This window comes from Clostridium sp. 1001283B150210_160208_E6 (assembly GCF_015669365.1).
GTDB classification, from domain to species: Bacteria; Bacillota; Clostridia; order Clostridiales; family Clostridiaceae; genus Clostridium; species Clostridium paraputrificum.
In genome coordinates this window covers 160,440-218,110 of sequence record NZ_JADPAA010000004.1, presented here as the reverse complement: position 1 = coordinate 218,110, position 57,671 = coordinate 160,440, and the positions used below count along the sequence as shown (strand labels likewise).

Annotated in this window: 44 protein-coding genes and 1 other annotated feature (2 of these 45 cut by a window edge); of the genes, 9 read left to right on the top strand and 35 right to left on the bottom strand. The window is 29.3% G+C overall.

Going from position 1 to position 57,671, the window contains the following annotated elements; genetic code table 11:
- Positions 1-707, top strand: the 3' portion of a protein-coding gene (locus I4V16_RS07060; RefSeq protein ID WP_099329007.1) for a PLP-dependent aminotransferase family protein. The gene continues 643 nt to the left of window position 1, outside the view; the window shows 707 of its 1,350 coding nt (coding positions 644-1,350); the start codon falls outside the window, past its left edge; it ends in the stop codon at positions 705-707.
- 109 nt (positions 708-816) lie between these two features.
- Here I4V16_RS07060 and adhE read toward each other — a convergent pair whose 3' ends face one another.
- From adhE to I4V16_RS07045, 3 genes are all read right to left on the bottom strand, one after another.
- On the bottom strand, positions 817-3,444 hold the full coding sequence (gene adhE / locus I4V16_RS07055) for a bifunctional acetaldehyde-CoA/alcohol dehydrogenase (protein WP_049178496.1): 2,628 nt from the start codon (positions 3,442-3,444) through the stop codon (positions 817-819).
- Between the two features lie 404 nt (positions 3,445-3,848).
- Positions 3,849-5,066 (bottom strand): peptidase T, encoded by a 1,218-nt coding sequence (gene pepT / locus I4V16_RS07050; protein WP_195966606.1) that lies wholly within the window; start codon positions 5,064-5,066, stop codon positions 3,849-3,851.
- Positions 5,067-5,086: 20 nt separating this feature from the next.
- Positions 5,087-6,250 carry an AI-2E family transporter gene (locus I4V16_RS07045; RefSeq protein WP_049178498.1) on the bottom strand — a complete coding sequence of 388 codons (1,164 nt, stop codon included), beginning with the start codon at positions 6,248-6,250 and terminating at the stop codon, positions 5,087-5,089.
- Between the two features lie 329 nt (positions 6,251-6,579).
- Between I4V16_RS07045 and I4V16_RS07040 the strand changes: the two genes are divergently transcribed.
- On the top strand, positions 6,580-7,590 hold the full coding sequence (locus I4V16_RS07040; RefSeq protein ID WP_154840255.1) for a cysteine synthase family protein: 1,011 nt from the start codon (positions 6,580-6,582) through the stop codon (positions 7,588-7,590).
- A gap of 44 nt (positions 7,591-7,634) precedes the next feature.
- Here the strand turns inward: I4V16_RS07040 and I4V16_RS07035 are convergent, their stop codons facing one another.
- From I4V16_RS07035 to I4V16_RS06990, 10 genes are all read right to left on the bottom strand, one after another.
- Positions 7,635-8,051 carry a hypothetical protein gene (locus I4V16_RS07035; protein WP_049178500.1) on the bottom strand — a complete coding sequence of 139 codons (417 nt, stop codon included), beginning with the start codon at positions 8,049-8,051 and terminating at the stop codon, positions 7,635-7,637.
- A gap of 98 nt (positions 8,052-8,149) precedes the next feature.
- Positions 8,150-11,596 carry a pyruvate carboxylase gene (locus I4V16_RS07030; RefSeq protein ID WP_195572547.1) on the bottom strand — a complete coding sequence of 1,149 codons (3,447 nt, stop codon included), beginning with the start codon at positions 11,594-11,596 and terminating at the stop codon, positions 8,150-8,152.
- Between the two features lie 157 nt (positions 11,597-11,753).
- Entirely contained in the window at positions 11,754-13,436 is a 1,683-nt protein-coding gene (locus tag I4V16_RS07025) for a diguanylate cyclase (protein WP_049178502.1), read from the bottom strand.
- Between the two features lie 59 nt (positions 13,437-13,495).
- Positions 13,496-13,621, bottom strand: coding sequence for a cyclic lactone autoinducer peptide (locus tag I4V16_RS07020; RefSeq protein ID WP_034866511.1), 126 nt, complete (start codon positions 13,619-13,621; stop codon positions 13,496-13,498).
- Between the two features lie 33 nt (positions 13,622-13,654).
- Positions 13,655-14,272 (bottom strand): accessory gene regulator B family protein, encoded by a 618-nt coding sequence (locus tag I4V16_RS07015; protein WP_195966605.1) that lies wholly within the window; start codon positions 14,270-14,272, stop codon positions 13,655-13,657.
- A complete protein-coding gene (locus I4V16_RS07010) occupies positions 14,260-14,727 on the bottom strand; it encodes a hypothetical protein (protein ID WP_049178504.1) in 468 nt (155 codons plus the stop codon). Before I4V16_RS07010 ends, I4V16_RS07015 begins: the two co-directional genes overlap by 13 nt.
- Positions 14,727-15,281 carry a DUF5317 family protein gene (locus I4V16_RS07005; RefSeq protein ID WP_049178505.1) on the bottom strand — a complete coding sequence of 185 codons (555 nt, stop codon included), beginning with the start codon at positions 15,279-15,281 and terminating at the stop codon, positions 14,727-14,729. The genes I4V16_RS07010 and I4V16_RS07005 overlap by 1 nt, the downstream gene beginning before the upstream one ends.
- A gap of 196 nt (positions 15,282-15,477) precedes the next feature.
- Positions 15,478-16,704, bottom strand: a complete 1,227-nt coding sequence (locus I4V16_RS07000) for a U32 family peptidase (RefSeq protein WP_049178508.1) — start codon at positions 16,702-16,704, stop codon at positions 15,478-15,480.
- Positions 16,705-16,786: 82 nt separating this feature from the next.
- Positions 16,787-17,314 carry a DUF5662 family protein gene (locus tag I4V16_RS06995; RefSeq protein WP_049178506.1) on the bottom strand — a complete coding sequence of 176 codons (528 nt, stop codon included), beginning with the start codon at positions 17,312-17,314 and terminating at the stop codon, positions 16,787-16,789.
- A 140-nt stretch (positions 17,315-17,454) separates the two neighbouring features.
- The gene (locus I4V16_RS06990; RefSeq protein ID WP_195616996.1) at positions 17,455-18,852 is read right to left on the bottom strand and encodes a L,D-transpeptidase family protein; all 1,398 of its coding nucleotides are present in this window, start codon (positions 18,850-18,852) and stop codon (positions 17,455-17,457) included.
- A gap of 186 nt (positions 18,853-19,038) precedes the next feature.
- Between I4V16_RS06990 and I4V16_RS06985 the strand changes: the two genes are divergently transcribed.
- Positions 19,039-19,962, top strand: coding sequence for a M15 family metallopeptidase (locus I4V16_RS06985; RefSeq protein WP_195616997.1), 924 nt, complete (start codon positions 19,039-19,041; stop codon positions 19,960-19,962).
- Positions 19,959-21,050: an amidase domain-containing protein gene (locus I4V16_RS06980; RefSeq protein WP_049179920.1), complete on the top strand. Its 1,092-nt coding sequence runs from the start codon at positions 19,959-19,961 to the stop codon at positions 21,048-21,050. The genes I4V16_RS06985 and I4V16_RS06980 overlap by 4 nt, the downstream gene beginning before the upstream one ends.
- A 38-nt stretch (positions 21,051-21,088) precedes the next feature.
- Here the strand turns inward: I4V16_RS06980 and I4V16_RS06975 are convergent, their stop codons facing one another.
- The 6 genes from I4V16_RS06975 to I4V16_RS06950 all read right to left on the bottom strand — a co-directional run bounded on the left by I4V16_RS06975 (position 21,089) and on the right by I4V16_RS06950 (position 27,514).
- Complete coding sequence (locus I4V16_RS06975) at positions 21,089-22,375, bottom strand: FtsX-like permease family protein (RefSeq protein WP_049179918.1); 1,287 nt, start codon at positions 22,373-22,375, stop codon at positions 21,089-21,091.
- A gap of 9 nt (positions 22,376-22,384) precedes the next feature.
- Entirely contained in the window at positions 22,385-23,578 is a 1,194-nt protein-coding gene (locus I4V16_RS06970; protein WP_242974222.1) for an ATP-binding cassette domain-containing protein, read from the bottom strand.
- 136 nt (positions 23,579-23,714) lie between these two features.
- Positions 23,715-24,785, bottom strand: a complete 1,071-nt coding sequence (locus tag I4V16_RS06965; RefSeq protein ID WP_049179917.1) for a metalloregulator ArsR/SmtB family transcription factor — start codon at positions 24,783-24,785, stop codon at positions 23,715-23,717.
- A gap of 27 nt (positions 24,786-24,812) precedes the next feature.
- Positions 24,813-26,372 carry a helix-turn-helix domain-containing protein gene (locus I4V16_RS06960; RefSeq protein WP_049179915.1) on the bottom strand — a complete coding sequence of 520 codons (1,560 nt, stop codon included), beginning with the start codon at positions 26,370-26,372 and terminating at the stop codon, positions 24,813-24,815.
- Between the two features lie 342 nt (positions 26,373-26,714).
- Positions 26,715-27,038 carry a thioredoxin family protein gene (locus I4V16_RS06955; protein ID WP_111937339.1) on the bottom strand — a complete coding sequence of 108 codons (324 nt, stop codon included), beginning with the start codon at positions 27,036-27,038 and terminating at the stop codon, positions 26,715-26,717.
- Positions 27,039-27,049: 11 nt separating this feature from the next.
- Positions 27,050-27,514 carry a YdeI/OmpD-associated family protein gene (locus tag I4V16_RS06950; protein WP_099329000.1) on the bottom strand — a complete coding sequence of 155 codons (465 nt, stop codon included), beginning with the start codon at positions 27,512-27,514 and terminating at the stop codon, positions 27,050-27,052.
- A 95-nt stretch (positions 27,515-27,609) separates the two neighbouring features.
- Here I4V16_RS06950 and I4V16_RS06945 point away from each other — a divergent pair, with 95 nt between their 5' ends.
- Positions 27,610-28,119 carry a superoxide dismutase family protein gene (locus tag I4V16_RS06945; RefSeq protein ID WP_207745417.1) on the top strand — a complete coding sequence of 170 codons (510 nt, stop codon included), beginning with the start codon at positions 27,610-27,612 and terminating at the stop codon, positions 28,117-28,119.
- Between the two features lie 25 nt (positions 28,120-28,144).
- Here the strand turns inward: I4V16_RS06945 and tyrS are convergent, their stop codons facing one another.
- Positions 28,145-29,350: a tyrosine--tRNA ligase gene (tyrS, locus tag I4V16_RS06940; RefSeq protein WP_195616999.1), complete on the bottom strand. Its 1,206-nt coding sequence runs from the start codon at positions 29,348-29,350 to the stop codon at positions 28,145-28,147.
- A gap of 129 nt (positions 29,351-29,479) precedes the next feature.
- Positions 29,480-29,744: a binding site (T-box leader), on the bottom strand.
- A gap of 185 nt (positions 29,745-29,929) precedes the next feature.
- Between tyrS and I4V16_RS06935 the strand changes: the two genes are divergently transcribed.
- Positions 29,930-30,598 carry a putative ABC transporter permease gene (locus I4V16_RS06935; RefSeq protein ID WP_243270445.1) on the top strand — a complete coding sequence of 223 codons (669 nt, stop codon included), beginning with the start codon at positions 29,930-29,932 and terminating at the stop codon, positions 30,596-30,598.
- A gap of 31 nt (positions 30,599-30,629) precedes the next feature.
- On the opposite strand, the gene I4V16_RS06930 is transcribed toward I4V16_RS06935, so the two are convergent.
- The 7 genes from I4V16_RS06930 to malQ all read right to left on the bottom strand — a co-directional run bounded on the left by I4V16_RS06930 (position 30,630) and on the right by malQ (position 40,497).
- Complete coding sequence (locus I4V16_RS06930; RefSeq protein ID WP_099314129.1) at positions 30,630-31,712, bottom strand: ABC transporter ATP-binding protein; 1,083 nt, start codon at positions 31,710-31,712, stop codon at positions 30,630-30,632.
- A gap of 12 nt (positions 31,713-31,724) precedes the next feature.
- Complete coding sequence (locus I4V16_RS06925) at positions 31,725-32,621, bottom strand: sugar ABC transporter permease (RefSeq protein ID WP_205686207.1); 897 nt, start codon at positions 32,619-32,621, stop codon at positions 31,725-31,727.
- A gap of 2 nt (positions 32,622-32,623) precedes the next feature.
- The gene (locus I4V16_RS06920) at positions 32,624-34,711 is read right to left on the bottom strand and encodes an ABC transporter permease subunit (RefSeq protein WP_049179909.1); all 2,088 of its coding nucleotides are present in this window, start codon (positions 34,709-34,711) and stop codon (positions 32,624-32,626) included.
- A gap of 15 nt (positions 34,712-34,726) precedes the next feature.
- The gene (locus tag I4V16_RS06915; RefSeq protein WP_049179908.1) at positions 34,727-35,212 is read right to left on the bottom strand and encodes a hypothetical protein; all 486 of its coding nucleotides are present in this window, start codon (positions 35,210-35,212) and stop codon (positions 34,727-34,729) included.
- A 63-nt stretch (positions 35,213-35,275) separates the two neighbouring features.
- Complete coding sequence (locus I4V16_RS06910; protein WP_049179907.1) at positions 35,276-36,571, bottom strand: extracellular solute-binding protein; 1,296 nt, start codon at positions 36,569-36,571, stop codon at positions 35,276-35,278.
- 60 nt (positions 36,572-36,631) lie between these two features.
- Entirely contained in the window at positions 36,632-39,007 is a 2,376-nt protein-coding gene (locus tag I4V16_RS06905; protein ID WP_049179905.1) for a glycogen/starch/alpha-glucan phosphorylase, read from the bottom strand.
- A gap of 17 nt (positions 39,008-39,024) precedes the next feature.
- Positions 39,025-40,497: a 4-alpha-glucanotransferase gene (malQ, locus tag I4V16_RS06900; RefSeq protein WP_049179903.1), complete on the bottom strand. Its 1,473-nt coding sequence runs from the start codon at positions 40,495-40,497 to the stop codon at positions 39,025-39,027.
- Between the two features lie 426 nt (positions 40,498-40,923).
- On the opposite strand from malQ, the gene I4V16_RS06895 reads away from it, so the two are divergent.
- A complete protein-coding gene (locus I4V16_RS06895; protein WP_099314126.1) occupies positions 40,924-42,873 on the top strand; it encodes an amylo-alpha-1,6-glucosidase in 1,950 nt (649 codons plus the stop codon).
- A gap of 145 nt (positions 42,874-43,018) precedes the next feature.
- Here I4V16_RS06895 and pulA read toward each other — a convergent pair whose 3' ends face one another.
- Together pulA and I4V16_RS06885 are read right to left on the bottom strand one after the other, a co-directional pair.
- Complete coding sequence (gene pulA / locus I4V16_RS06890) at positions 43,019-44,911, bottom strand: type I pullulanase (protein WP_195617000.1); 1,893 nt, start codon at positions 44,909-44,911, stop codon at positions 43,019-43,021.
- Between the two features lie 19 nt (positions 44,912-44,930).
- Positions 44,931-47,081: a TIM-barrel domain-containing protein gene (locus I4V16_RS06885; RefSeq protein ID WP_111937335.1), complete on the bottom strand. Its 2,151-nt coding sequence runs from the start codon at positions 47,079-47,081 to the stop codon at positions 44,931-44,933.
- A 280-nt stretch (positions 47,082-47,361) separates the two neighbouring features.
- Between I4V16_RS06885 and I4V16_RS06880 the strand changes: the two genes are divergently transcribed.
- On the top strand, positions 47,362-48,594 hold the full coding sequence (locus I4V16_RS06880; RefSeq protein WP_111937334.1) for a helix-turn-helix transcriptional regulator: 1,233 nt from the start codon (positions 47,362-47,364) through the stop codon (positions 48,592-48,594).
- 244 nt (positions 48,595-48,838) lie between these two features.
- Here the strand turns inward: I4V16_RS06880 and ade are convergent, their stop codons facing one another.
- From ade to I4V16_RS06865, 3 genes are all read right to left on the bottom strand, one after another.
- Positions 48,839-50,638, bottom strand: coding sequence for an adenine deaminase (gene ade / locus I4V16_RS06875; RefSeq protein ID WP_099314122.1), 1,800 nt, complete (start codon positions 50,636-50,638; stop codon positions 48,839-48,841).
- Positions 50,639-50,744: 106 nt separating this feature from the next.
- The gene (locus I4V16_RS06870) at positions 50,745-52,076 is read right to left on the bottom strand and encodes an MATE family efflux transporter (RefSeq protein WP_195542031.1); all 1,332 of its coding nucleotides are present in this window, start codon (positions 52,074-52,076) and stop codon (positions 50,745-50,747) included.
- Positions 52,077-52,182: 106 nt separating this feature from the next.
- On the bottom strand, positions 52,183-52,788 hold the full coding sequence (locus I4V16_RS06865) for a hypothetical protein (protein WP_049178194.1): 606 nt from the start codon (positions 52,786-52,788) through the stop codon (positions 52,183-52,185).
- A gap of 230 nt (positions 52,789-53,018) precedes the next feature.
- On the opposite strand from I4V16_RS06865, the gene greA reads away from it, so the two are divergent.
- On the top strand, positions 53,019-53,486 hold the full coding sequence (gene greA / locus I4V16_RS06860) for a transcription elongation factor GreA (protein WP_195966604.1): 468 nt from the start codon (positions 53,019-53,021) through the stop codon (positions 53,484-53,486).
- A 41-nt stretch (positions 53,487-53,527) separates the two neighbouring features.
- On the opposite strand, the gene I4V16_RS06855 is transcribed toward greA, so the two are convergent.
- The 3 genes from I4V16_RS06855 to I4V16_RS06845 all read right to left on the bottom strand — a co-directional run.
- Positions 53,528-54,412 (bottom strand): ROK family protein, encoded by an 885-nt coding sequence (locus I4V16_RS06855; protein WP_111937333.1) that lies wholly within the window; start codon positions 54,410-54,412, stop codon positions 53,528-53,530.
- A gap of 21 nt (positions 54,413-54,433) precedes the next feature.
- A complete protein-coding gene (locus I4V16_RS06850; RefSeq protein ID WP_049178201.1) occupies positions 54,434-55,231 on the bottom strand; it encodes a MurR/RpiR family transcriptional regulator in 798 nt (265 codons plus the stop codon).
- Between the two features lie 62 nt (positions 55,232-55,293).
- Positions 55,294-57,671 carry the 3' portion of a glycoside hydrolase family 38 C-terminal domain-containing protein gene (locus tag I4V16_RS06845; protein ID WP_205686206.1) on the bottom strand. 244 nt of this gene lie beyond the right edge of the window, so 2,378 of the gene's 2,622 nt are visible here — the last part of the coding sequence; its start codon lies beyond the right edge, outside the window; it ends in the stop codon at positions 55,294-55,296.

Below are 57,671 nucleotides of genomic sequence, written 5' to 3'. Positions count from 1 at the left end.
AAGAGCCTATTAAATTCTTCTATACAATCCCACGTCACCACAACCCTTTAGGAACCACTTTAAAAAAATCTCAAAGGAAAGCAATTGCTAAATTAGCAGCCAAATATGACGTTTATGTTGTAGAAGATGATTATTTTTCAGATATTTATTTAGACGAAAAATACGACCCTATTTATTCATATTCCGACTTTACTCACGTCATATATCTTAAAAGTTTTTCAAAAATTATGCCTTGGATGAGAGTTGGAGTTTCAGTTATGCCTAACAACTTAATTGGCTCCTTTAAAAATCATATAAAAAAATTAGATATAAGATATTACATATCACCATCACTATTATCTCAAGCTACTCTTGAAATATATATAAGAAGTAATATTTTAAAAAAACATAGTGATGTTATAACGAATGATTTAAAAAAGAAACATGAAATACTTTCAAATGAACTTTTATCTTTGAAGAATATAGGAATAAATTGTTTTAGTGACATATCAGGTTTTTATAGTTATATATTTCTTCCTGACCATATAAACGAAGACATATTAATTAAAGAATTAAGAAATAACAAAGTTATTGTAGGGCCTGGTAAACGCTGTTTTATAGATAATTCATTTTACAAAAAAGGAATAAGGCTTAGTATATCTAGCGTCAGTACAAAGGATATTATTAATGGGTTAAATATAATAAAAAAATGTTTGATTAATAGCTAAAGCTTAAATATTTAGTAAAAATAAATTTTAATCATCACAAAAAGGACCGTATCTTATTTGATACGATCCCTTTTTGTGAAATCAACTTTTGTAGTTTTATATATAAATGTTATTTTTTCTTAGGCTTTTTTACTTCTTTTGAAGCTTCTTTCTTAACTTCATAAGATTTTATATAAATTTCCTTTAATTCACTCATTAATGGGTATCTTGGATTAGCACCTGTACATTGGTCATCAAATGCTTGCTCTACCATTTCATCAAGTGTTGCATAGAATGCATCTTCGCTTATACCAGCTTCTTTAATTGTCTTTGGCATATTAACCTTAGCTTGTAATTCCTCTATAGCCTTGATTAATAATTCTACTTTTTCTTCATTAGTAGATCCACCTAATCCTAGATGATCTGCAATTCTAGCATATCTCCATGATGCATTTGGATATTTATATTGAGCAAATGCTGCTTGCTTAGTTGGCGCATCTTCAGCATTGAATCTTATAACTTCGTTCATTACTAGAGAGTTTGCCATACCGTGTGGTAGGTGGTGGAATGCACCTAGCTTATGAGCTAATGAGTGGTTTATTCCTAAGAAAGCATTTGAGAATGCCATACCAGCCATACATGAAGCATGAGCCATTTTTTCTCTAGCTTTAACGTTTGTTGTTCCTTCATTATAAGCATCTGGTAAGTATTTGAATACTAATCTAATAGCTTCTAAAGCTAATCCATTAGTGTATTCAGATGCCATAATTGAAACATATGCTTCTATAGAGTGAACTAATACGTCTATACCAGCACAAGCTGTTAATCCCTTAGGTGAAGTCATCATTAACTCAGCGTCAACTATAGCCATATCTGGAGTTAATTCATAGTCAGCTAATGGATATTTAACTCCTGTAGTTTCATCAGTTATAACTGCGAATGGAGTAACTTCTGATCCTGTTCCTGCTGATGTAGCTATTGAAACCATCATAGCTTTTTGACCCATTGTTGGGAACTTGTAAATTCTTTTTCTAATATCCATGAATGTCATAGCTAAATCATGGAAGTTCACTTCTGGATGTTCATACATAACCCACATAATCTTAGCAGCATCCATAGCTGATCCACCACCAAGAGAGATAATTACATCTGGATTGAAATCTAGCATTTCCTTAGCACCAGCTCTTGCACATCTTAATGTTGGGTCTGGTTCAACATCTGAGAATATTTTATATTGTATTCCGTTCTTTTCTAGTACTTCTGTTACTTTATTTGTGTATCCCATTTGGAATAATACTTTATCTGTTACGATGAAGGCTTTCTTTTTGCCCATATCGTGTAATTCTTCAAGAGCTACTGGTAAACAACCATATTTGAAATAAGTCTTTTCTGGAACTCTAAACCAAAGCATATTTTCTCTCCTCTCAGCAATGCTCTTAATGTTAATTAAGTGCTTAGGACCAACGTTTTCTGAAACTGAGTTTCCACCCCATGATCCACATCCTAGTGTTAATGATGGTGCTAACTTAAAGTTAAATAAATCCCCGATAGCTCCTTGTGCTGCTGGCATATTAATTAGAGTTCTAGCAGTCTTCATTCTTTCACCAAATGTTAATATTCTATCTTTTGACTTTATTTGATCTGTATATAGTATTGAAGTGTGTCCCATACCACCTAATTCAATTAATCTATCAGCCTTATCTAAAGCTTCTTCGAATGATTTAGCTTTATACATAGCTAATACTGGTGATAACTTTTCATGTGAGAATGGTTCTTCTAATTCAACTGAAGTTACTTCTCCAACTAAAACCTTAGCTGATTCTGGAACATTCACTCCTGCCATTTGTGCAATCTTATATGCTGATTGACCAACCATATCTGCATTTAGGCCACCTCTATCATTTAAGATTACTTTTCTAACCTTATCTATTTCTTCGCCCTTAAGGATATAAGCTCCTCTATCTGCTAATTCTTTCTTAACTTCATCATAAACTTCTTCTAAAACAACTATTGATTGTTCTGATGCACATATAACCCCATTATCAAATGTCTTAGATAATAAAATTGAGTTTACAGCCATTTTTATGTGAGCTGTTTCATCTATAATAGCTGGAGTATTTCCTGCACCAACTCCTAAAGCTGGTCTTCCTGATGAGTAAGCAGCCTTAACCATTGCCGGACCACCTGTAGCTAGTATTATATCTGATTCTCTCATAACATTTCCTGATAATTCAACTGATGGTTCATCTATCCATCCTATAATTCCTTCTGGAGCACCAGCTTTAACTGCTGCATCTAAAACAACCTTAGCTGCTGCTATTGTAGCTTTCTTAGCTCTTGGATGTGGACTTATGATTATTGCATTTCTAGTTTTTAAAGCTATTAATGTTTTAAATATAGCTGTTGATGTTGGATTTGTAGTTGGAACTATAGCAGCTATAACTCCTATTGGTTCTGCAATTTTTGTAACTCCAAAAGTTTTATCTTCTTCTAAAACTCCACAAGTTTTCATATCTTTATATTGATTATATATATATTCAGCTGCAAAATGATTCTTTATAACCTTATCTTCAACAATACCCATTCCTGTTTCTTCAACAGCCATCTTTGCAAGCTTAATTCTTGCATTATTTGCTGCTAAAGCTGCTTGTCTGAAAATTTCATCTACTTGCTCTTGAGTATAAGTTGCGAATATCTTTTGCGCCTCTTTTAATTCTTGAATTCTTTTAGTTAATTCTTGTGCATTAGTAACTGCCATCTTTAGTTCCTCCTAAAATTTATATAATAATCATTTGTGATTTTTTTATCATTCTTTCTACACCTTTATTTTATTTTATTGTTTATTTTTTGTCAATGTTTTTTGTTAACTTTTTTAATTTTCATTCAACTTTCCCATCAAATAATTGATTTTTTGTAAATATTTTGTCAATTTTATATATTTTTAGGTTCCATAAAAACATTTACATAGCTATGTATGTAGTTTTTTTAACAATATTCTTGTTATAACTATATTTATTTTGTGCATTTATACTTTATATCATTCATTTATATTTAAACTTATTTTTCCATACAATTGATAACTTCCTAACTAAGCAAATATAATTATGTCTTTCATCATTTAAAATATTTACAAATAAAAAGAAGTCCAATATTGGACTTCTTTTAACACTTACATATTTCAATTATTGTTTTACAAGCTAATTCCATATATGAGATTACAGTAAATTCATATTTACCATGAAAATTATATCCACCAGTAAATATATTAGGACAAGGTAACCCCATAAAAGATAATCTTGATCCGTCTGTTCCTCCTCTAATTGGAACTAACTCAGGAACTATATCTAAAGCTTCCATAGCTTTTTTGGCTCTTTCCATTACCTCTGGATACTTATCAATTACTTCCTTCATATTTTTATATTGATCTTTTAGAATAACTTCTACTGTTCCATCCCCATATTTTGAATTTAATTTTTCTTCAATACTCTTTAATTTGTTCTTTCTATTATTAATTCCTTCAGTTTCAAAATCTCTTAATATATAAGTTAATGTTGTACTTTCTACTGAACCTTCAATATCATTTAAATGATAGAATCCTTCATATCCACTTGTATGTTGTGGTGATTCATTTTGTGGTAACTCATTATGGAATTCATATGCTATAAGAATACTATTTTTCATTTTGTCCTTAGCATATCCTGGATGAATGTTGCTGCCATTTACCTTAACTATAGCAGAAGACGCATTAAAGTTTTCACACTCTAATTCTCCTAACGCTCCACCATCTATTGTATAAGCAAAATCTGCTTCAAACTTTTCTACATCGAAGAAATCTGCACCTCTACCTACCTCTTCATCAGGGGTAAATGCTATTCTTATCTTTCCATGAGAAATCTCTGGATGTTTTATTAAATAGCTCATTGCAGTCATTATTTCTGCAATACCATTTTTATCATCTGCTCCAAGAAGAGTTGTTCCATCAGTTGTAATTATAGTTTCTCCAATTAAATTCTTTAAAACAGGATAACTAGATTCACTTAAATATATATTTATATCTTTATTTAAGTATATATTTCCACCATTGTATTCTACTATTTGAGGATTTACTCCTTCACCTTTAAAATCTGGAGATGTATCCATATGAGCTATAAAGCCTATAACCGGAGCCTCTTCCTTAATGTTGCTAGGTAAAGTTGCCATTACATATCCATTATCATCAAGGGTTACTTCTGTTAGCCCCATCTTTTCACATTCATCTTTTAAGATTCTGGCTAAATCTAATTGACAAGCTGTACTTGGAGTAGTTTCGCTTCTTTCATCAGATTTTGTATTAACCTTAACATATCTTGAAAATCTTTCTAATAATTCTTCTCTAATCATCAATACTCCTCCTTTAATAATTACATATAGTCTTCTGTTTTTGTCTTCATACCTTTTTTATCCAATTGACTTTCTACTACCTCTTTTATTATAGAGTATATTACTGCAAATAAAGGTACACCTATTACCATTCCTACTAGCCCTAAGAATTTACCAGCCACTAATATAGAAAACAATATCCAAAATGCAGATATACCTATAGAGTCTCCTAAAATCTTAGGTCCTATTATATTTCCATCAATTTGTTGTATCACAAGAATTATAAGTAAAAACCATAATGCTTTAACTGGAGATACAAATAATATTATTATTACTGAAGGTATGGCACCAATAAACGGTCCAAAGAATGGAATTATATTAGTTATACCAACTATTACAGATACTAATAAAGTATATGGCATTTTAAATATTGTTAAGACAACAAATGTTAATATACCAATTATTAATGAATCAAGTATCTTTCCACTTAAGAACTTTCCAAATGTATCGCTACTTCTATGAGTTATCTCTATAGTCTTATCTGCAGCCCTTTGAGGTAAAATAGCATAGCTAATTTTCTTAGCTAATGCACAGAATTTTTCCTTATCTATTAAAATGTATATTGAAATTATTATTCCAAGCACTACATTCCATAGCCCTGCAGCTGTAGAAGTCACTAAGCCACCTAATACAGGTAACATATTTGTTACTTGCTTTATTATATAATTAGTTACATCATTAAAATTCGTATTTATAAAATTAAATACCTCTTCATTTAAATCAAATTTATGAACGATCTCCTGAAATAACTTTGTTGTGTTATTTATATATGTAGGAATATCATTTATTAACCCAACTAAACTATCTATTACTTGTGGCAAAACAAATTGCATAAATAAAACTATAACTAAAAACGTAGTTATATAAGTTAATATTAACCCTACAGTTCTTTTTCTTCTAAAGTTAGCTTTTTCAAAGCACTTAATATTTTTCATTTTACTTTCATAAAATCTCAATAAAAAATCTAATAGATACGCAATAGCGAATCCAAATATAAATGGCTGTAATAAACTTATTACTTTCCCTATCTTACCCCACAATACACCTAATTGTGATATTGATAAATAAAATAATATAATAGAACACACTAAAATAAATGTATATACGCATATTGTATTATATTTAGTATTCCAATTTACTTTCATATTTACCTCTCTTATTTATTATTTTTTTAACATTTATGACACTTTTATTATAATTTTTTTATTATCCTACAGCAATAGAATTAGCTATTTATAATAAAATATTAAGTTTTTTATTTGTAACTAATAAAAATAAAAAAACATATTTATGATTTGTAGGGCTTAAAAAGTGCAGTATTGCTGGATTTATCAATAATAATGTAATCTAAATAAATACTTGGCTATAAGAGCATAATGTAAATATTAATTAGTTCTAAAAAATAAAGTCTTTGCATTAAAATTAATGTGAGACTTCATTTTCAATAAAATAAACAATATATAGGAGTTGTACAATGTTAAATATACATTCAAAACTAAAATCATTAGAAAAGCTAATTGGTAACACACCTCTAGTAGAAATAACCTGTATTTATAATGGTAAGGAAATAAAAATTTATTCAAAACTAGAATACTATAATTATACAGGAAGTATAAAAGATAGAATGGCACTTCATATCATAAAGAAATCATATGAAAACAAAGAATTAACCCCTAATGATACTATAATCGAAGCTACAAGTGGAAATACTGGAATTTCTTTTAGTTCAATTGGTACTTATTTAGGCCATAAGGTGGTAATATACATGCCTGACTGGATGAGTGATGAACGAAAGAAATTATTAAGAGGCTTTGGTGCAGAAATAAACTTAGTATCCAAGGAGGATGGTGGATTCTTAAAATGTATATCCATCACAGAAGAAATGGCTAAAAACAATAAGAATGTATTCTTACCAAAGCAATTTTCTAATAAATATAATACAGAAGCACACTACTGCTCTACTGGGCCAGAAATATTGACCACATTAAAAAAGCACAATCTAATTCCTTCTGCATTTATTGCTGGTGTAGGTACAGGAGGAACTGTTATGGGAATTGGGACTTATTTAAAAAAACATAATTCTAATATAAAAATATATCCTCTAGAACCATCTAATTCACCTACACTATCTACAGGCACTCAAGTAAATGAACATAGAATTCAAGGAATTGTAGATGAATTTATTCCCCCTATTTTAGATTTTTCTAAAGTCGATGATGTTATTGGAGTTGATGATGGAGACGCAATACTTATGGCACAAAAGTTATCTAAAACTTTAGGGTTAGGAGTAGGCATATCCTCTGGTGCTAACTTCCTAGGAGCAATAAAAGCCTATGAACTATCAGAGAAAAAGAATCCAGTTATAGTAACAGTTTTTGCTGATGATAATAAGAAATATTTATCAACAGACTTATGTAACATTGAGCCAGTGAAAGATTGTTATATATCTAAAAATGTAGAATTAATAAAACTTAAAACTTTATAACAAAAAGAAGGTATTATAAAACAAATAAGCTTTGTAATACCTTCTTATACTTCTAGATTTCCTCTACTAATTGATGTTGCAACTAATATAAGAAAACTTGATATAAATGCTCTAAATGCTTTGCACTGATCTTTTTGAGAAACATCGTCCTCTATTGCTGTTTCATAAGCATCATAATTTATAAATAAAAAAATCGATGTAACTAAAAGGAATATTTCATTTGATATTATAGGTATCCTACTTAAGTCTGGTAAAGAATCACTTATGTTAGTATTATTTAATTGATCTAGTAATTTAGTACGCTCTCCACTAACAAACTCTATATTTAAAATAACTGCAACTAAAATAAGTAATAAAGAATCATATGAAATATTTAGGATATTTAATTGCTTAAAAAGTTCTTCCTGAGAAACTGAGGACTCATTACTATTATCATTTTGGTCATTATTACTTTTTTCCATTACTATCCTCTTTAAGCATTTCTATATTACAAAGTATGACAGCTCAAGCAATTTAGTGAATAGGTAAGATTTTTTATTCACCTAAATCTAATGGACTTTTACTTTGAAATTTTCATTAATAGCTCCCCTGTTTTAACTGGTTGTCCTTCTGAAACATAGACTTCTTCTATTATACCTTCTATTGCTGCTACTATATTAGTTTCCATCTTCATAGCTTCAATTACAGCCAAGCTTTGTCCTTCCTTAACTCTTTCACCTTTGTTTACTAGAATTTTAATAACGTTACCTGGTATGCTTGCACCAACATCAGATTTATTATCTTGATCAGCCATTCTAAATTTACTATCTTCTCCAAGAACATTTCTTACAGTTTGAGTTCTATCCTTAATTCTTATAGATCTTCTATATCCGTTTATTTCAAAATCTACATTCCTATATCCTCCTATATCTATATTACCTATTTGTACAAGTTTAACTATTATAGTCTTACCTTCTCCTAAATCTATTTCACTTACTTCTCCCTCTGCTAGTCCATGTAAAAATACATCACTTCTAATTCTACTTACATTACCAAACTCTTGTAAGAACTTTAAATACTCCTCATATACTTCTGGATATAAAGCATAACTTATTACATCCTTATTAGTAGCTTTAATACCAAATTTCTTTTTTATTTTCTCTTTTATTCCTTGGAAATCTTCATCCTTTAATAACTCTCCTGGTCTTATATCAATAGGTTTATCTCCTTTTAAAACTAGCTTTTGAAGCTCCTTTGGAAAGCCACCTTCTGGTTGTCCCATCATACCTTTAAAGTAAGATACAACTGAATCTGGAAAAGCCATATTTTTGGCTTTATCATATATATTTTCAGGAGTTAAGTCATTTTGAACCATAAATATAGCCATATCTCCAACCATCTTAGAAGATGGTGTAACCTTAATTATATCTCCTACCATTTCGTTTACTTTCTTATACATAAGCTTAACTTCTTTAAATCTATGACCTAATCCAAAACTCTCTACTTGAGGCCTTAAGTTAGAATACTGTCCTCCAGGTATTTCATATTTATATATTTCAGCACTTCCAGATTTTAAGCCTGATTCAAACTTACTATATATAGGTCTTATACCATCCCAATAATCAGAAAGCTTTTGAATATCATTCAAATCTATTCCTGTGTCTCTATCTGTATTTTCTAAAGCTGCAACTATTGAATTTAATGCTGGCTGACTTGTTAATCCAGACATACCATTAAAGGTAGTATCAACAATATCAACTCCTGCCTCTGCAGCCATTAAAACTGTAGCTACTCCTGTTCCCGTTGTATCATGTGTATGAAGATGTATTGGTATTGATATTTCATTTTTTAATGCCTTTATTAACTTCCTAGCTGAATATGGTTTAAGTAGAGCTGACATATCTTTAATAGCAAGTATATGTGCTCCCATATTCTCTATTTCTTTTGCCTTATTTACATAGTATTGTAATGAATACTTGTCTCTATTAGTATCTAAAATATCTCCTGTATAGCACAAAGCTACTTCTGCTATCTTGCCACATTTTAATACTTCATCTAACGAAACCTCTATGCCTTTTAACCAATTTAAAGAATCAAATATTCTAAATATATCTATGCCACTTTTAGATGATTCCCTAATAAATTCCCTTATTACATTATCAGGATAATTCTTATAGCCTACACAATTTGCCCCTCTTATAAGCATTTGAAACATAACGTTAGGAATTCTTTTTCTTAATTCCTCTAACCTTTCCCATGGATCTTCCTTTAAAAACCTATATGCTGTATCAAATGTTGCTCCTCCCCACATTTCAAGAGAAAACAAGTTTTTTCCATAATCAGCTGTAGCTTTTGCTATGCTTATCATATCCCTACTTCTAACTCTAGTTGCAACTAATGACTGCTGGGCATCTCTCATTGTAGTATCAGTTAATAAAAGCTTCTTTTGTTCCTTTATCCACTTTACAACTCCTTCAGCTCCCTGTTCATCAAGTATTTGCTTTGTCCCTCTAAGAGTTTTTATATCTATTCCAGGTTTAGGGATTATAGGAAAATCATAATCCTTCTTCTCTCCCTTTGTTTCATTTACCACTTTCTCACCAATCATTCTAAGAACCCTTTGTTCTTCATTAGTTGTAGGTTCTATATTAAATAATTGAGGATTAGATGAAATAAAGTTTGTATCACACTCTCCATGTTGAAATATATCATTATTAAGAACATTAATAAGGAAATCTACATTTGTCTTTATTCCTGTTATATTTAATTCCTTTATAGATCTAATAGATTTTCTTACTGCATCTTCAAAAGTTCTAGAAAAGGACGTTATTTTCACTAACAAGCTATCATAATAAGGACTTACCACTGCCCCCTCAAATCCGTTACCACCGTCAAGCCTTATCCCAAATCCAGAGCCTGTCCTATAAGTATCCATCTTACCATTATCAGGAGAAAAGTTATTTGCAGGATCTTCCGTAGTTATTCTACATTGGATTGCATATCCTCTTGGTTTAATATCATCCTGACTCTTAATTCCAACTTCATCCGATGATAATTCAAAGCCCTCTGCTATAAGTATTTGACTTTGTACTATATCAATACCAGTTGTTATCTCCGTTACTGTATGCTCTACTTGAATTCTTGGATTCATCTCTATAAAATAGTGCTTCCCATGTTTATCTACCAAGAATTCAATAGTTCCTGCACTTCTATAATTTACAGCTTTAGCTATTTTAATTGCATCATTACATATTTCTTCTCTTTTTTCTGTTGATAAAGATAAAGCTGGACTAAATTCTACAACCTTTTGATGCCTTCTTTGTATTGAACAATCCCTTTCAAATAAATGTACTATATTACCATAATCATCTCCTAGTATTTGTATTTCTATATGCTTAGGCCCCTCTATATATTTTTCAATAAATATATCATCTATACCAAAGGCCTTTTTAGCCTCACTTCTTGCACTAATATATGATGATATTAAATCCTCTTCCTTTTTAACTATCCTCATACCTCTGCCACCACCGCCTGCAGCAGCTTTTAGTATTACTGGATATTCACACTTTCTAGCAAAACTCAAAGCTTCTTCTTCAGATGATATAGCTTTTTCTACCCCTGGAATTACTGGAACCCCTACACTTTTTGCTACCACCTTAGATTTTATCTTATCTCCTAATTTCTCCATCATTTCTGGCTTAGGTCCTATAAATCTAATACCTGATTCTTCACATTTTCTAGCAAATTCAGGATTTTCAGATAAAAAACCATAACCTGGATGTATAGCATCTACATGTTTTTTTAATGCTAAAGAAATAATTCCATCAATATCTAGGTAAGCTTCAACAGGTCCTTTATTTTTTCCGATTAAGTATGACTCATTTGCCTTTGTCCTAAATAATGAACATTTATCTTCCTCTGAATATATGGCTACAGTTCTTATTCCTAATTCATGACATGCCCTAAAAATTCTTATTGCTATTTCCCCCCTGTTAGCCACCAAAACCTTTTTTATTATTTGCCCCAAGTTAATACAACTCCTTCTTTTTACTTATATTACCATTTTATACAAATGTGTAATATACTACAATCAACTTTATTCATAAAATAAAAAAATTGCCAAGGCTACTGCAAAAACTTTTCCGGACGTAAAAAAAAAGAACTTTGAAAACTCAAAGTTCTTTTTATTTTATTAAAGTATTAGTCTTACTTAATGCTTTAATAAATACCTCTACTATTTCCTTATCAAATTGAGTACCACTACACCTTCTTAACTCTTCTACTCCTTCTTTAAAACTCTTTCGTACATTATATGGTCTATTAGTTGTCATAGCATCAAAACTATCAGCTATAGTAAGTATTCTTGCTAGATATGGTATTTCCTCTCCTTTTAAATTACTAGGATACCCTTTTCCATCATACCTTTCATGATGATATAAAATTAATGGTATAACATTTCTAAGTGCTTTAACTGGCTTTATTATCTCCACACCACTTTCAGGATGCTTTTTAAGCTGCATCCATTCATCATCTGAAAGCTTCATTTTCTTACTAAGTATGTCTTCATCTATATTAATCTTCCCTATATCATGCATATAAGCACCATATATTAAAGTATCTCTATCACTTTTAGATAAATTTAATTCCTCCGCAATAGCCCTACAATATATAACTACTCTTTCAACATGTCCATATGTATATCTATCTTTAGCATTTATGATACTAATAAATGTCTTTATTGATGTCACAAGTTCTATATCTTTCCCCTCAATATTTTTAGTTATTTCATCTAAAACCGACGAATAGGATTCAACCCTATTCTTAGAAAAGAACTTTGCTCTGTACAATGCATCATCCGCACTCTTTATTAATTCTAAATCATCTTTAGCTTTATCAGGATATACTGATACACCTATAGACACAGTTATTCTCCCACTTGGCTGATTCTCTTCTCCATAAAAATACGTAAGTTCAACTTCTTTACGCAATTTCTCTGCAACTTTTAATCCTTCTTCTTCTGTAGTATTTGGTAATATAACTGCAAACTCTTCTCCTCCATACCTTGCTACTATATCACCTTCTCTTACATTATCAGATATAAGCTTAGCTATACCTCTTAATATTTCATCTCCTCTTTGGTGTCCATACAAATCATTATAATGTTTAAAATAATCAATATCTAAGAATATTAAAGATATCTTTTCTTCTTTACATTCACTTATCATTTTCTTTAAACTCTCATAGAAAAATCTATGATTATATACCTCTGTTAATCCGTCTTTGTTTACTACCTCTTCTAGATGCTCTATATACTCCTGCTCTATCCTTACATATATCCCTAATATCCAAGCAGTTACAATAAAAATAGCCGATAAAATCAAATCTTTTTCAAAGTTATTATTAACCTTATCGTTAAACCCAATAATTAAATCCATAATCAAGATTATACCAGACGAAATTCCAGCTACACTTATGCCTTTTTTCATCCCCTCTTGTATAGTTGCAGATATAATCAGGAATAAATACAAGAACTTATATTCACTCTCATATCCTCCAAAAAATATAATTATAGCTGAAAATAAAATTATATATATCTCCATTTCATACTTCTTTAATATTTTGATGTACCACTTATTAGAGTTTGTAGAGATTGAACTAATCCATATAACATAAATAATAACCAAAAACAGCAATGGTAAAATAACTATGTTTAAACTAAATACTTCATACGGATTTTCTTGGGAAATTGTATTCCTATCATATAAATACTTACACAATATAATCCCTAAAGATAATAATGATATTATCTTTATCATATCTATTATATTTCTTAATTGAGCTTCTTTTGTATTTTTAACTTTATTCATATTCTCATACCTCTAAACTTGTAATGAGACCAATTAAGGTCTCATTACGCTTAGTCTTGCTATTTGTCTCTTAAACATTCTGGTTCTTCTGGTTGATAGAAATACCATGTACAAGCAGATGTAGCAACTATTGAAGCAATGAAAGTTGATATTGCTGCTAGAGACATTAAAATTTTCTTTTTCATGTTATCACCTACCTTTCATTATATTTACAATAGCTAATTCTTACCAAATAAATAATGAGCACTTTTAGTTAGCGAGAATACCTGCCAAACTATAGAAAAACACATACACAAAGTGTATACAATGTATTTCTGTCCCCCACTTAAGTGGAAAAGTATAATATTTAAAGTGATAATTATTAAATAGATAGTTAATATCACTATTGAAGCTTTTTTTAATCTCATTCTCTTTTCTTCTTTTTTTATAGGCTTGGCCAAACTGTCTATAGGTGCATATTTAAATATAATTACGTAAGACCAAATAAATATACATAGGCATATAAGTATAATAAGACTTATAGAAATATCTATTTTTTTACTTATTATCCCTATTCCTATACACATTACTGTTCCTATTGCTGTACACTTTCCAGGTGAATCTGCATGCACCCCACCAGAACTTTTCCTTAAGATACTTCCTGTAAATGAAGCTATAAGCGCTTCTATTAGCACTCCAAAGATCAATCCAAATACTACCACTAACCCTATTGACATAAATATCTGGATTAATGAAAAAATCCCGTAATTAACCACAGCTTCTTTATATTTATCCAAGTCTAATTCTTTCGAAATAAAACTTGATAACCTCTTGCATAATTGCTCTACGCTAAGCATTTACTTTCCCTCTTTTTCATATATAAATTATATAAAGATATACATATAGCAAAAATTAATAAAGATGGTAATCCACATATAGTCTTTATTTTAATATTCTCAAACATAACTGTAATATCATTTTTAAAGATAATATTAAGTAAACCTACATTCAAAAACTCTGATCCAAATAATATTATAGTTGATAAAATTGACGCTTTTATAGTTTTAATAGGGTCAATTTTGCAAACTCTTATTACTACTACACTTTGAAAAATTATATTTAGAATAGTATGTACCCCATAACCAATAGGAAGGTTTCTTATTAAAAACACACCTACATTGGATACTAAAATTGCTATTATAAAATCTTTTTTTTGTATTTTTGTTCTTGAAAAAATATATGCTGCTAGAATAAATAGTACTAACTCTGGAATTCCCCTAAAAACGAATTCAAATAAAGTTATTCTTAACATTATATATCCACCTCCAAATATTTATCATTAGCTTTTTTTATGGAATAGAAAATTACTAAAAAAACGAATACCCTTATAAGTACATCTCCTACACTTAAGATGCTATATCCTAAGTCTATATAGTCAGTTAAAATTTTAAATTTAGAAGCACTACTACCTAAAACATGTATATCCTTTACAACATTAAAACTTTCTGGCTTCACATATCCTGTCATATATGAAATGGAAGGAAATACTGGCATAAACCCATCATTTGCTTTAATTGCTACATCATTTAAAATTCCCCCACCAAATACGCAAGCAGCTCCTATCAATGCTATATTGTATATCTCATATTTAAATACTAGAAATAAATATGATGTAAGATATATAGTTTTTAAAAAGGATACTATTCTTAACATTTGATAGTTCTCATTAAAAATCATAACTTGTCCAATTACACTTATAATTTCTAAAACAACTATGGGATATATATGCCATGTTTTAAAAATAGGCTTTATACTAAGCTTTTTAATTCTTGCAAATAAAAAAGCTAGCAATATAGTTTCTAACATGCTTCTCCTACTTTCTAATGTACATTTAACTTAGATTTCTATTTTATCCCTTACATTTTATCACCTTATGGTTTTTTTTTCTACAATTGTATATATAAAATTCTTAATACCTTGCAATATCTACTATTTATAATTTCCTAGACGTTAAAAAAAGACAATTATATTACATATAATTATCTTTTTTGCAAAACTTAGTCTATAACTCTTTTCTAATAAAAGTATTTTTTTCTACCTTAAATGGAACTTTTACCTTGCAGATCATTCCCGGATGTGGACATCCTTCTACTTTTTCTCCATCTTCATTATATAATTCACTTACAACAAATTCTTTTCCCATTTCTGTAGGGGATAAAACTTCAACCTTATCACCTAGTACGAATTTATTTCTTTGTCTACATGTAGCTATTCCTGTTTCTTTATCATAATCTAAAACAATTGCTACCACATCATAATCTCTAACATGGAAATTTGTATTATATATTAATCCCTCACTCTTTGGTTCATTAAAAAAGAATCCTGTATAATATTCTCTATGACTTACTTTATATAATTCTTCTTTAATTTCTTTTGGAAGCTTATATTCTTCTGGATTTTCATAATATAAATCTATGGCTTTTCTATATGCATTTACAACTAAAGCCACATAATACTCACTTTTATTTCTTCCTTCTATCTTAAGGGATGAAATTCCAGCATTCATTAATTCAGGAATATGATCTATCATACATAAATCCTTTGAGTTCATTATATATGTTCCCTTAGAATCTTCTTCTATAGGGAAGTACTCATTAGGTCTCTTTTCTTCTACTAATGAATATTTCCATCTACAAGATTGTGCACAAGATCCTCTATTAGAATCTCTTCCAGTCATATAACTTGAAAGTAGACATCTTCCAGAATAAGATATACACATAGCTCCGTGAACAAACACTTCTAATTCTAACTCCTCAGATATATTTTCTCTTATATCCTCTATTTCCTTCAAGGAACATTCTCTTGCTAGTACAACACGTTCTGCTCCAAGTGTTTCCCACATGTTGCAAGCTTCATAATTTATTGTATTAGCTTGTGTACTTATATGTATAGGAAGATTTGTATGCTTTTTTACTACTGATAAAACACCTAAATCAGATACTAAAACTGCATCAATTCCTATTTCTTCAAGAGTTTTTAAATAAGGAATCATCTCTTTTATCTCTTCATTTCTAGGCATTACATTAATTGTACAATACATCTTTTTCCCTAATTCATGAGCTATTTTAACTCCTTCTCTCATATCATCAAAAGAAAAGTTTTGTGCTGCTGCTCTTAAAGAAAATGACTTACCTCCAAAGTAAACTGCATCTGCTCCATATTGAAATGCTATCTTTAACTTTTCTAAATTTCCTGCTGGTGCAAGTAGTTCAGGTTTTTTATATTTCATAATCATGTTTACCACCTTACATCTAATATCGCTATATATGACCTTATCAAAATTATTATTTTTTATCAATATAAAATAATAATTATACTAGTATTTTTTTCTTTATATACTGAAGGGTTTTATCTTCTCCATTTTCAGCTAACATTTTTAGTAACTCTTCTAATAACCTTCTGCTTTCAGGGTGAATTAGATAATTATCCTTTCTTTCTTCATAATATTCTAATGAACTACTATCCTTATATTTTTCCTTTAAGTAATTTTTAGATGCACACATTCTATCTACAAACATTTCCACTACATACTTTGTGGGCATTCTCATTCCCATTAATCCATCCTCTTCTCTTATTCCATAGTCTATCCAATATTCAAAATGATGTTTATTTCTTCCTTTATGATGAAGCCATGCCGGTGAACATCCTTCTTTTACCTTTTGAATCCCATTAGGACTTACATATCCCTTATAGTATTTTATACCTGCTGAAAACTCTATCCAAGAATATTTTGATAAATCATGTAATACACCTTGTTTATACAAACCTAGTTTAAAGCAATATTTCATTACCAATAACTTATGTGATGTTATTGTTTTAAAATGATTTATACAATTCATCTCCGTCCCCCCTAACAATAAAAATATATCACTATTAAATAAAAAAGTGGAGTGGATATTTATTTTGCTTGTTCCGTCGCAAGCTCCAAGTCACATCAAAAAAAGAAAACTCTTAACAAGGTAAGAGCTTTCTTAAAAAATTATTCAAAATAGCATACTATTGGATCCCCAACCTTTATACTATTATATATTTTACTTGCCACATTATAAGGTAAGTTTATACATCCATGAGATCCATTATTTTTATATATACTTCCTCCAAAACTATTTCTCCAGGTTGCATCATGAAGACCTATACCACCATTAAATGGCATCCAGTATGTTACTGGTGATGCATAACCAGGTCCTCTTAAAATCCTATCTCTTTCTTTAGACTTTAGCTTGTATACTCCTTGGGGAGTTTCCCATCCACTGCTGACATTACCAGTTACAATATCACCTTCAGCAACTAAAGCTCCATCTTTATAACACCATATATGCTGTTTTGTTAAATTCACCTCTACATAGGTATTCCCAATATCAGAACTTGTTCCATTCATTGTACTTTGGGAAATATTATATTCCTTTGTAACAGTTTGTCCATTCTTTATTGCAGAAACAACTTCATCTACGTATCCCGTATTATTAATTTTTCTACCATAATCTCCTCCAGAAACATTAACTATATTTCCTGAAGATGCCTTAAAGCTTCTAGTTTTACCTACTGTATTATAACTAGAAGTTAAATTATTTATATAAGATGTTATTTTAGTCTTGTCTATGCCAACATTGTAATTTTCATCTAATGTTATCCATTGGCTTATTGTTTCTCCATCTATATATTTGCTCTTATCTAAAATCTTTAATGTTATTTTTGAAGATACATACTTATCCATTGTAGCCTTAGCATTTGTTACCTCTTTAGACTTAGAATTGTAATTAGGCTTTGTATAGCAGCCTGCTTTCTCTAAATCTATTTCTTTTTTATGATTATTTATAGCATCACTTATACTTTTTAAAAGGACTTCTTTATTTATATACTTTCCGTTATCTTCTGGAATAATATCATACTTATAATTACTATATACTAAATTAGGATTCTTAGGTTTTATCATATTTTCTTCGTTAAGGCATTTTAATTCATTTATCTTTTTTTCTAATAATTTTTCATCATATTTCAATAATTTTTCCACTTTATATTCTTCTTTAGAGAATAAAGAACTTATCCACCCTAATGGATTTTGTTCATCTTTTATATCTTCAATTTTTTCTTCATTTATATCGAAATATAGACCAATATCTTTCCCACTTATTGTTTCCTCATTTCCTCCTCTTTCTTTAATTGTTAAGGAATAATTTTCACCATCTAATGAAAGTTCCCCTTTTACCTCATTTACAGTTTTTCCAGATATACTAATACTATTAATAGAAGCTCCGAAATAAAATCTATCTTTAAAATAGATCACAAAAGCTAAATATAATATTACAGCAGTACCTAGTATTGTAAAAATCACCAACTTCCTTTTATTTTTCCTCTTTTTCTTATCATGCCCCTCCATGTACAAGACTCCTTAAATTGTTATATAAATATCATATAAAAACATTTATTTTATGCTACTTTATACTATGTTTTATTAGTAGCTTTTAAAACATTTTTGCTTATTTTTTCATATTAAACTAAGTACATATTGGTATAATTCTTTGGATAACCTATACCTATATAAATTAATAAGGTGGTTATGCGTATGAAAAAGATATTAGTAGGTCTTCTAAGCTTTTTATTAATATTTTCTAATATATATGTAATTTCTAAAGCTAATGAAACTAATAATTATGAAAGAACTATGAAACAAGATATACTAACTCTTATGATTGCATATCCAGAGTCTGTACAAGGAGTTGTTAAAGAGAATGATAAGGTATATTGCGTTATGGCCTCTGGGAAAAAAATCTTATATGATGACAAAAGAGAAAAAACACATGATGAAAAGTTAGCAAATGCTGATTTGCAAGATACCTTAGAACAAATCTATCCCTTAAACATAATAGACAATATTATGGAGAAAAACTTTGAACCTGGAAGAATAAGAAATTATGAATTATTGAATGAAGTATATGGCTCTTCAAAAAGTGCTATAGAAAAGAATTTAAAACCCTTAAAATATGGATATACCAACTATCAATTTAATTCTAAAAATAATGCAAATTTTTCTTTAGAACAGGCTTTGAAAGAAGTTATGCCATTAGCACAGAGTAGAAATGATATTGGAGCAATATTATATCCTGCTAGTGGAACTTATAATTATAGAATAATATCTGGAACTGGTAGATTAAGTGCTCACTCTTATGGAATAGCAATAGATTTAAAAAGTGATCCTAGGGATTATTGGAAGTGGTCCACACCTGAAAAAGGTAGATCCAGACTATTAGAGTACCCAAGGGAGCTTATTGAGGCATTTGAAAATAATAATTTTGTGTGGGGAGGTAAATGGGGCCACTTTGACATCTTACATTTTGAATATAGACCTGAAATAATAATAAAAGCTAAATATTTTAGTAATAGTGATTTAGAGAAGCCATGGTTTCATGGTGTTCCTTCTAATGATGAACATATAAAAAAATGTATTGAACTAATAGATAGTACACTTAAAGAGGGGGAATATTCATGAAGCACTTTGTAACAAAACTTATTATTTTTATATTACTATGCTCAACAATAATCACATACTTTCCAAAAACTATTAGTGCAGATACAGAATCAACAAAAGATGAAATGAAAAAATATGTAGAAAATATATTTTTAATAAAAAGTAAGTCTGTATTAACTGAAGATTTAGATTCTATCCATTCACTTTATGACACCAATACTAGAAATGGACAGTGGGCATATGAATACGAAGAAAGAAAAGTAAAATATATTAATAATTGGGCCCAAAAACAAGGCATAAAATTAACAAGTATTACACCTAAAATAGTATTTAGAAAAGCAAATGTTGGAGAAAAGGTATGTTCCTTCTATATACTATGTAATACTGAATATAATTATATATATCCTGATGAACCTCTTAAGGTAAATAGCTGTAAAATTGGAACATATCATTCCTTCCAACTTACTAAAAAAGATGGTGAATGGATAATTACAAAGGAATGGTATACAGACCCCTTTGCAGATTCACTACAATTAGAAAATATAAAGGTTGATTCAATCAAGGAATATATAAAGTCTCAGCCAGCTAGAGACTTTTCTAATTTAGATAAGAGAAGAGTATCAGCCATAGAATATGCAAAAAAGTACTGTGGTGCTGCTTCTACAGAAGATACAAAATTTAAATATAATAAAAATTATAGAGACTTCAATCCTGAAGGCGGGGACTGTGCTAACTTTGCTTCTCAAATACTTCATGAGGGTGGAAAGTTTAAGAAAAACGGCTCTTGGAATTATGATAAAGGAAGTCCCAGTGCTTCTTGGGTTAATGCAGATAAGTTCACCTCTTATTGGCTTTATAGCGGAAGGGCTTCTTTAATTTCTAAAGGAAGCTACGAAAAAGTCTATAAAGACTCTTATAAACTTCTTCCTGGTGATTTTGTAGCCTATGAAAAGAAAGGAGATATTACACATATTTCTGTTGTAAGCGGTGCAGATTCTAAAGGATATACTTTAGTAACCTGCCACAATACAGATAGATGTGACGTTCCTTGGGACTTAGGTTGGAGTGATAAAAAAATGAAATTCTGGCTAATTAGAGTACACTTTTAAAATAAGCTGTATCAGTTTCTGATACAGCTCATTTTTTTCTAACCTGCTCTTCTTATACTGCTCTTCTTGCACGCTATCTTCTTATATCCAACTAAGGATATAACCCCGAAGAATACTGTTATAGCTATATATTGTCCCAAAACCTTTAGCACAAACATTACACTGATAAAACCTGCTAAATTACTTGCAAGGAAAATTAATGTTATCTGAATCAATACAAGGATATTTACTATAAAATAGTAATATATCACTTCAAATAGTATTATTTTACTTATTTCTTTATAAGAATATCCCATAAGTCTTAATTGTTCAAAATTCTCTTTTCTTCTATAGGCTTCAATAAAGAACTTATACATTATTGTAAAATTTAATATTACAACAACAAATATAAAGCTTGCTAAAGCAAAGGTGTTTATTACACTATACTCTTGATACTGACCTATAACTACAATTGTAACTACTGCAGTTATTATATACATTAATACTAATGATGTAGATCTTTTTATTGATGCATATAAATTACTTATAATAATTAACTTTATCTTATCAGTTATAAAGGTTTTGTTTTTATAATCAGCTAAAGCATTTGGAATTACATACCTTACTACTCCTTGAATACCAAAAATAGATGTTACTATAGCTGCTAACATTACAAATGCTATATCTTTTCTTGATACAGGTAATAAAAGCGAAATTAAAGGAATAAAATAAAAGATAATATATATATACGTCTTCATTTTTGACCTTTTAACGTTAGGAATAAAGCTACTTTTCTTTTTTATTATTAATTCCTTAATTTTCTTTTTGTATATTTGTCCTGAATTTATTAGAAATACCACTAAACATTCTACAATTGTCATTATTATAGTTATTGCTAAAGATTGTGTACATACATAGGTTGTTGGATTTTCTATATTAATCATTTGAAAAACTTTTCTCATAATAATTGGATTAATAATATATCCTAAAATACACCCAAATAAAATAGCAACTAAACTCATTATAAGATTTCTTACTGAAATTATTATAAATATCTCAAAGGTAGATTTTCCAGATAGTGTTATAACTCCATATTCTTTATACTTATCTTCTAAATAATATGAGTTTGCAAATATCATAAATAGTATTAATACGCTTAAAACTACAGCTCCTAATATTGATAGAATCGTATATTCATATGATCTTTGAGGAACAATCTCTTCATTATATATTATATTGAAGCTTACAAATATTATGGCTATAGACATAGTCATTGTTATCATATAAAAATAGTTTTCTTTTAAATCATTTTTTATTGTTAAAAAGATATACTTAAATACGCCCATAAGCTCCCCCTATAACATATCAATTAAATTTTGAGAATCTTTTGAAGTAATATCAACAATTTTATAGAAATATTCTTTTTGACTTTCTTCCCCTCTATTTAAAACTGCTTCCACTTTACCATCTCTAATGAAAATCAATTTTTTCGAGTAGCTTGCAATAATATTATCATGGGTAACCATAATAATTGTTATTCCTTCATCATTTAATTCTTTTAACATTTTCAATAACTCATGAGAATTTTTAGTATCTAAACTACCTGTTGGTTCATCAGCTATTATTATCCTAGGATTACTAACTAAGGCTCTTGCACATGCAATTCTTTGACTTTGTCCACCTGAACACTGTGCTGGATATTTATTTAGCAACTGGGTTATTCCTAATTTACTTGAAATTGCATTAACTCTTTCTATAATTTCTTTTTTTGGTTTTGAAGCTAAGATTAACGGAATAGCAATATTCTCTTTTACAGTTAAATTATCTAAAAGATTAAAATCCTGAAAAATAAATCCTAGATTTTCATATCTAAATTTACTTAACTCCCTTTCCTTCATGGATTGCAAATTTTTTCCCTTAAAAAATATTTTTCCTCTTGATACTTCATCTATAGTAGAAATAACATTTATAAGTGTAGATTTTCCTGATCCAGATGGTCCCATAATACATGTAAAATCACCTTCTTTTACACTGATATCGATACCATTTAAAGCAATACATTCTTCTTTTCCTTCTCCGTATATCTTGTATAGGTTCTTACCAACTAACAAACCTTCTCCTAATTCTTCACCATCTTCTATTGTTGCATCCTCATCAAATATTTTTATATCCATCTTATTTTCTATAAACTTAAATTCTTCAATACTTAATGACAACTTTAAAGTTATAAAGGACATTGGAGTAAAAACACCTGTTTTTTTCAATTTACATGGTAGCCTATTAATATTAATAAGCACTTTCTCATTTTCTTTATAATAGGTAAATCTTTTTATATCTTTACCCTGCTTAAAATAAAATAGTAATTCATCTTCTTCATTAGTGAATATTACACTTCCTTTATTAGTTAACAGGATGCATACATCATTATATTCGCTTTTGTCATTCTCGTTAGGTAAATGATTCATAAGTGAATTTACAATTATTGAGCTTATCACTTTGTAAATCACCTTTTCTTCTTTCCCTAACACACTTTTAATTTCATTTGACATATTAACCACCTCACCATATTCCATATTATTATTGTACTTCCTTTTTATAGGAAAGACAATCTATATTTATATTTATCGAAATAAATTTTTACTGTATATTATGCTAATAAACGAAAAAAGATGATTAGTTTTTTTACTAATCATCCATTTCAAAAAGTTTTACCTTTATTTTATTTACTAACTCTTCAAACTCACTATTTAATAATTCAAATTTTATATCTGCATAGGTTGGAATACCACCAATTCCGTTTTCTCCAACAACCTTCAACTTTTCACCAGTACAAATTATCTTGTTATCCTTCTTCAAACATTTTATCTTTTTATTATCAACAATATCATATCCATTTATTTTCTCGTATATATCTACTCCAAATATCTTCTCATATGATTTGAAGTCTATAACATTATCATTTTTATCAAAATAAGTATATGCATAAATATAATCTAATTTCCCAAGCACCTTATTTTTTAATACTAAATGAATCAATACCCTACCCTTATCTGTGAAAACAAGTTCTGAGTTTAACACATTATTAACCTCATTAATGCTCTTTATATTGACACGCACTTGTTCCTTTATATAAAGTACTGCTTCTTCACTTTTAAAAACATACTTAGATAATAAGCTAGGTATAGAAAATTCTTTTATCTTTTCTCTTGCAGTGTTTGTTAGAAAAAATACTCCTTCCCTACTATATAGATAAGAATTTTGAATCAATTCCTCTCTTAGCTTTTCTATATCCATAGTATATTTGTATAAAATGCAATTTAAGGCTCCTATAGTATATGATTCTTCTGTATCAAAACCTCGTACTATATATTCTAATATAATCTTTTTCTTTTCCTTCTGAACTGGAATAGAAGTTAACCTTCCATTTTTGAAATAGGATTTTAAAACTTCATTCCTATATTTTATTTCTCTTTCTTTTTGTTCGTCTAAATCACTATTAGTATTACTAATTAAATCTATCACTTTGCTTTCTAATAGCTCTGTATTTAAAGAAAATACTACATAGTACTGTTCCTTATTTGATTTAACAATGCCACACTCTTCAAGCTTCTTAAGATGAAAGGACACCGTAGACTGAGCTAACTCTAACCTTTGAGATAATAACTCTACATACATAGGTCCCTCAATTCTTAATGTATTTACTATTCTTAATCTAGACTTATCACCTAATGCTTTAAATAATTGAATACTATCCATCTTACACCATTCCACTTTATTCCTTACTTATACATTATCTTGTCTATATTCAGAAGGGCTTTTCCCAACATACTTTTTAAATTTCTTTGAAAAATGCTTTTCATTAGCGTATCCAACTAATAAACTTACTTCATAGACTTTTATATTGCTGTCTAATAAATAATTCTTAGCCTTATCAATTCTAACTTTATGTATGAAATCTAAAAAGTTAACCCCAGTTTCTTGCTTAAATAACTTACTTAAATAAACAGGTGTTATAAAGATTTCATCTGCTACCTTAGCTAAAGATAATTCAGTATCACTATAGTTTTTATCTATATATAAAATTACTGACTTAATTAGTTCATTATCAGTATGGAAGCTTGTCTGCCTTTTAATTTCTTTTAAAAACCCATTAACTTCACACTTTATTTTATCTATAGTATTACACTTCAATATTCTCTCATATACTATTATCTTATTATAATATTTTGACTTTATACTACTATTGCCAAGGCACTTCTTGCATATAATTCCTAATAATCTATTTGTAGCCTCTTGTATATGAATTTTACTTAAAGCCCCATTATTTATAAGAGAGGAATAAAATCTATCTACATTCTTATAAATTCCTTCCTCATCATTGGCTTTAAATGAATCTATTATATCCTTAGTTTCATCTACAGGGTAAAAATCTAATTCAGCCAAATAAGTTCTTACGTTTTTTGTACTTATTACTTGTCCATCTCCATAAATCATTTTAAATTCCAAAACTGATTTTGCTGATTTATATGATTTGGATAGTTCGCTTAATGAATCAAATATTTTTCCTACAGCCATAGTTACAGAAGTATCAAAGTATATCTTAATCTTATCTTTTATTAATTTACAATCATTTAGTATTTCATCATAGGTTATCCCCTCTTCAACACACATAACTAACAAAAGAACATTCTTATCTTTTACTACTTCATAATGATTATAGCTTGAAAACTGTCTATATATATAATCCTTTAGGGTATCTAATGTCTCATTAAATTTAGTCTTTTCAAACTCATTATCAATATCTATAATTGTAGTTACTATTGGGGATTTTATAATATTAATGGTATACAATTTTATAATCTCCATTATTCCATTGAAATCATCAATGTTACCATGAAGCATTTCTCTTAAAATACTTTCTTTAACTATAGGTATATTCTTTCTAAATACACTTATATTATCTTCATTCTTTTTATCCTCTAAGTCTTTTTTTACTATTAATACTTCTTTAATAATATTAAGACTATTACATGGATTAAATAAAAAATATAATTTTTTACCACTATATCTTTCATTTATAACCTGAATATTTTCATATGAGCTTACAATGATAAATTCTGCATTTATGGAACCATCACCTGTTTTATTTAACACCTCTAAAATTTCTTCATAATCATTATTATTTAATATAATAATGTCAGGATTATGAAACTTTATAGCTTCATATGCATCTTTAATTACCACTTTATCACATACACTTAGATCATACTTTTCCCACTCTAAATGTATATAATTATCCTCTTGTCTTTTAAAACGTTCATCTACTATAAGTACTTTATACATTTTTATCCCCTCTATCTTAAGTACAAACCATCAATTACTAAATATTGATTTTAATTCTTATTATACCTTACTTTTGAATAATATCATATATACTTCATTAAAAATGAATACCTTTTTGTATAATTTTGAGTACTTTAACAAATCATGTATCCATTATATAATTTAAATATAGTTAAGAGTTGATTGTTTATTATAAACACCCTATTTATATTATCAACTCTACATACTTAATATTTGTGCCGAAATATTTTATAACTTAATATAGGTTTATATGCGGTTATAAGTACCCCCAAAAATAGGTAGGCTCCCCATTATTCCTACCTATTTTTTTGTTCCCTAAAATTAAAAAATCATATTGTAATATCGATTCATATCTCTCTCTAATTTTAATAAATCTAAATTTCTACCAACTCTTATATATTCTTTACCATCTATAAACAATAAGAATACAGGTACAGAAAATATCCCATAGGATGCAGCTATATCTAAATGTTCTTCTCCATTTATTTCACAAGATCTTATATTAGGATACTTTTTTAATATATGTTCTATTTTAACTTTTATTACTTTGCAAGCTCCACAGGAATCTCCAGAAAAATAAACAACCATCATTCTATTAGAATTAATCGATTTCTTAATCTCATCTACTGAATTAAATATATCCAACTCAAACACCCCTATTTAATTTTAATTTTATCTTTAAGTTTTATTATCGCCTCATCCATTCTTTTTATTTTTGTTTCTTCTTTCTTTGCAGATGTTATCCACTGAATGTATTTTCTTTTATTAGAGTAGGATAAACTCTCATAAAATTCTTTTGCCTCAATATTATTATCTAATAAATTAGCAAACTCCTTGGGAACTTCTACTACTCTCTCTTCTTCATCCTTCTTAATTTCTACTTCTATTATATCTCCATAAGTTTTTTCTATTTTATTTCTTATTTCTTTGGTTATACCAATAATGTAACATGGTAATCCCATCTTCACTATTGAGCCACTATATTCTTCACCATTAAATTTTGCTTTAACCTTTACTCTTTTACACCCAAACTCTTTTTCTACATCTATTGGAACCTCTATATATGTTGCATCTTTTCCTTCATGTTTTTTTATTTCAGCATTAAATTTATATATCTTCATAATTTCCTCCTTAGTTTTTAATAATGATATTATATCACCTAAATTTCTTTATTATCATAAGTTATTTATATATTGATTTTTAAGGAGTACTAATATTGGACAATTTAAATTTGTCTATAAATTCAATTTTTAAATCTTATAATCCTACTAAACCTAATGCTTTTGCTAATTTACAAGGAGGAGTTTTAGCCCCAAATATACGGGGGAAGATTTTCTTATTTCAAGTAGAAAATGGAGTCTATATTCAAGCTTATATTACAGGTATACCCATGAAAAATTCTGAAGGAAAGGAAGTAAGATTTCATGGATTTCACATTCATGAAAAGGGTGATTGTTGCCTTGGTACAACTGATAATCCTTTCCCTTGCACAGGTGGACATGATAACCCAACTAACTCTCCTCACCCTTTCCATGCAGGAGACCTTCCACCTATATTATCATCTAATGGAGTAGGTATCTTATCTGTTTACACCACTTATTTTTCAGTTAATGATGTCCTTGGAAAATCTTTTATATTACATGAAAATCCAGATGACCTAAAAAGTCAACCTGCAGGTAATTCTGGCAAAAAGTTAGCATGCGGAGTAATTAAAGCATACAAATAAGGGATATGCCATTTAGGCATATCCTCTATTTTATCTTCACTCTAATGAACTTTTTCTTCCCTATTTTAATTACATCATTATTAATTAACTTAAAATCCATATCATTTATTTTTTCCTGATTTACTCTTACACCACCTTGTGCAATAAGTCGTTTAAATTCACTCTTGCTAGGTATAATATTATTTTGCACTAGTATAGGAATCAAATTCATTAATATATCGCTTTCTAACTCTATCTCAGGTATATTATCTGGTATATCCTTTTTTCTAAATGCTAAGTCATAAAACTCAATAGCCTCTTTAACCTCTAACTCTGAATGATATAGGGCTGTTATTATCTTAGCTAATTCAAATTTTATATCTCTTGGATTTTTACCTCTATCTAAATCTTTCTTTATTCTATCTATTTCATCTGGATGAACATCAGTTGCTAATTCAAAGTACTTTATAATTAATGCATCTGGAATTTCCATAACTTTTTTAAACATTATATTAGCAGGTTCATTAACTCCAATGTAATTTCCAAGGCTTTTACTCATTTTCTCAATTCCATCTAATCCCTCTAATATAGGCATAAACATAGCAATCTGTGACTCTTGCCCCATATATTTTTGTAATGTTCTTCCCATTAAAATATTAAATGTTTGGTCAGTTCCTCCTAGCTCTATATCAGCCTTTAATTCTACTGAATCATATGCTTGCATTAAAGGGTAAAAGAATTCATGAACACCTATTGGAATATTATTCTTGTACCTATTTTGAAAATCGTCCCTCTCTAACATACGTGCAACTGTTATTGTAGATGCCAGTTCAATAACCTTATCAAAAGTTATTTTACCTAACCATTCACTATTAAATCTTACTTCAGTTTTATCTACATCTAAAATCTTAAAAATCTGTTCCTTATAAGTTTGTGCATTTCTTTGAACTTCCTCTTCTGATAAAGCTTTTCTTCCCTTAGCTTTTCCTGTTGGATCTCCAATCTTTCCAGTAAAGTCACCAATTACAATTACAGCCTTATGCCCTAAATCTTGCATTTGTTTTATCTTTCTAAGAACAACAGCATGACCTAAGTGTATATCTGGTGCACTAGGATCTAATCCTAATTTTATAGTTAATGATTCATTATTCCTGCTAGCTCTCTCTAATTTATTCATAAGCTCTTCCTCATTAACTATCTTGTCTACCCCCTTCTTTATAATCTTCATTTGCTCCTCAACTGTTTTAACCATTTTAAACTCTCCTTATATTAAAATTTTAATATAAGCAAAATCTATAAGACTTTGAAATGCTTTTTAAATATAACTCTGAAATTAAGATAATAAATTAAAAGAAAATAAAAAAACTCCCATCCTTTATATCAAAAGGACGAGAGATTAAATCTTCGTGTTACCACCTTAAGTTTATAGACAACTTACATTGCCTACCTCTTCAAGTACTCCATATAATTGGTAATACTCTAGCACTATAACGTGTGCAGGGATCCGTCAACAGCCTACTAGATTAAATATCATTCGGTGTGAAGCTCAAAGATGTATTCATAATTAGTTTTTCTTGCACCTCTCATCATCCGGTTACTTTCTGTTAGAGTTCCTAATTACTACTTCTTCTTATCTTAGCTTTTCATATCTTATACTCCGAAATACATATAAAATGTAAATCTTCGTTATGCAAATATTAAGTTAAAGATATTGTATTCCTCATTGAACTTTTTGTCAACTACTAGAACAATATATTATACACCCCAATTATTGATATCTTTTCAAATTAGTGCTATAGTTTTTTTAAAAGTTAGGTGGTGATATTACATTATGAATATGCTTGAAAAAGTATTGTCATTTTTTTATTGGACAGATTTGTATAAATTAGTTTTGATATTTATGATTGGCTCCTTTATAGGATATATTGTTGAGATGTTATATTGTTACCTTAGGCATGGTCGTTTTGAAAGTAGAAAAGGAGTTATATATGGTCCCTTTAGCCCTGTTTATGGATTTGGTGCAATTGTTTTTACAATACTTTTATATAAACTAGAACATTTTAACGCTTTTATTATTTTTATAGTAAGTGCTGTTGTAGGGGCTATATTTGAATACATTTGCTCCTTTGTACAAGAAAAAACTATAGGAACAATTTCTTGGCAGTATAATAAAACTCCTTTAAACTTAGGTGGTAGAACAAGTGGTTTATATGCTTTATATTGGGGAGTACTTGGATTAATTTTTTTAAGACATACTCTTCCATACATAGAAATAAAAATAGATGAAATCCCAACTGAACTTGCTATATTAATAGCATTTACTTTTGGAATATTTATAGCTATTGATTTAATAATATCTGCTCTTGCAGTTAGAAGACAAACTAGTCGTGCACATGGTAAAAAGCCTAAAAATCATATTGATATCTTTTTGGACAAGCATTACCCTGATGAACGTTTAAAAAAGATATATCCTAATATGATTGTTATAAAAAAGAAATAGAAGGTTATGGTAATCACCATAACCTTCTATTTTAATTAATTCTATTTTGAGTTTCAGCGTCAAAGAAATGAAGGGCTTCTGAATCTAATCCAAATACGTGCTTTTCTCCAACTTCATATTTATAATGTCCTGGTACTGTTATCACTAGATCTTTTCCACTCTTAAGTTTTACAAATAAAGTTTTTTCTTTACCAAGAACTTCGATAACATCTATTATACCTTCAAATTGTTCCTCACATTCTCCACTTAGGAATCTTTCAGAACGAATTCCAAGAAATACTTCTTTTCCTTCATAAGCTTTTAAAGCTTTTCCATCTGCCTCATTTGGTGTGATTTTTATTATATTGTCTTCAGAAACAAATTGTCCTTTTACCATCTTTCCTTTTACCATGTTAATAGTAGGTGACCCTATAAATTTTGCAACAAACATATTTTGGGGCTTTTCATAGAATTCAGTTGGCTTACCTACTTGTTGTATTTTACCATCATTCATAAGAACTATTTTTGTTGCCATTGTCATAGCTTCTACTTGGTCATGAGTAACGTAGATAGTTGTTGTTCCCATTTGCTTATGAATTCTAACAAGCTCTACCCTCATATGTTCTCTTAGCTTTGCATCTAGATTAGAAAGTGGTTCATCCATTAAGAATACCTTTGGCTTTCTAACAATAGCTCTACCTAAGGCAACACGCTGTCTTTGTCCTCCTGATATATCAGATGGTTTGCAATGTAAATACTCTTCAATTTGTAGTAATCTTGCTGCTTCTGTTACACGATCATTTATAATATTTTTTCTTTCTTTTCTCATACTTAAAGAGAATGCCATATTATCATAAACAGTCATATGTGGGTAAAGGGCATAACTTTGGAATACCATTGCAATATCCCTGTCCTTTGAAGCCACCTTATTTACTCTTTTATCATCAAATATTAAATCCCCCTCTGTAACAGAGTTTAATCCAGCTATCATACGTAGTAATGTAGTTTTACCACAACCAGAAGGCCCAAGTATTACACAAAAGTCTTTATCTTCAATTTCTAAATTTATATTTCTTAATGTAAAATCTTCTCTACTTTCATACTTTTTCCCTATATTATTTAATGTTACCTTCATCGTTCACCTCTCCTATCCTTTTGTTGCACCATTTGAAAGACCTGCTACCAATTGTTTTTGAAGTACTAAGAATAATATTACAATTGGAATTGCTGTAAGTAATCCTCCAGCTGCAAATGCTGGTTCATTCATATTTCTAACATCATTAACTAGGGTGAATAACCCTGCTGCTAATGTATAATCCGCTGGTGTTGTTAATAATACCTTAGGTAATAAGAAGTCCATGAATGGTCCAATAAATGACCATAAAGCTGTTATTGCAAGCATAGGCTTTGCTATTGGCATAATTATAAGTCTATATATTTGCATTCCTGAACATCCATCAATCTTTGCCGCATCATCAAGCTCTGTTGAAATTGAATCCAAATATCCTTTTAAAATAAAGGTATTACTTGCAATTCCACCACCTGTATATATTAAAATCAACATCATTTGACGCGTAAATACAGGAGTAATATCAGAAATTATAGAGTACATTGTAAAATATGCTGTTATACCTGCAAATGTTGGTATTGTTTGAATAAGCATTATTGTCATAAGAGAAACCTTTTTACCTTTAAATCTATACCTTGAATATGCATATCCTGTAAAAGAAATTACTACAACTGTTAATATTGCAGTGGCTATTCCTATGAAAAGTGTATTACCCATCCATTTTAAATATAATGTATTATTAAATAAATAATCAAAGTGCTTTAAGCTAAATTCAAATCCATCATTTAGTATTAAATATTTTCCTTGTTTACCATTAAAGGATGAAATAATTATTTGTGCTATTGGCCATATAACTATACATGTCCACGCAATTAATATTGCATAGGTTGCCCCTAATCCTAATTTACCTAAAGGAGTAAGAGGTGGTCTATCTGATAAATATAAATCATTCTTTTTCTTTTTAAATATCTTCATAATTACTTCTCCTTTCTAAATGCATCGGTGTTTCTATATCCTATATAAGCTATAACCATTAATGCAATTGAAATTATTACAGTAATTGCTGCACCTAATGCTTGATATTGGTTTTCTATAGTTAGTTTATATATATAAGATATTAAGATATCTGTTTCACCAGCTAAGTTTCCGTAAACTACTGGATTAAACGGTCCACCACTATTAAATAGATATATATTAGAGAAGTTATTAAAGTTAAATGTATACTGTCCAACTAAAAGTGGAGCTGTTTGGAATAAAACTAATGGGATTGTTATCTTTATTAATTTCTTAAATGCAGAAGCTCCGTCTATATCAGCTGCTTCATATAAATCTTTATTTATAGATTGAAGCACCCCAGTTGCAAGTAAGAAAATATATGAACTTCCAAGCCAACCTTGTATACAAATAAGAACTACCTTTGATACAAATGGGTCATTCTTAATTTGTAATCCCTCTCCAAAAAATCCTCTTAACATTTCAGTTAAAGCTCCATTTGGAGAAGATAATATACTAAAGAATAATATAGTAATAAATGCTGGAACAGCCCATGGTAATAAGTATACTGACCTAAAGAACGTCTTACCTTTTATTCTTTCATTATTTAAAAGTAATGCTAATGCAAATCCAATAAATATAGCAAGAGTAGTTGCGCCTAATGTCCATATAATTGTCCACCCAAGAATCTTCCAGAATATTGATCCTGCCATTCCTTCACCAAGAGCAATCATCTTGTAATTACTAATTATATCCCAACTAAATTTTGCTTGATGTTCTGGATCCATACCAGTTATTGAAAGCAAAATTGTTGTTACTATTGGTATAAATACTATGAAAATAATTATAACTAAGGCAGGCATTGATACTAAATAAGGTAGTCCATCTTCTGAAACACTTTGTCTAGTCTCACACCATGATCTTACTCTAGTACCCTTAATTTCTTCCTTTTCAACCTTATTTACATCTTTGAAGGAAAGAATCAAAAGAACCAAAGCAATGACTAAGAATGCAATTGCAACTATCCCCTCAACCATAAAGATAATTGATCTATCAAGTTTTCCTGCACCTTTAGCTAGTGTTATAAGTCCTGCTATCCCATCACCCTTATAATTACCAAATCCAAGTGAGTAAGGAATTGCAATTAAATATATATATATTGTTGCTAAGAACATTATTATCGATTTTATATATTGTTTATTAATTAATTGTCCAAGTCCTGGTATTAAAACTGTAAGATAAGAAACTATTGGTATAGTTTTATCAACTTCTACAGGAACTGTTCTTCTAATATCTGCAACATTTATATTTACAGTATTAATTTTCTGCTTAAGAGTTTTACTTAACTCATGCTTCTTATTTTTAACAATTTCATTATAGTAAGTTTTTTTAGATTCAAAAGATTTAACTAAAATCCTATCTTTCTTACTTCTCTTTAATCTTTTAATAGCCTCACCTTCAGCTTTTTCTGAAATTAGGCCTTCACTATGTCTAGATTTAACAATTTTAATATCTTCTTTTAAAATTCTATTTTCTTCTTCCTTGAATTTATTAAATTCCTCTTGGAATTTCTTATTATCATCCTCTGATAGCTCTGATAAAGCCTTTTGTGCCTTATCTAATTCTTTTTTGCTATCTTTAGCAAATTCAATTACTGGTGGTATTTGTATTATTTCCACCTTGCTTTGTTCATAAATCAGCTCAGCATCGTATGTTAAATCAGTGTACTTTTCATAAAACCCCAATTTTTCTTTTGCTTTGAAAAGTCTTATTTCAAGTCCATTTACCTTTTTATTGTTTGTACCATTAGTTACTTTATAAGATTTTGATTTTTCATCAAGTTCTTTTAAAAATAACTTTTCACTATTTTTAAATTCAGCAAGGGTTTTATTATATTGGTGCTCTTTTTTATTTTTTTGTAATTCTTTTAATTTGTTTTTTAATTCTACCTTTTCTGATTCATTTGCATTCTTAATCTTTTCTTGAAGATCAGCTACTTCATACAAATAAAGATTCTTTCTTTTATATTCACGATCTAAATTGTCATATACAAATTTATTGAACCTTTTCAAATCTCTCTTCCCCCTTTATGCTTGCTGCGTTTTTTGTGTAGTATGTATAATCTTTTGTTTGTTTATATCTTTCCATAAATAAATTAGTACGCATAGTAATCCTATATGGCAAATCGCACTTATTATAAAAAATATTGAGAAGTATGTTTCTCCAAGAGTTGTAAAGAAAAATAATCCTATAGTTAATACCATCCATATAGCTACGAACAGCTTGTTAACTCCTGTTTTTACAAGAGAAAAATAACTATTTAAACTTAGTGCTATCGGGGTTATTATCCTTATTAAGAAAACAGATAAACATGATGTCAAATATATTGAATACATTTCATTTGTCGTCTGACTTCTATCTATATTTAAATTTGGATTTTGTAGCCATGCTTCAAATAAACCCGTATCTTTTGCTTTAATGAAGCTCTCAATGGAATTCATCATAATAATCACTGCACACAATCCTACTATCAAATAAAATGTCTTTTTACTCATCTCAACTGTCGCTTTCATCTGTTCCCTCCTTAATGGTTAGAAAAGGAGAACTAGTCTCCTTTTCTATTTACTAGTTGCTATTTATTTCATAGTTCCCATCATAGCATCGAATGAAGCCTTAACTTGCTTGTAAGCTTCTTCTGCATTAGCTGGCTTTTGAGCTGACCAAGATAATAATGCATTTTGCCATGAGTCCCAAACCTTACCATATTCTAAGAATAATGGTCTATTGATAGATGCTTCATATGAAGTATAAGTTGCTTTTATAACCTTTTCATTCATTCCACCAATTCCATCATAAGCTGATGGTTCAACATTTTCTAATATCTTACCAGTAGCGTTAAATAAATCTTTTGCATATTCTGGGTTAACAATTTCTTTAATAAAGTCTTCAGCTAGAGCCATTTGAGCTTCATTTTCTTCACATCTAGCATTTATTCCAAGACCCCATCCACCTTTCCAGTGGCTAAGTGCTTTACCATTTACAGTAATTTGAGAAAGTGGTAATACTTCTAGGTTGTCTGCACCAACCTTATCAGATAATCCTGTAGTTGCCCAAGGACCATCTATTCTGATAGCTGCTCCACCATCAGCTGAGAATTGAGCATCTAAATAACCAGAAGCTGCTTCCTTATCCCAAAGGTCTGTTTTGTTATCATAATTAGGTTTCCAGTAATTGTATAGAGATTCAAATAACTTTTGTTGCTCTGCAGTTAAGTCTTTCCATTCCTTAGTAGCATCTGTAGTTAATTTATCTCCATCCTTTGCTAATAATTCAAATGATGCTGAATTTGTAAATCCTACTCCATACCAAGCATCATGAACTGGAACTACCATCTTACCAAATGCTAAATCATTAAATTCTATATTCTTAGTTAAATCTATTCCTGCTTTTTCTGCATTTCCCTTGTTTATATAAGCCACTAATGTTTCTATATTATAAGGGAAAGCTAAATATTCATCACCAATTTTAAGGTTTCCACCTAAACCTGCGTCATAATCTTTAAATCCGCCGACTTCTTCGGCCATAGCCTTGGCATCCATTGGAGCTAAAACATTTTTATTAGCTAAGTCATAAAGTCTATCAGCTGATAATGCAAAAACATCAGCTACATCTTTATTAGTTACATCTGTCTTATCTATAACATCTAAATGATCGAATGCACCTACTGTAATAAAATTAATAGTAGCATTTGGATGTTCTTTCATCACTCTTTCTTTAACTTGTTCATAATAAGGAAGCCATGCTTCTTCTACTTGAACTGAAATAGTAGCTGCTTCATCTTTCTTAGAATCATCTCCAGATCCACCACATGCAGTAAGGCTAAATGCCATACAACCTAGTAACAAAGCTGATATAAGTTTCTTTTTCTTCATAATTAATCTCCTCCATCCCTTTTTTAAGTTATATAAATTTTAATAACTTACCTCTTTAATTTAAATTCTCCAAATATCTTTTGCATATTCTCTTATAGTTCTATCCGAACTAAAGAATCCAGCATTAGCAGTATTTATGAAACATTTTCTAGCAAAGCTCATTTCATCTTTAAAATCTTTATTCAACTTCATTCTAGCTTCAAAATATCTATTAAAGTCTTGAAGTATGAAGTAGTGATCCGGCTTGTGCCAGCTTGTGCCTTCTAATAATGAATTATATAATTCAAAGAAGCTTCCCTCTATAGTTCCTTCTTCGTCTTCCATTCCATCATCAAAAGTTCCATCTACTAAAGAATCAATAACCTTCTTAATGTGTTCATCATTTTCATAGATTTCTTTTGGATCATAACCCTCTTTAATAGCTAAGATTTCTTCTTCTCTCGCTCCAAATATATAGTTATTTTCCTCTCCTGCTTCTCTAACAATTTCAATATTAGCTCCATCATAAGTACCTAAAGTAACAGCTCCATTTAGCATAAATTTCATGTTACCAGTACCTGATGCTTCTGTGCCTGCTGTTGATATTTGTTCTGAAACATTTGCACCTGGTATTAGCTTTTCTGCATAAGACACATTATAGTTTTGAACAAAAACAACTTTTAATCTATCATTTGTCTCCGGATCATTATTTACAAGGTTAGATATTTCATTTATTAGCTTAATAATAGCTTTTGCCCTTGCATATCCCGGAGCTGCCTTTGCACCAAATATAAATGCTGTTGGTGTGAAATCTTTTATTTCTCCAGCTTTTAGTCTATAATAAATATCTAAAATTGATAGTGCATTCATAAACTGTCTCTTATATTCATGTAATCTCTTTATTTGAATATCAAATATGAAATGCTCTTCTAATCTAATACCTTCATGCTTCTCTATATACTCAATAAGTTGACGTTTTTTCTTCTTCTTTATTTCAATGTATTCTTTAATTACACCATCATCATCAGCATATCTTTCTATATTTTTCAACTTATCCAAGTCTTTTAAGAAACTATCGTCTCCTACAAGTCTTGTTAATAGTTCAGTTAGCTCTGGATTACAGCTTGCTAACCATCTTCTTTGAGTAATTCCATTAGTTTTATTTTGGAACTTATCTGGATATAATTCATACCATTCTTTTAAAGTATCCTTTTTTAGTATTTCACTGTGTATTTCTGCTACTCCATTAACATACTTTCCTATATAAGTAGCCATTCTAGCCATATGAACTTGTCCGTCTGATATAATCTCATATTTTGCTATATCTTTTTTCTTAACTTTTAGCTCCTTAAGCTCTTTTATTAAAGTCTTATTGATTTCTCCAATTACTGAGAAAACTTCTGGTGTATATTTTTCTACTAATTCAACATTCCATTTCTCTAAAGCTTCAGCCATTACTGTATGGTTTGTATAATTAAATATTTCCTTAGCCATTTTAAAAGCTTCATCAAAACTAACATTATTTTCAGTAGTCATAATTCTTATAAACTCAGGTATAGCAACTACTGGATGTGTATCATTTAATTGAATAGAATTTAGTTCAACCAACTTTGAAAAATCATTGCCATACTCTGCTTTATACTTCTTTAATAAATCTTGAATCGATGCACTAGTAAAGAAATATTGTTGTCTATAACGCAATACCTTTCCTGCTTCTGTATTATCATTTGGATATAACCCTGCTGATATATTTTCAGCTTCTGTCTTTTCTTTTATAGCCTCATCATATTCACAATTATTAAACAGTTCAAAATTGAATTCGTTTACTGCTTCACTTTGCCAAAGTCTTAATGTACCTATATTTTCTGTTCCATATCCTACAATAGGCATATCATATGGTACAGCTACAACTTCCATATCATCAAATTTAACTTTAACGCTGTCCTCAAATCTTCTTAAGCTCCATTCGTCACCAAAAGCAGTCCAATTGTCTGCATATTCTTTTTGGAAACCATTCTCTATAGCTTGTTTAAACAAACCAAATTTATACCTAATTCCATACCCATTTAAAGGTATATCGCAAGTTGCTGCACTATCTAAGAAACATGCTGCTAATCTTCCAAGACCACCATTTCCTAATGCCATGTCTTCAATCTCTTCAAACTGGTTTATATCAAACCCAATTTCATTTAATGCATCTTTAACTTCATCAAAAATTCCAATGCATATTAAATTATTTTGCACTGCTCTCCCCATTAGAAATTCTGCTGATAAATAGTAAGCATGTCTATTTTTATAAAAATTTTTATTTGCTTCATTCCATCTATCTGCTATTTTAGAAATTGCCACTTGTGCTACAACGTTATGCATCTCATGAATAGAAGCATCTTTCGCTTCTTTCCCATAATCCCTCATAAGATTATTCTTTATTTTATCTACTAATGTATTTACTTGCATCTAAACTTACTCCTTTATTAAATTCTTCCATACAGCTTGTTTAGTTCTTTTAACTTCTCTGCTAGTTCATCAGTAAGGTCGTTTTTGCTCATTCTCCATCTCCAGTTAGTACCTAATGTTGATGGAATATTTATTCTTGCTTCTTTACCTAAGTTTAAAAGGTCTTGAATTTGTAATATCGCTATATTGGCTACACTTGATATTGCAAGCTTTATAAATTTCCAATTATCATTCTCATCTTTCATTCCAGTATAGCTTTTACAAAACTCTCTTTCCTCTTTACTAAGCGAATTAAACCACCCTTTTATTGTATCGTTATCATGAGTACCAGTATAAACTACAACATTCTTTTCATAATTATGTGGGAGATATTCACTATCTCCTTTTGGATCAAATGCAAATTGGAGTACCTTCATTCCTGGATAACCACAGTAATCTAATAGTTCTCTTACCTCTGGAGTTATATATCCTAAATCCTCTGCTATAACATCTATGTCTCCAAGTTCATTTTTTATGGCATCAAAAAGATCTTTTCCAGGTCCCTTTTCCCACTTGCCATTTATAGCAGTTTCATCTTCATAAGGAATTGACCAATAACTTTCAAATCCCCTAAAATGATCTATTCTTATTACATCAAATATTTCTAATGAAGACCTTATTCTTTCAACCCACCAATTATAATTTTGGTTCTTTAGTTCCTTCCAATTGTAAATTGGATTTCCCCAAAGTTGACCTGTATCAGAAAAAGCATCTGGCGGACATCCTGATACCTCTTTAGGTATTAACTCTTCATCTAGCATAAATATTTCTGGATTAGACCATATATCTGCACTATCTTCTGCTACATATATTGGAATATCCCCTATTATCTTAATTCCTTTATCATTTGCATATTTCTTTAGCTCTTTCCATTGAGAGCTAAACATATATTGTAAAAACATATAAAAATCAATTTCATCTTTTAATAAACTTGAATATTTTACTATAGCTTGTGGCTTTCTAAATCTTATATCCTTGTCCCACTCTTTCCATGGTGCTCCATTTTTATAATCTTTAATTGCCATAAATAAGGCATAATCATATATCCAACCTTTATTAATTTCATTAAAATCTTTCAATTCTTTTTTAAGGTCTACCTTAGCTCTTTCATGGGCTAACTTTAAAACCTTATATCTATTCTTGTACATTGTTCCATAATCTATATCATTTTCATCATTACCGAAATCATATCTATTGATTTCTTCTTTTTTTAATAGTTTATCTTCTACTAACATATCCAAATCAATAAAGTAAGGATTTCCAGCAAAGGTTGAAAAAGATTGATATGGTGAATCTCCATAACTAGTAGGTCCCACAGGTAGTATTTGCCAGTAATTTACTTGAGCTTTCTCAAGAAAATCTACAAACCTATATGCTTCCTTTCCAAAGGTTCCTATTCCATAGTTTGAAGGTAATGAAAATATAGGTAATATTATTCCACTCTTTCTCATACTACAACCTCATTAGTTCTTAGAAATGTAAAATACAATTCTATTTCTTTTCGAAAAGATTTCTTCCTTGTACCTAAAGTATAGCAATCTAAAACCCCCTCAGTCAATGAAATAGAGCCATTTCACGTGTGTAAAAGTCCCCCTATAAAATCTCCTTTAAGCACCTATTTACAGCTTGAAATTTTTCATTTTTTATATGTTTTGTCGTCTTTTTTATGGTTATATATGCTGTAAGTATTGCTATTGCTCATTTCCTTAAACTTGATTTAATTCCTAAAAGTTTCACACTTTTTAATCCCTAGTAATAATCATATTGACTTTGGAATACCTGTTTGTTAAACTCAACTCAAATTTATCCATATGAAATGTATTGTAAAACATTTTCTACAAAATTATACAAATATCTATTTAAGGGAGAGGATTCAAATGAGATTTAACTATGGTAAAAATGACTTCAAATCATTTAAGTCTGGCAACGAACATTGCTATTTACTAACTAATGGACTAGGAGGCTTTTCTAGTACAACCCTTATTAACTCTCTAGCTAGAGGTGATCATTCATTATTTATGGCTTGTACTAAAGCTCCAAATAATAGAAAAAATATAATAAGTAAAGTTGAAGAGGTACTTAGAATTGATAATAAGGAAATTCATTTAAGTTCTCAGGAGTATGTATGCTATACCAAAAACATGTCTGGTTTTAACAATATACATTCTTTTTCCCAGGAATATCTTCCTAAGTGGACATATTTCTATGATGGGGTAGAAATTATAAAAACCATTGTATATGAACATGGTAAAAATACCTTAGGTATAAAATACTCTATAGATAACAGAAATAATAAGGATGTGAAACTTGAAGTTATTCCTGTTTTTGTATTTGCCAAAAGAGGGGAAATATTATCATCACCTCATAATTATGCAATTAAAAATGATACATTTATTGCTAATGATATAGAACTTAATATCCATTCAAACTATTCTAGCAAAGAATTATCTACACCAACATTTATTAATGATTATTACTTTGCATATGATGCAGTAGATGGTAGAAATGCCGTTGGTTCAGGAACAACACTAGTTTCTTATTATTTTGAATGTAATGGAAAAAGTCAATCTGAATACCAACTTATTTTCACCCTAGAAAAGGAAGATATCAAAGATATTGACTCTTTAATAAATAATGAAATAGATAGACAAAAAGATTTAATAAATACTGCTGGCTTTGAGGATGATTTAGCTAAAACCTTAGTAAGAGCTAGTGACCAATTTATTAGTCATAGAGAATCTACTAACGCAAAGACTATATTGGCTGGCTATCCATGGTTTGAGGATTGGGGACGCGATACTATGTTTGCTGTACTTGGTAGTTGCATAAGTACAAAAAGATTTAATGATGCTAAAGATATCTTTAGAACATTTATAAAACATCTTAATAAAGGACTAATGCCTAACCTTTTTCCAGAAGGCGGAATTGAACCAATGTATAATACAGTAGATGCCTCCCTTTTATACATTTATGCACTTTATGAATATTATTTAGCTAGTAATGATTTAAAATTTATCAAGGAAGAAGGCTTTCAACCTATATTAGATATTATAAATTGGTACAAGCACGGCACTGATTTTAACATTTATATGGATGATGATTATCTAATTAATGCTGGAGAAGGCTTCCACCAAGTAACTTGGATGGATGTAAGATTCAATGATATATTACCTACTGCAAGACACGGTAAACCTGTTGAAATTAATGCATTTTGGTATAATGCATTAAAGGTAGCTTCATTTTTGGGCACCAAACTCAATTTTAATGTAAATGAATTTGATTCCTTAAGCCATAAAGTTAAAAAATCATTTGAAGAAAAATTCTGGAATGAAGAAAAAAAATGTCTTAAGGATGTTGTATCAGGAAATAACTATGACAATCAAGTTAGATCTAATCAAATTTGGGCTGTAATGGTTCCCTTCTCACCGTTATGCAATGAGAAAGCAAAATTAGTTGTAGATAAAGTATATCAAGAACTATATACTCCTTATGGACTTAGAACATTAAGTAAATATGATAAAGAATTTGTAAAGGAATATGGCGGTAGCCACTTTAAACGTGACATGTCATATCATCAAGGTACAGTTTGGCCATTTCCTCTTGGAGGGTATTTCATATCTTATCTTAAAGTAAATGATTATTCTGTTAAGGCTAAAGAAAAAGTACGTGAACAACTAGAATACTTTGAGTCTTGCTTAAGAGAAGGATGCGTTGGGCAAATTGCTGAAATATATGATGGATTAAATCCTAATGAATCTAGAGGATGCTTTGCACAAGCTTGGAGCGTATCAGAAATCCTAAGAGTCTTTTATCATTTAACAATTTAAATTTTTTATTTTTAAAATATCACAGCATATTTATATAAATATATATTTACATATTTATTTATTCTTATATTCATATGTTTTTATATTTATATATTTATTATTGCTTTTCTATATTCAAAAAAAGAAATCGCTTTTGCGATTTCTTTTATACTTTTACAACTAAAGTTGATAATCCATCAACAAATAATTTATTATCTTCAACTACTTCTATTACTTCTACTCCAGACTTTTCTTTGTTAACAATAATATTAAATCTATCATAATGATCCAAATCTACTTGTATCCTATTCTTATTTGCATTATGAATAACTATTATATCCCCATTAATATTATCTAACAACTTATACCCCACTGAATTCATTGGAGTATTTATAAATTTGAGTTTATTTCTTATTTCTTCTACAGTCCTCATTCTAAAAACTGAATAAGCTTTTCTTAGACTTATTAATCCTTTAACATAATTAAATGTATCTATATTTTCTAACTTTCTTCTCCAATTTATCTCATTAATTGAATCTGGAGCATTATATGAATTCTCAACCCCATTCTTAGTTCTTAAAAATTCTTGTCCTGCATGTAAAAATGGAATTCCTTGAGATAATAAAATTATACTAGTCCCCAATCTGCTCATATATTTCAAATCATTATCATCTTTTACTGTAAGATTTAATTTATCATATAAAGTATGATTATCGTGACATTCAATATAATTTATTACTTGATTAGGGAATACGTCCCCCCAGGATTGAATATAATCCGAATATTTAATTCCTCCTACTATTCCTCTCTTTACATCACATTCCTTATTATATTCTCCACTTAGAAATCCTCTAACTTCATGAGAAAATGGATTTCCTCTTAATCCATCTCTAATTCCATCATTAAAGAAAGCAATATTATTTAACTTATAAGCATTCCCTTGTACAGCTTTTTCTTCATATCTTAAAAGGCTTGGCATATTCCATCCTTCACCTAAAATAATTATATTAGGATCTATCTTATCTAACTCTTCCCTAACTTTATTCATAGTTTCTACATCAAGTAATCCCATAAGATCAAATCTAAATCCATCAATTTTATATTCATTGGCCCAGTAAACTATAGAGTCTACTATAAATTTTCTAACCATAGCATTTTCTGATGCTATTCCATTTCCACACATACTTTCATTAGATAGCTTTCCATCACTGTTATATCTAAAATAATATCCAGGCATTAATTTATTAAAACCTGATTTTTCTACATCATACATATGATTATATACTACATCCATTATTACAGACATACCACTTTCATGGATGGACTTAATAGCCTCTTTCAATTCTCTTATTCTTGTAACTGGATTATATGGGTCTGTAGAATAACTACCTTCTGGTACATTATAATTAGCAGGATCGTACCCCCAATTATACTTTTCTTCACTATAAGGCTCTCTTTCATCTATAGTTGAAAAATCAAATATAGGTAAAAGTTGTACATGAGTTACTCCTAAATCTTTTATATGTGATATCCCTGTTTTAACTCCTTCAGGTCCTATTGTACTTTTTTCTGTTAAACCTATAAATTTACCTTTATTCCTTATTCCAGATTCATTATCAGATGATAAATCTCTTACACTTACCTCATATATAATTGAATCTGTACCATATAACCTATTTGGTATGACATGAGTATTCCATCCTTCTGGATCACTTTTACTCATATCTATAATTGCACCTTTTTCTCCATTTACAGATATGGCTTTTGCATAAGGGTCTACCCCCTCACTTTTAACTCCATCTATTAAAGCAATGAAAGTATAAAACTTATTCTCTAAGTTTTCTTTTAACGTGATTTTCCATCCCCCTTTATCCCCTTTTTCCATAGGATACTCTTTTCCTTCTATATCATCATATCCATCATATATACATAGATACATTGAATCAGCTATAGGTGACCAAACCTTAAAAACATGTTGTTTCCCTTTAAGTTCATAGCCCAAATCATTATTTTCATAATAATAAAGACTGTCTATTTTCTTTATATCTAGTTTTTTCATAAACACCTCTCTTAAGAAATTATACATTTACTTTTTCAGTGATTATTTTTCCTTCTGCTGTTATAATAGTTACTAAAAGTTCTTTCACCTTATTATTTCCACTATTCTTTACTACTATTGTATGCTTATCTTCTTCTAATGTAATTGTTATATTTATGTTTGAATGCTCTCCTAATAGATATTCCTTACTTATTCCATCATCATCATATAAATCATACTCTGCTCTATCTGCTACAAAGGCTAATACATTTAATGTTTCATTATTTAATAGTTCTGTATTTTGTGCAGGTTCACCATAAACGAACATTCTATTTTTTCTTATAAATAGTGCAAATTCATTTAAATCTAGATTAATATAATTATGACCTTTATTAATTACATCAAAGTCTTTACTAGTATATTTCTTAACCTTCCATAAAAGCATATCCTCTGGTAGATACACATATCTTCCACTCTTATTTTGCTCATAAACTGGAGCAATCATAATAGAATCTCCTACTAGTAATTGATCTTCTATTTGTGATACAAATTCATCATCATATTCAAAACTTAAAGGCTTTATTAACATATCACTTGAATTTATAGCCTTCATATATTCTGAATAAAGATAAGGAATCATTGCATATCTAAATTTAATAATATTTTTTATAGTCTTTTCTGTATATTCATCAAATGCAAATGGTTCTTGATTTCTTGTACCCATAGAAGAATGATTTCTATATAAAGGAGCAAATATACTTAACTGGTTCCACCTTATAGCTAATTCTGAATCTACATTACTTCCAAAACCACAAGTATCTGCACCGCTATATATAAATCCACACATATTTATAGAAGGTAACATCTTCATGTTTAAAATTAGGTGCTCCCACCATGAGCAATTATCTCCTGTCCAAATACCACCATATCTATGTGCTCCAATAAATGATGCCCTTGAAAACAACAAGAATCTCTTATTACTATCTATTTCTTCAAAACCTTCTGCAGCAGCTTTAGTCATATTAAATCCATATAAATTATGAATCTCATAATGGTTAACTATTCCATCCTCTGTCTTATGATAAAACCCTTTATAATCATTCATACTATTACTTAAGCCTAATACAACATCTTTAAATTTGAAGAATGAATCTATATTAAGTTCTTTAGTTCTTAATTCGTCAATATTTCTATAAGCATCATTTATTCCATTTTCACTATAAAAGATTGCCGGTTCATTCATATCATTCCAAAAACCTTCAATACCCTTATCAATCAAGCATTTATACTTTTTACCAAACCACTTTCTTGCATCTTTATTTAAGAAGTCTGGAAAATGTACTTTTCCAGGCCAAACTGCTGCTACAAAAGGTTTTCCATCCTTATCTGTGACGAAATAACCTTTTTCTATACCTTCTTCATAAATATCGTATCCATCTTCTATCTTTACACCAGCATCTATTATTGGAATTATCTTAACCCCCTTACTCTTTAGTCTTCTAGTTACTTCTTCAAAATTAGGGAATCTTTCATTACTTAAAGAAAAATCCTTATAATTATCCATGTAATCTAAATCTAGGCATATACCATCACAGGGAATATCCCTTTCTATAAACTCATTAGCTAAACTTTCTACTGCCTCTTCTGTTGGATAACTCCATCTACTTTGTAAATAACCAAAAGCCCACTTTGGAGGTACATATCCTTTTCCTATTATCTTTAAAAAATTTTGTGCTATCTCTTTTACTGTTTCTCCATTAATTATATAAATATCAGCATCCTTGCCCTCAATTGTTATCTCTAGCTTGTCCTTTTTTTCATACCCTACATCGTAAATAATTTTACTTGGGAAATCTATATAAACTCCAAACCTCTTTTCTCCATCAACAATAAAGAAATTATGCGCCCCATATAAGGATTTTTTATCTGGGGCATGATTTGGATCATCAGTACAAAAGCTTTCATATATCCATCCTCTTTTGTTTATTCCCCTTATATTTTCACCTAATCCATATACTATATCTTGTTTTCCCATATTATATTTCAGTTTAATTTCCTCTCCTAAATTCAACTGAAAATATTTAAATTCTATGTCACTTTCAATTACTCCCTTTTCTATTACAGAATATGTTTCAATAGGCTTTCCAAACTCATATCTAACTACATTTTTATTTACAATATAACTCTTCATAAACTCCTCCTTAAATTACAATCATTTATAACTATTAACTACCTATATTTTAGTTTTATAGTAACAAAGTGACTTCACTCATTTCAACGATTTATGAAATATAGTTCCTTGTGAAATATGATATAAAAATCATTTTTTAAGCATATAATTCCACTATAAATTTCTCATATAATTTATAGGTTTATTATGCTAAAAATAGCATGTAAACATTGACTTAAATATTTTTGCTATGTTAACCTTAAGGAAATGAACAAAATTTTACAAATGAGAGGTTTAATAAATGAATGATGTTTTATACAAAAATAATCAGAAAGTTATTGGATCAATAGTTAGATTAAATAGAATTAAGAAGAATATGAGCCAAAAAGCTCTTGCAAAAGGAATCTGTGTACCATCCTACTTAAGCCGTATAGAGAATGGTGAATTGCTTCCAAGTGATGATGTTATATCTATTCTTTTTGAAAGACTTGGCCTGAAATTCAATGATAGCCCTGAATTTATAGAAAAAGGCTTAAAATCATTTGAAAGATTTCTTAATGATCTTAATTTTAATGAATTTGATTATACAAATAAAATATTCAATGATATAGAAAAACATGAAGATGACTTTATTACATCTCCTCTTATACTTGACTATTATTTGGTCAAACTAGCTAGATATTGTAGTACTCCAGAGAGAGATAAATTTGAAGGTGCCAAAGAATCAATACTTTCAGCTTTTGATTTATTATCTCCAAAGCAAGAGTCATTATATAACTTCTATATTGGTGTTGATATTTTAAATATTACAGGAGATATATCCGAAGGAAAAAGATATATTGAAAAAGCACTAAACTACAAAGAAAATGGCCATGGTTATTATTGGCTTTCTTATGTTTATAGAGTAGAAAACAATCCAATTAAAGCATATGATTCAATTAAAAGGGCATTAGCTTTATATGTAGAGGAAGGAAACTTTATTAGTATAATGGAAAGCTATGAAAAAACAGCTGAAGTATATTTCATGCTAGATAATCATGCAGATGCTATAAATTACTTAAAAATGTCTCTTAGAATGGCCGAAAAGATTAAAAACTCATATTATATTGAATATATTAATTCAATGCTTGCTTGGTCATATTTTAAAACACAAGACTATAAGACTTCTTTTAAATACTTAAAGAAGAACTCTGGATTAATAGATCACAGAATGATTATTCCTGATTCAGTTATAGAGTGTTTAATATATTTTACTTTAGAAGATAAAGAGAATTTAAAGAATTCAATAACTAAGCTAGATACTCCTCAATCTTTAGAGCATATAAGTAAGGATTTAGCTAATATATTATTTAAGTTATTTAATTTTTATATTGAAAATGAGAATTATATTAAAAGTCCTATTTGGGAAGGGTTATTAATATATATTGTTGATGACATTACTCAACTTGTGGAATTGAGAAAAGTATTTATTTCCTATCTAAAAGAGTACTATATTCATAACAGAAGGTACAAAGATGCTTTATTTCTTAAGTAATGGATAAAATTTCTACATATTTTTTTAAAAAAGGTATTGGCTTTTTCGACAAAATGTCGTATCATAGTAATTGGTTATTGACCATATAACCTCTCATAAATTCTCAATACCCTTTTATACCATAGTTGAAAGATGAGTACCCATCATCTTTCTTTTTTTTTGCTATTTTTTATAAAATTATAATTATATAAAAATTTAAGACCAAATAAGAATATTATTCACTCTTATTTGGTCTTACTTATTATTATTCTTCTACGAATAGTGGAACAAGTTCAAACTTTGTACAATCAACTAATCCTCTGTTAGTTAGTCTTAATTCTGGTAAACAAGCAAGTGGAATTAAAGCCATTGTCATAAATGGAGATACAATATCACATCCAATTTCTTTCCATGCCTTATCTAAACCTTCAACCTTTTCAGCCATCTCAGCTAACGGTCTATCACTCATAAGTCCTGCTATTGGAAGTGGAACTAATCCTAATACCTTACCATCTTTAACAGCTACCATACCACCACCACATTCAACTAATGTGTTAGCAGCTAAAGCCATATCTTCATCATTTGTTCCTACCACCAATAAATTATGAGCATCGTGAGCAACTGTAGCAGCCATTGCTCCCCCTTTAATTCCAAAGCCTTTTACAAATCCGTATCCAACTTTACCTGTTTCATGGTGTCTTTCAAATACAGCTGCCTTTAGAACATCTTTACTTACATCACATTGAACTTTTCCATCTTTAACTTCTAATTCAATATGTCTTTCATATGTTCCAACCCTTGCTGGAATAATTTCTATAACTCTTGCATTAACCTTATCTTTACCTTCAGCTAATATATCAAATGATTTTGGAGTTATTTCTTCCTTTATATGCATTGAATTCATTGCATCTTCTGGATAATGGTACTCTGCTATTTCAGTTGTTAAAACTCCATTTTCAGCAACTACGTTACCATCTATAATAACCTTTGTTATATTAATCTTATTTAAATCATCTATAAAAACTATATCTGCACATTTTCCTGGAGTTATTGACCCTAATTCATGATCCATTTGGAAACATTGAGCACAATTTATAGTAACCATTTGTATTGCTACTAGTGGATCTATTCCTTCTTCAATAGCTCTTCTTATAATATGATCTAAGTGTCCATCCTTAAGTAAAGTATGTGGATGTGTATCATCAGATATTAATATTGCAAATCTACTATCCACCTCATTTGTAGTAATTGACTTACTAACTTCCTTTAAATCATGCCATGCAGAACCTTCTCTAAACATTGCATACATTCCAAGTCTCATCTTTGCTAGTGCATCTTCTGCTCTTGTAGATTCATGACAACATCTTACTCCTGATGCTATATATCCATTTAACCCCTTCCCTGTTTCAAGAAGAGAATAATGTCCTGTTACTATCTTATTAGCTTTTAATGTTTCTCCTACTACTCCATGTGCATGATCTGTAGAGTATAATATTCCTGGGAAATTCATCATTTCTCCAAGACCAACAACTTCATCCCACTTCATAGTTTCTGCAACATCTTCAGGTCCTACTGCTGCCCCTGTATCCTCGAATCCTGGAACTGCTGGCACGCATGATGGAGTAGTTACCATATTCTTAAGTGGTGTTCCCTTACCATCTTCTATCATATAACGTACGCCATTTAACCCAAGTACATTACAAATTTCATGTGGATCCATATATATTCCTACAGTACCATGAGGTACTACTGAACGTGCGTATTCACTAACACTAAGCATTGATGATTCAACATGGATATGGCCATCTAAGAATCCAGGAGCTATATACTGTCCCTTCGCATCAATTACTTCTGTTCCTTCCCCTATACAATGCTTTGCATCTCCAACTAAAGCAATTCTTCCTTCACTAATTGCAACATCAGTATTATCAATTACTTCTCTAGTGCATACATTTATAAGTTTTGCATTTGTAATTACTATATCTGCTGATTGATATCCTTGAGATACAGCAACAATTTTCTTACTTACTTCCCATAATGGTTTCACATTAAATTTATTAAACATATAACCTCTCCCTAATTATTTATTATAATCTTCTTTATATTTCAACACATTATTTTAAATCTCATCCCAATTTTACCATATACAACTGCAAATATACAAACTTTTTTTAATTTTTATCTAATATCGTTCGTGATTTTCTGTAAATATAAAACCCAACTCCATCTGCTAATGCCCATCCAATAGGTATTGACCACCATATTCCATTTGCGCCTAAAGTAGTTGCAGATAGAATATATGAAAGTATAACCCTACTTCCTAAAGAGATTATAGTTAAAATAATAGACATTTTTAACATACCAAGTCCTCTATAAAGACCATAGAACATAAATAAAAATCCTATAAGAACATAAAAAATTGCAACTACTGATATATATTCAACTCCAAGTCTTATAACTTCTTCCTCACCTTTATCTACAAATAAAAGCATTATATTCTTAGAAAATATTAGAATTAAAGTTGATACAAATAAACAAAAAGTTATTATTATTTTAATTGCTCCTTTAACTCCTTCTTTTATTCTTTCAGGCTTTCCAGCCCCTTTGTTTTGTGCCACATAAGTTGAAAAAGCATTTCCAAAATCCTGAACTGGCATATAAGCTATAGAATCTATTTTTACTCCTGCTGCAAAAGCTGCCATTACAGTTACTCCAAATGTATTAACTAGACCTTGAACTATAAGTATTCCAAAATTCATTATTGATTGTTGAACTGAAGTTAGAATAGAATAATTAGCTACTAGCTTCAAAGTATCCTTTTTAATTCTAATATCTTTTCTCTCAAATTTTATAAAGGATATATTCTTAAATACATATATAATACTCAAAATTGCTGAAACCCCTTGAGCAATTATTGTTGCAAGTGCAACTCCTTTTACACCTAAATTAAAATTTATTACAAAAACTAAATCTAGCAATACGTTAATTAATGAAGCAATAATTAAAAAATATAAAGGTCTTTTAGAGTCCCCTATTGCTCTTAAAATAGCAGTTGCTAAATTATATATAAAAGTAAAACCAAGTCCTAATAAAATTATTATTAAATATTCCTTAGCAGCCCCTAACAATTCTGATGGCATATTAAATAAATCCAACAATAAGTTTATGGATATTAGAGAAATTACCATCAATATTAAAGTAATACCTCCAATAAATATAAAAGAGGTAATAGATATTTCTTTAAATTTATCATTTTCTTTAGAACCATAGCTTTGAGCCAGTATAACTCCTACCCCCATAGCTAGGCCAATTATTATTGATGTTATAAAAGTTACTATTGCAAAAGAAGAACCAACTGCAGCTAATGCGTCTGGTCCAACGAACCTTCCAACTACAATAGTATCTACAAGGTTATATAATTGCTGGAATATATTTCCCAAAATCATAGGTAATGCAAACTTAATTATAAGCTTATTACTATTCCCTTTTGTCATGTCTAACATAATAATCCCCCCTGCCACTAACTTCCAAGATATCTCTTATAAATATACCATACTTTTCCTAATTAGTAACATTATAAAAGCCGTCAATAAGTATTGACGGCCTTTGCTACTTTACTTTAAAACTTCCTTTTTCTTCTTTTATTTTAATATTAAGCATTTTTAGAAGTTTATCCATACTCTTTATTTGATTTACATATTTAATATCCCTCTTATCTAACATTCTTTGAATCATATCTATAATTTCTTTTTTCTCTTCACTAGAAATAGTTAGATTATCTTTTAAATACTGTCTATTTATATAAGTTAAAGTAGTCCAAATTTGTTCAGCAGAAATTTTACTATTATCCATTAATACATAAGTAAAATTCCTATTTCTCTTCCCTTCTGGATATGCTTTTTTAAAGAATTTAATAAAACCACTTTCAGGTTTATTTTCTTTCTTTTCTTTGACTAGCTTTCCTAGGGAAGACTTTAAAGTATTCTTTAAGAACATTATTGTATTAGGCTTAACCTTGGACTTCATATTATCTATACTTTCATCAATTAATTTATAAGTATCATCAATAAGCTCTTGAGGTACTCCTTCCCCCTTAAGTATTTTTGTTCTCTCAATATATTCTAAAACATCCTTCTTTGTTTCTAAATTTTTACCATATAACTTTTCTAATAATTCTTGGGAAGTTATCAGCTTTAGTTCATCTAAATTAATCATTTATTTCTCCTTCAATATATAATAATTCTTTTATAATTATAAACTATAAATTCCCCTCTATACATAAAAATATATCAGCTACTAAAATATTAAGTTAACACAAGGGTTTTAAGCACCTTTTTGTAAATTATATACTATTAATTCAACCACACTTATTTAGAAATACCTTTCATTTTCTTATATATATTTATATAATATTAAGGTAATAGATTTAGGGGAGGTTCATATCTATGAATAATATACTGACTCACGAAAATATGAGAAAATTGCAAGAAGAATTAGATTATAGAATGACTGTTAAAAGGGCTGAAATAGCAAAAGAGAAATTAGTTGCAGCAGCTCATGGTGATAGATCTGAAAATGCTGAGTATAAAGAAGCTTGTGCTAACTATAGAGAAAATGATAACAGAATACAATATTTATTATCTATGATTTCAACTGCTACAGTTATTGATGATGAAAATGTAGATAAAACTGTATTAGGAATTAACAGTAAAGCTAGAATAAAGTTTGTTGAAGATGATGATGAAGATGTAATTACATTAGTTACTACAATGGACCTAGATCCTGAAAATATGATGATAAGTATAGAATCTGATTTAGGAAAAGCTTTATCTGGTAGTAAAGCTGGAGACATAGTAGAAGTAAATGCACCTGGTTCAAATTATACTGTAGAAATTCTTGAAATTTTAGAATAATAATAAAGCTTCTATGATATAAAATCATAGAAGCTTTACTATTATTCTCCATGTTCCATTAAAAAGTTAGCTAAAGCTCCAACTAAATTAGCATCCTTTTTATGAGTACATGTATCTATCTTTGGCATAAGGGTATCTATATTTATCTTTTCCCTTATCATCAATAACTTTTCATTTATTCTATCAATAAAATCTTCCCTATTACTAATTGCCCCACCTAACAAAATTATCTCCGGATCATAAATATGTTGTAAATTAAATATTCCTTTTGCTAGGTTCTTATAAAAGGTATCTATAGCACCTCTACATACTTCATCGCCTTTTTCTGCTGCTTCAAAAACACTTTCTCCGTTCCATGAATCATCATTATAGTGCTTTCTTACCTTTCTAACAAAAGACATTGTAGATGCAACTTCACTAAAGTTTAAATATTCACCATTAGATTCTTCCATAAGCATATATCCAACTTCTCCCCCATGAAGATGTTTGCCATGATGAATTTTCCCATCTTTTATTATTGCGCCACCAATTCCAGTACCACATACCACAAATAATATATCATTTAAATCTTTTCCCTTACCTGAAAAAGCCTCTGCTAAAGCTGCACAGTTTGCATCATTTTCAATACTTATAGGTAATCCTGTTTTTTCACATAAAATTTCCTTCCAGTTTGGTCCGTGAATACATGGAAGTGCACTTGCTCCCCCAATCACCCCAGTTTTACTATTTACAGCTCCTGGAGCACTAATTGCTATACCTTCTATATCATAGCTTTTTCTTATTTCTTCTATCCAATTTACAATTCCATCTATAATAACACTAAACTCATCAGAAACCTTTAAATTACCTTTATTAGTTAAATTACCATTCTTATCAGAAATACCTACTTTTATAGAAGTACCTCCTATATCTAAACATGCATACATCTCTAAAATCCTCCCCATATATTACTCTTTATTAAATACCTTTTCCGTTGAAACCCATGCTTCTAAAACTTCTTTATATTTCCTTACATAATAATAGTGAATTAAATCTATTTGTATTAAAATAGGAATTTGAGCAGATATCATTCCTGTTGATTCTTCCCCAGAAAGATTAGCAGTAACTATAATTATATCTGCATATTCATTTAATTTAGTATGTTCATTTCCTGTAATAACTACAAGTTTAGCTCCCTTTTCCTTTAAGGCTTTTGCACATTTTTGTAGGTATTTATTCCCTCTTAAAGTAAATATAAATACCAAGTCTCCTTCTTCTATTACTGCCGTAGCCATATCTATAGCATCTTTATCATAAATTACTTCTATAAATTTCCCCATTCTAGAAAATCTAAACTTAAAATCTTGAGCTGCTGTTGCACTTAAACCTAATGCAAAAATATGCATAAATCTATAGCTATGTATTAAATCGCAAATCTCCTCAATCTTCTCCCTATTAAAGCTTCCATCAATTTGATTAAAGATTTTAAAGTATGATTTTTGTAAGTCTACAGAAATATTATTCATATTAATTTTATCATTTTCTTTAAGATGCTCTTTATATAAATATATAAGTTCCTTATAGTTATTAAGCCCTATCTTTTTACAAAATCTTGTGATTGATGCAGGTGAAACACATAGTAACTCAGCCAAATCATTTATTGACATTGGTTTATTATTTCCTAGAAAATACTCAGCAATCTGTTCTTCAACATAGGTAAACTTGAACTTTGCATGAGTTATCCTCAATATAATCTCTTTATTCATATTCCTATCTCTCCCAAAGCTTACTATGATTTAATACTATATATTTCTTCCATCTTTTTCAACTATATATTGATTTTTAATGTCTTAATTTCACCATTTTTAAATTTTCCTAGATTTATATGGCCATTAATTTTTTCTTCACTAACTATAGCCCTATTATTCATATTAACCCACTCATAACTAGTCCCTTTATTAGTCTTAAGCTTGCCTCCATCAACTAATTTATCATTATAATTTACAAATCTAATAGTAAATGAATTCTTATCTACAGGTGTTATAGAAGTAACTACAATATCTTTTAATTCGCTACAATCTACTACATTCTTTATTGCTTCCACACTATTCTTTAAAGGATGCATAACAAAATATTTAAGGGTATTTGTAAACCTGTTTATTTCTTGTATTTGATAACTTGGAATAGTTATACTATAATTCTTCCAAAGTTTATTTACTACTGTAGCATCCATCTTATGACTAAGATATATAGCAAATTTAAATTTCATTTTTCCCCTTAATTGACTATCAGGAGTTTCTATATATCTAAACTCATTTCCAGATGCTATACCAGGTCTTCTAATTAAATCAGGCTTTCCTAAGAATCCAACCCCTCTAAATAAAGTTAATGCAATCTTAGAATTATCTAATATTTCATATTCCTTTATTCCCTTTGCTAACAATGTAGCTGATGAGTTTTCATCTTCAATTCCTGCAAAATGAAGCATTGGATATATTGGTGATGGCTCTTCTTTCCATCCTAATTCTCTCCAATCATTAATATGTTTAGGAACATTATCTCTTTTTATTACCCCAAAAGCAGTATCTGAAATGCTTTCTGTTGAAAAAACATCTGTTTTTAAAACTATTCTCATTCTATGATCATCTGCATTATTATCTAATTCTAAATGACATTCTATAACACCTTTATTAGATAATGATAAGATTAATTTATATGGTATACTTGTACTTCTCTTATTTAATTCTCTCTCTTTAAGATTTTCTGGTACAATAAATTCTCCACATATTTTAATATCTTTATGAAGCTTTCTATTATTTACTTCTACATTTCCATTCCCAAAGCTTAAGTTATATCTAAAATCATACTTTTCTTCTGGAGGGGAGTAGTCATATGTATCTCCATCATCTCCACTTTCTTCAATGTATAAGCAATCCTCTAACTTTCTATTATTAACCTTATCTAAGATATTAATTTTTCCATCAATGAATTCAACCTTATAGAAATTATCTTCTATATAATTATCCTTTTTATTTTCTGATGCTTCTACTTCTTCATCAATTTCAACTAATTTTAATACTTCTATACTTAATGGCTCTAAGTTGCATTTTAATGCCACCTTTGAAACATAATAGTATAGATCTTTATCGTATTGAGACTCATCCTTCTTAATGCTACCTGCATACTCTTTAACAACATCTAATACTTCATGCTCAATTATATTTCCGTTTTTATCTGTAATTTTAAAGTTCTTAAGTTTAGTTGTAACAACTACTTTTGCTACTTCTTCTCTTCTATGAGGAAGAGTATTAAATAAAATTATGTCATCTTCCTCTTTACCTTCAATAGATTCACTTATCTTTCTTATAATATAATCACAAGCTGAGTAAGATAGTTGATCTGCTTCTGTTAACCTTGAAATTATACTTCTATTTGTCTTATCACTATTACATCCACAAGCACTATCATGAGCGTGGTTCATAAGTAACTTCTTCCAAATTTCCTCTATCATTTCAACCTTTGGATCTAATCCAAGATTTTGAGCTATAACCATTAATGGTTCTAATTGATAAATTAATCTTCTTTCAATCTTATCATTTAAATACTTATGGTCATATCTAGAAGAATATATTGATCTATGAATTTTAGAGTTAGATGGGTTTACAAATTCACCTTTTACTTCTTTTAACCCTTCTGACTTTTCTAATTCATCAAAGAACTTATCGCAACTGCTTTCAACATATTCAAAATCATTTTTAGTTCTATCATTATAGTATTTTATTCTCTCTTTTAAATTGAAATCTACAAACCTCTGGTCTCCCCCTACTGGTAGAAGAATATTGTCAGTTTGTGATCCATCTAAAATTGTTTTTTCTACTTTTTCTACATCATCAGTATAAATTAAATTCCCACCATAGAAGTATCCATTTTTTATGTTGTAAACTAAAAGTGAACTATCATCTTCACCCTTCCAAATAAACTCTCTATTTGGACAGACATCCTTAGATACCCCTCTCCAGAAAATACTTCTCTTAATATCAAAACCATTTAATATTTTAGGCATATCCTTACTTTGTCCAAAAGAATCTGGTAAATAGCCAACCTTTAAATAATCTCCATACTTTGATGCACTTTTTATACCATAAAAAAGATTTCTAGCTATTGATTCTCCATCTATAATCAGCTCATCAGTTTGTGTATACCAAG

Bases quoted from the DNA above. Each gene is read 5' to 3' on its own strand.
- adhE (WP_049178496.1), bottom strand. From the start codon at position 3,444: ATGGCAGTTACTAATGCACAAGAATTAACTAAAAGAATTCAAGAATTA.
- pepT (WP_195966606.1), bottom strand. From the start codon at position 5,066: ATGATTAGAGAAGAATTATTAGAAAGATTTTCAAGATATGTTAAGGTT.
- I4V16_RS07045 (WP_049178498.1), bottom strand. From the start codon at position 6,250: ATGAAAGTAAATTGGAATACTAAATATAATACAATATGCGTATATACA.
- I4V16_RS07040 (WP_154840255.1), top strand. From the start codon at position 6,580: ATGTTAAATATACATTCAAAACTAAAATCATTAGAAAAGCTAATTGGT.
- I4V16_RS07035 (WP_049178500.1), bottom strand. From the start codon at position 8,051: ATGGAAAAAAGTAATAATGACCAAAATGATAATAGTAATGAGTCCTCA.
- I4V16_RS07025 (WP_049178502.1), bottom strand. From the start codon at position 13,436: ATGAATAAAGTTAAAAATACAAAAGAAGCTCAATTAAGAAATATAATA.
- I4V16_RS07020 (WP_034866511.1), bottom strand. From the start codon at position 13,621: ATGAAAAAGAAAATTTTAATGTCTCTAGCAGCAATATCAACTTTCATT.
- I4V16_RS07015 (WP_195966605.1), bottom strand. From the start codon at position 14,272: ATGCTTAGCGTAGAGCAATTATGCAAGAGGTTATCAAGTTTTATTTCG.
- I4V16_RS07010 (WP_049178504.1), bottom strand. From the start codon at position 14,727: ATGTTAAGAATAACTTTATTTGAATTCGTTTTTAGGGGAATTCCAGAG.
- I4V16_RS07005 (WP_049178505.1), bottom strand. From the start codon at position 15,281: ATGTTAGAAACTATATTGCTAGCTTTTTTATTTGCAAGAATTAAAAAG.
- I4V16_RS07000 (WP_049178508.1), bottom strand. From the start codon at position 16,704: ATGAAATATAAAAAACCTGAACTACTTGCACCAGCAGGAAATTTAGAA.
- I4V16_RS06995 (WP_049178506.1), bottom strand. From the start codon at position 17,314: ATGAATTGTATAAATCATTTTAAAACAATAACATCACATAAGTTATTG.
- I4V16_RS06990 (WP_195616996.1), bottom strand. From the start codon at position 18,852: ATGGAGGGGCATGATAAGAAAAAGAGGAAAAATAAAAGGAAGTTGGTG.
- I4V16_RS06985 (WP_195616997.1), top strand. From the start codon at position 19,039: ATGAAAAAGATATTAGTAGGTCTTCTAAGCTTTTTATTAATATTTTCT.
- I4V16_RS06980 (WP_049179920.1), top strand. From the start codon at position 19,959: ATGAAGCACTTTGTAACAAAACTTATTATTTTTATATTACTATGCTCA.
- I4V16_RS06975 (WP_049179918.1), bottom strand. From the start codon at position 22,375: ATGGGCGTATTTAAGTATATCTTTTTAACAATAAAAAATGATTTAAAA.
- I4V16_RS06970 (WP_242974222.1), bottom strand. From the start codon at position 23,578: ATGTCAAATGAAATTAAAAGTGTGTTAGGGAAAGAAGAAAAGGTGATT.
- I4V16_RS06965 (WP_049179917.1), bottom strand. From the start codon at position 24,785: ATGGATAGTATTCAATTATTTAAAGCATTAGGTGATAAGTCTAGATTA.
- I4V16_RS06960 (WP_049179915.1), bottom strand. From the start codon at position 26,372: ATGTATAAAGTACTTATAGTAGATGAACGTTTTAAAAGACAAGAGGAT.
- I4V16_RS06950 (WP_099329000.1), bottom strand. From the start codon at position 27,514: ATGAAGATATATAAATTTAATGCTGAAATAAAAAAACATGAAGGAAAA.
- tyrS (WP_195616999.1), bottom strand. From the start codon at position 29,350: ATGGTTAAAACAGTTGAGGAGCAAATGAAGATTATAAAGAAGGGGGTA.
- I4V16_RS06935 (WP_243270445.1), top strand. From the start codon at position 29,930: ATGAATATGCTTGAAAAAGTATTGTCATTTTTTTATTGGACAGATTTG.
- I4V16_RS06930 (WP_099314129.1), bottom strand. From the start codon at position 31,712: ATGAAGGTAACATTAAATAATATAGGGAAAAAGTATGAAAGTAGAGAA.
- I4V16_RS06925 (WP_205686207.1), bottom strand. From the start codon at position 32,621: ATGAAGATATTTAAAAAGAAAAAGAATGATTTATATTTATCAGATAGA.
- I4V16_RS06915 (WP_049179908.1), bottom strand. From the start codon at position 35,212: ATGAAAGCGACAGTTGAGATGAGTAAAAAGACATTTTATTTGATAGTA.
- I4V16_RS06910 (WP_049179907.1), bottom strand. From the start codon at position 36,571: ATGAAGAAAAAGAAACTTATATCAGCTTTGTTACTAGGTTGTATGGCA.
- I4V16_RS06905 (WP_049179905.1), bottom strand. From the start codon at position 39,007: ATGCAAGTAAATACATTAGTAGATAAAATAAAGAATAATCTTATGAGG.
- malQ (WP_049179903.1), bottom strand. From the start codon at position 40,497: ATGAGAAAGAGTGGAATAATATTACCTATATTTTCATTACCTTCAAAC.
- I4V16_RS06895 (WP_099314126.1), top strand. From the start codon at position 40,924: ATGAGATTTAACTATGGTAAAAATGACTTCAAATCATTTAAGTCTGGC.
- pulA (WP_195617000.1), bottom strand. From the start codon at position 44,911: ATGAAAAAACTAGATATAAAGAAAATAGACAGTCTTTATTATTATGAA.
- I4V16_RS06885 (WP_111937335.1), bottom strand. From the start codon at position 47,081: ATGAAGAGTTATATTGTAAATAAAAATGTAGTTAGATATGAGTTTGGA.
- I4V16_RS06880 (WP_111937334.1), top strand. From the start codon at position 47,362: ATGAATGATGTTTTATACAAAAATAATCAGAAAGTTATTGGATCAATA.
- ade (WP_099314122.1), bottom strand. From the start codon at position 50,638: ATGTTTAATAAATTTAATGTGAAACCATTATGGGAAGTAAGTAAGAAA.
- I4V16_RS06870 (WP_195542031.1), bottom strand. From the start codon at position 52,076: ATGTTAGACATGACAAAAGGGAATAGTAATAAGCTTATAATTAAGTTT.
- I4V16_RS06865 (WP_049178194.1), bottom strand. From the start codon at position 52,788: ATGATTAATTTAGATGAACTAAAGCTGATAACTTCCCAAGAATTATTA.
- greA (WP_195966604.1), top strand. From the start codon at position 53,019: ATGAATAATATACTGACTCACGAAAATATGAGAAAATTGCAAGAAGAA.
- I4V16_RS06855 (WP_111937333.1), bottom strand. From the start codon at position 54,412: ATGTATGCATGTTTAGATATAGGAGGTACTTCTATAAAAGTAGGTATT.
- I4V16_RS06850 (WP_049178201.1), bottom strand. From the start codon at position 55,231: ATGAATAAAGAGATTATATTGAGGATAACTCATGCAAAGTTCAAGTTT.